At 68.1% G+C, this 54,768-nt stretch carries 54 protein-coding genes (1 of these 54 only partly in view); 35 read left to right on the top strand and 19 right to left on the bottom strand.

The window, feature by feature from the left end; all coding sequences use genetic code 11:
* The 3 genes in view from VRZ77_RS12035 to VRZ77_RS12025 are tightly spaced (at most 45 nt apart) and all read left to right on the top strand, a layout consistent with a single transcriptional unit that may run on beyond the window.
* Nucleotides 1-703, top strand: partial view of an ABC transporter ATP-binding protein gene (locus VRZ77_RS12035; protein ID WP_414592897.1) — the 3' portion only. 53 nt of this gene lie to the left of the window's left edge; 703 of the gene's 756 nt are visible here — the last part of the coding sequence; its start codon lies off the left edge, out of view; its stop codon occupies nt 701-703.
* Nucleotides 700-1,554, top strand: coding sequence for an ABC transporter permease (locus VRZ77_RS12030; protein ID WP_414592896.1), 855 nt, complete (start codon nt 700-702; stop codon nt 1,552-1,554). Before VRZ77_RS12035 ends, VRZ77_RS12030 begins: the two co-directional genes overlap by 4 nt.
* Nucleotides 1,555-1,599: 45 nt before the next feature.
* Nucleotides 1,600-2,241 carry a hypothetical protein gene (locus VRZ77_RS12025; protein WP_414592895.1) on the top strand — a complete coding sequence of 214 codons (642 nt, stop codon included), beginning with the start codon at nt 1,600-1,602 and terminating at the stop codon, nt 2,239-2,241.
* Here VRZ77_RS12025 and VRZ77_RS12020 read toward each other — a convergent pair.
* From VRZ77_RS12020 to VRZ77_RS11990, 7 genes are all read right to left on the bottom strand, one after another.
* Entirely contained in the window at nt 2,231-2,824 is a 594-nt protein-coding gene (locus tag VRZ77_RS12020) for an HXXEE domain-containing protein (RefSeq protein ID WP_414592894.1), read from the bottom strand. The two genes, VRZ77_RS12025 and VRZ77_RS12020, sit on opposite strands and share 11 nt — an antisense overlap.
* A gap of 68 nt (nt 2,825-2,892) precedes the next feature.
* Complete coding sequence (locus tag VRZ77_RS12015) at nt 2,893-3,408, bottom strand: PQQ-dependent catabolism-associated CXXCW motif protein (protein ID WP_414592934.1); 516 nt, start codon at nt 3,406-3,408, stop codon at nt 2,893-2,895.
* A gap of 161 nt (nt 3,409-3,569) precedes the next feature.
* Nucleotides 3,570-4,457 (bottom strand): substrate-binding domain-containing protein, encoded by an 888-nt coding sequence (locus VRZ77_RS12010; RefSeq protein WP_414592893.1) that lies wholly within the window; start codon nt 4,455-4,457, stop codon nt 3,570-3,572.
* A gap of 4 nt (nt 4,458-4,461) precedes the next feature.
* On the bottom strand, nt 4,462-5,049 hold the full coding sequence (locus VRZ77_RS12005; RefSeq protein ID WP_414592892.1) for a c-type cytochrome, methanol metabolism-related: 588 nt from the start codon (nt 5,047-5,049) through the stop codon (nt 4,462-4,464).
* Between the two features lie 241 nt (nt 5,050-5,290).
* The gene (xoxF5, locus tag VRZ77_RS12000; RefSeq protein ID WP_414592891.1) at nt 5,291-7,096 is read right to left on the bottom strand and encodes a lanthanide-dependent methanol dehydrogenase XoxF5; all 1,806 of its coding nucleotides are present in this window, start codon (nt 7,094-7,096) and stop codon (nt 5,291-5,293) included.
* Between the two features lie 395 nt (nt 7,097-7,491).
* On the bottom strand, nt 7,492-8,475 hold the full coding sequence (locus tag VRZ77_RS11995) for a quinoprotein relay system zinc metallohydrolase 2 (RefSeq protein WP_414592890.1): 984 nt from the start codon (nt 8,473-8,475) through the stop codon (nt 7,492-7,494).
* 51 nt (nt 8,476-8,526) lie between these two features.
* Nucleotides 8,527-8,922: a c-type cytochrome gene (locus VRZ77_RS11990; protein WP_414592889.1), complete on the bottom strand. Its 396-nt coding sequence runs from the start codon at nt 8,920-8,922 to the stop codon at nt 8,527-8,529.
* A 261-nt stretch (nt 8,923-9,183) separates the two neighbouring features.
* Between VRZ77_RS11990 and VRZ77_RS11985 the strand changes: the two genes are divergently transcribed.
* From VRZ77_RS11985 to VRZ77_RS11960, 6 genes are all read left to right on the top strand, one after another.
* Nucleotides 9,184-10,209, top strand: a complete 1,026-nt coding sequence (locus VRZ77_RS11985) for a beta-ribofuranosylaminobenzene 5'-phosphate synthase family protein (protein WP_414592888.1) — start codon at nt 9,184-9,186, stop codon at nt 10,207-10,209.
* Complete coding sequence (locus tag VRZ77_RS11980; protein ID WP_414592887.1) at nt 10,210-11,334, top strand: ATP-grasp domain-containing protein; 1,125 nt, start codon at nt 10,210-10,212, stop codon at nt 11,332-11,334.
* A gap of 105 nt (nt 11,335-11,439) precedes the next feature.
* Nucleotides 11,440-13,719, top strand: a complete 2,280-nt coding sequence (locus VRZ77_RS11975) for an FdhF/YdeP family oxidoreductase (RefSeq protein ID WP_414592886.1) — start codon at nt 11,440-11,442, stop codon at nt 13,717-13,719.
* A gap of 138 nt (nt 13,720-13,857) precedes the next feature.
* On the top strand, nt 13,858-14,271 hold the full coding sequence (locus VRZ77_RS11970) for a DoxX family protein (protein ID WP_414592885.1): 414 nt from the start codon (nt 13,858-13,860) through the stop codon (nt 14,269-14,271).
* 26 nt (nt 14,272-14,297) lie between these two features.
* On the top strand, nt 14,298-15,131 hold the full coding sequence (locus VRZ77_RS11965) for a VOC family protein (RefSeq protein ID WP_414592884.1): 834 nt from the start codon (nt 14,298-14,300) through the stop codon (nt 15,129-15,131).
* Nucleotides 15,132-15,144: 13 nt separating this feature from the next.
* Nucleotides 15,145-16,110: a glutathione S-transferase family protein gene (locus tag VRZ77_RS11960; protein WP_414592883.1), complete on the top strand. Its 966-nt coding sequence runs from the start codon at nt 15,145-15,147 to the stop codon at nt 16,108-16,110.
* Nucleotides 16,111-16,116: 6 nt separating this feature from the next.
* Here VRZ77_RS11960 and VRZ77_RS11955 read toward each other — a convergent pair whose 3' ends face one another.
* Together VRZ77_RS11955 and ybaK are read right to left on the bottom strand one after the other, a co-directional pair.
* Nucleotides 16,117-16,890, bottom strand: a complete 774-nt coding sequence (locus tag VRZ77_RS11955) for an alpha/beta fold hydrolase (RefSeq protein ID WP_414592882.1) — start codon at nt 16,888-16,890, stop codon at nt 16,117-16,119.
* Between the two features lie 113 nt (nt 16,891-17,003).
* Nucleotides 17,004-17,477 carry a Cys-tRNA(Pro) deacylase gene (gene ybaK / locus VRZ77_RS11950; protein ID WP_414592881.1) on the bottom strand — a complete coding sequence of 158 codons (474 nt, stop codon included), beginning with the start codon at nt 17,475-17,477 and terminating at the stop codon, nt 17,004-17,006.
* A 121-nt stretch (nt 17,478-17,598) separates the two neighbouring features.
* On the opposite strand from ybaK, the gene VRZ77_RS11945 reads away from it, so the two are divergent.
* Genes VRZ77_RS11945 through VRZ77_RS11935 form a run of 3 tightly spaced genes read left to right on the top strand, consistent with a single transcriptional unit; the run spans nt 17,599 to nt 20,773 of the window.
* The gene (locus VRZ77_RS11945; RefSeq protein ID WP_414592880.1) at nt 17,599-18,000 is read left to right on the top strand and encodes a MarR family winged helix-turn-helix transcriptional regulator; all 402 of its coding nucleotides are present in this window, start codon (nt 17,599-17,601) and stop codon (nt 17,998-18,000) included.
* Nucleotides 18,001-18,045: 45 nt separating this feature from the next.
* Complete coding sequence (locus tag VRZ77_RS11940) at nt 18,046-19,347, top strand: MFS transporter (RefSeq protein ID WP_414592879.1); 1,302 nt, start codon at nt 18,046-18,048, stop codon at nt 19,345-19,347.
* A gap of 37 nt (nt 19,348-19,384) precedes the next feature.
* Complete coding sequence (locus VRZ77_RS11935; RefSeq protein ID WP_414592878.1) at nt 19,385-20,773, top strand: MATE family efflux transporter; 1,389 nt, start codon at nt 19,385-19,387, stop codon at nt 20,771-20,773.
* Between the two features lie 118 nt (nt 20,774-20,891).
* Here the strand turns inward: VRZ77_RS11935 and VRZ77_RS11930 are convergent, their stop codons facing one another.
* Complete coding sequence (locus VRZ77_RS11930) at nt 20,892-21,329, bottom strand: Lrp/AsnC family transcriptional regulator (protein WP_414592877.1); 438 nt, start codon at nt 21,327-21,329, stop codon at nt 20,892-20,894.
* 123 nt (nt 21,330-21,452) lie between these two features.
* On the opposite strand from VRZ77_RS11930, the gene rocF reads away from it, so the two are divergent.
* The 4 genes from rocF to VRZ77_RS11910 all read left to right on the top strand — a co-directional run bounded on the left by rocF (nt 21,453) and on the right by VRZ77_RS11910 (nt 26,687).
* A complete protein-coding gene (gene rocF / locus VRZ77_RS11925) occupies nt 21,453-22,385 on the top strand; it encodes an arginase (RefSeq protein WP_414592876.1) in 933 nt (310 codons plus the stop codon).
* 3 nt (nt 22,386-22,388) lie between these two features.
* Nucleotides 22,389-23,462 (top strand): ornithine cyclodeaminase, encoded by a 1,074-nt coding sequence (locus tag VRZ77_RS11920; RefSeq protein WP_414592875.1) that lies wholly within the window; start codon nt 22,389-22,391, stop codon nt 23,460-23,462.
* A 121-nt stretch (nt 23,463-23,583) separates the two neighbouring features.
* Nucleotides 23,584-26,325, top strand: coding sequence for a glycosyltransferase family 39 protein (locus tag VRZ77_RS11915; RefSeq protein WP_414592874.1), 2,742 nt, complete (start codon nt 23,584-23,586; stop codon nt 26,323-26,325).
* Nucleotides 26,326-26,345: 20 nt separating this feature from the next.
* The gene (locus VRZ77_RS11910) at nt 26,346-26,687 is read left to right on the top strand and encodes a hypothetical protein (RefSeq protein ID WP_414592873.1); all 342 of its coding nucleotides are present in this window, start codon (nt 26,346-26,348) and stop codon (nt 26,685-26,687) included.
* A gap of 5 nt (nt 26,688-26,692) precedes the next feature.
* Here the strand turns inward: VRZ77_RS11910 and VRZ77_RS11905 are convergent, their stop codons facing one another.
* Nucleotides 26,693-28,060: a sensor histidine kinase gene (locus VRZ77_RS11905; protein ID WP_414592872.1), complete on the bottom strand. Its 1,368-nt coding sequence runs from the start codon at nt 28,058-28,060 to the stop codon at nt 26,693-26,695.
* Nucleotides 28,050-28,739: a response regulator transcription factor gene (locus tag VRZ77_RS11900; RefSeq protein WP_414592871.1), complete on the bottom strand. Its 690-nt coding sequence runs from the start codon at nt 28,737-28,739 to the stop codon at nt 28,050-28,052. The genes VRZ77_RS11905 and VRZ77_RS11900 overlap by 11 nt, the downstream gene beginning before the upstream one ends.
* A gap of 276 nt (nt 28,740-29,015) precedes the next feature.
* On the opposite strand from VRZ77_RS11900, the gene VRZ77_RS11895 reads away from it, so the two are divergent.
* The 5 genes from VRZ77_RS11895 to VRZ77_RS11875 all read left to right on the top strand — a co-directional run bounded on the left by VRZ77_RS11895 (nt 29,016) and on the right by VRZ77_RS11875 (nt 35,190).
* Nucleotides 29,016-30,638, top strand: a complete 1,623-nt coding sequence (locus VRZ77_RS11895) for an ABC-F family ATP-binding cassette domain-containing protein (protein WP_414592870.1) — start codon at nt 29,016-29,018, stop codon at nt 30,636-30,638.
* A gap of 271 nt (nt 30,639-30,909) precedes the next feature.
* A complete protein-coding gene (locus tag VRZ77_RS11890) occupies nt 30,910-31,872 on the top strand; it encodes an aminotransferase class IV (protein WP_414592869.1) in 963 nt (320 codons plus the stop codon).
* A 63-nt stretch (nt 31,873-31,935) separates the two neighbouring features.
* A complete protein-coding gene (locus VRZ77_RS11885) occupies nt 31,936-32,976 on the top strand; it encodes an amino acid ABC transporter substrate-binding protein (protein ID WP_414592933.1) in 1,041 nt (346 codons plus the stop codon).
* A gap of 21 nt (nt 32,977-32,997) precedes the next feature.
* Entirely contained in the window at nt 32,998-34,134 is a 1,137-nt protein-coding gene (locus VRZ77_RS11880; RefSeq protein WP_414592868.1) for an amino acid ABC transporter permease, read from the top strand.
* A gap of 3 nt (nt 34,135-34,137) precedes the next feature.
* Nucleotides 34,138-35,190, top strand: a complete 1,053-nt coding sequence (locus VRZ77_RS11875) for an amino acid ABC transporter permease (RefSeq protein WP_414592867.1) — start codon at nt 34,138-34,140, stop codon at nt 35,188-35,190.
* A 72-nt stretch (nt 35,191-35,262) separates the two neighbouring features.
* Here the strand turns inward: VRZ77_RS11875 and VRZ77_RS11870 are convergent, their stop codons facing one another.
* On the bottom strand, nt 35,263-36,561 hold the full coding sequence (locus tag VRZ77_RS11870; protein WP_414592866.1) for an aspartate aminotransferase family protein: 1,299 nt from the start codon (nt 36,559-36,561) through the stop codon (nt 35,263-35,265).
* A 31-nt stretch (nt 36,562-36,592) separates the two neighbouring features.
* The gene (locus VRZ77_RS11865) at nt 36,593-37,261 is read right to left on the bottom strand and encodes an RraA family protein (protein WP_414592865.1); all 669 of its coding nucleotides are present in this window, start codon (nt 37,259-37,261) and stop codon (nt 36,593-36,595) included.
* A 123-nt stretch (nt 37,262-37,384) separates the two neighbouring features.
* On the opposite strand from VRZ77_RS11865, the gene VRZ77_RS11860 reads away from it, so the two are divergent.
* From VRZ77_RS11860 to cydX, 9 genes are all read left to right on the top strand, one after another.
* Nucleotides 37,385-38,401 (top strand): LacI family DNA-binding transcriptional regulator, encoded by a 1,017-nt coding sequence (locus VRZ77_RS11860; protein WP_414592864.1) that lies wholly within the window; start codon nt 37,385-37,387, stop codon nt 38,399-38,401.
* Nucleotides 38,402-38,506: 105 nt separating this feature from the next.
* A complete protein-coding gene (locus VRZ77_RS11855; RefSeq protein WP_414592863.1) occupies nt 38,507-38,710 on the top strand; it encodes a DUF2892 domain-containing protein in 204 nt (67 codons plus the stop codon).
* 61 nt (nt 38,711-38,771) lie between these two features.
* On the top strand, nt 38,772-39,119 hold the full coding sequence (locus VRZ77_RS11850) for an ArsR/SmtB family transcription factor (protein WP_414592862.1): 348 nt from the start codon (nt 38,772-38,774) through the stop codon (nt 39,117-39,119).
* On the top strand, nt 39,116-39,544 hold the full coding sequence (locus VRZ77_RS11845; protein ID WP_414592861.1) for a YeeE/YedE family protein: 429 nt from the start codon (nt 39,116-39,118) through the stop codon (nt 39,542-39,544). The genes VRZ77_RS11850 and VRZ77_RS11845 overlap by 4 nt, the downstream gene beginning before the upstream one ends.
* A 3-nt stretch (nt 39,545-39,547) precedes the next feature.
* On the top strand, nt 39,548-39,964 hold the full coding sequence (locus VRZ77_RS11840) for a DUF6691 family protein (protein ID WP_414592860.1): 417 nt from the start codon (nt 39,548-39,550) through the stop codon (nt 39,962-39,964).
* Nucleotides 39,965-40,120: 156 nt separating this feature from the next.
* Nucleotides 40,121-40,723 carry a GbsR/MarR family transcriptional regulator gene (locus VRZ77_RS11835; RefSeq protein WP_241620806.1) on the top strand — a complete coding sequence of 201 codons (603 nt, stop codon included), beginning with the start codon at nt 40,121-40,123 and terminating at the stop codon, nt 40,721-40,723.
* A gap of 52 nt (nt 40,724-40,775) precedes the next feature.
* Nucleotides 40,776-42,353 carry a cytochrome ubiquinol oxidase subunit I gene (locus tag VRZ77_RS11830; RefSeq protein ID WP_414592859.1) on the top strand — a complete coding sequence of 526 codons (1,578 nt, stop codon included), beginning with the start codon at nt 40,776-40,778 and terminating at the stop codon, nt 42,351-42,353.
* Nucleotides 42,354-42,357: 4 nt separating this feature from the next.
* Nucleotides 42,358-43,515 (top strand): cytochrome d ubiquinol oxidase subunit II, encoded by a 1,158-nt coding sequence (gene cydB, locus VRZ77_RS11825; RefSeq protein ID WP_414592858.1) that lies wholly within the window; start codon nt 42,358-42,360, stop codon nt 43,513-43,515.
* Between the two features lie 15 nt (nt 43,516-43,530).
* Nucleotides 43,531-43,671, top strand: coding sequence for a cytochrome bd-I oxidase subunit CydX (gene cydX, locus VRZ77_RS11820; RefSeq protein WP_414592857.1), 141 nt, complete (start codon nt 43,531-43,533; stop codon nt 43,669-43,671).
* Between the two features lie 36 nt (nt 43,672-43,707).
* Here cydX and betC read toward each other — a convergent pair whose 3' ends face one another.
* Nucleotides 43,708-45,222, bottom strand: a complete 1,515-nt coding sequence (betC, locus tag VRZ77_RS11815) for a choline-sulfatase (protein ID WP_414592932.1) — start codon at nt 45,220-45,222, stop codon at nt 43,708-43,710.
* A 65-nt stretch (nt 45,223-45,287) separates the two neighbouring features.
* Complete coding sequence (locus VRZ77_RS11810) at nt 45,288-46,229, bottom strand: choline ABC transporter substrate-binding protein (protein WP_414592856.1); 942 nt, start codon at nt 46,227-46,229, stop codon at nt 45,288-45,290.
* A gap of 150 nt (nt 46,230-46,379) precedes the next feature.
* Between VRZ77_RS11810 and VRZ77_RS11805 the strand changes: the two genes are divergently transcribed.
* Nucleotides 46,380-47,276, top strand: a complete 897-nt coding sequence (locus tag VRZ77_RS11805) for a LysR family transcriptional regulator (protein ID WP_414592855.1) — start codon at nt 46,380-46,382, stop codon at nt 47,274-47,276.
* A gap of 16 nt (nt 47,277-47,292) precedes the next feature.
* Here VRZ77_RS11805 and VRZ77_RS11800 read toward each other — a convergent pair whose 3' ends face one another.
* The gene (locus VRZ77_RS11800) at nt 47,293-47,916 is read right to left on the bottom strand and encodes a nitroreductase (protein WP_414592854.1); all 624 of its coding nucleotides are present in this window, start codon (nt 47,914-47,916) and stop codon (nt 47,293-47,295) included.
* Between the two features lie 205 nt (nt 47,917-48,121).
* Between VRZ77_RS11800 and VRZ77_RS11795 the strand changes: the two genes are divergently transcribed.
* Nucleotides 48,122-48,445: a GNAT family N-acetyltransferase gene (locus VRZ77_RS11795; RefSeq protein ID WP_414592853.1), complete on the top strand. Its 324-nt coding sequence runs from the start codon at nt 48,122-48,124 to the stop codon at nt 48,443-48,445.
* Between the two features lie 166 nt (nt 48,446-48,611).
* Here VRZ77_RS11795 and VRZ77_RS11790 read toward each other — a convergent pair whose 3' ends face one another.
* The gene (locus VRZ77_RS11790; protein WP_414592852.1) at nt 48,612-48,833 is read right to left on the bottom strand and encodes a hypothetical protein; all 222 of its coding nucleotides are present in this window, start codon (nt 48,831-48,833) and stop codon (nt 48,612-48,614) included.
* On the opposite strand from VRZ77_RS11790, the gene VRZ77_RS11785 reads away from it, so the two are divergent.
* Nucleotides 48,832-51,459 (top strand): DNA translocase FtsK, encoded by a 2,628-nt coding sequence (locus VRZ77_RS11785; RefSeq protein WP_414592851.1) that lies wholly within the window; start codon nt 48,832-48,834, stop codon nt 51,457-51,459. The two genes, VRZ77_RS11790 and VRZ77_RS11785, sit on opposite strands and share 2 nt — an antisense overlap.
* A gap of 58 nt (nt 51,460-51,517) precedes the next feature.
* On the opposite strand, the gene VRZ77_RS11780 is transcribed toward VRZ77_RS11785, so the two are convergent.
* Nucleotides 51,518-51,883, bottom strand: a complete 366-nt coding sequence (locus tag VRZ77_RS11780; protein ID WP_414592850.1) for a hypothetical protein — start codon at nt 51,881-51,883, stop codon at nt 51,518-51,520.
* A 272-nt stretch (nt 51,884-52,155) separates the two neighbouring features.
* Between VRZ77_RS11780 and VRZ77_RS11775 the strand changes: the two genes are divergently transcribed.
* Both VRZ77_RS11775 and VRZ77_RS11770 read left to right on the top strand, forming a co-directional pair.
* Nucleotides 52,156-53,625 (top strand): NAD-dependent succinate-semialdehyde dehydrogenase, encoded by a 1,470-nt coding sequence (locus VRZ77_RS11775; protein WP_414592849.1) that lies wholly within the window; start codon nt 52,156-52,158, stop codon nt 53,623-53,625.
* Between the two features lie 191 nt (nt 53,626-53,816).
* Entirely contained in the window at nt 53,817-54,674 is an 858-nt protein-coding gene (locus VRZ77_RS11770; protein ID WP_414592848.1) for an EamA family transporter, read from the top strand.
* The last annotated feature ends 94 nt before the right edge of the window (nt 54,675-54,768 follow it).

Raw genomic sequence — 54,768 nt, 5'->3', positions numbered from 1 at the left:
CGGCGCGCGCAAGGCGCTGGACGATGTCAGCCTCACCGTCGCCGCCGGCAGCTTCACCGCCCTGCTCGGCCCGAACGGCGCGGGCAAGACCACGCTGTTCTCGCTCGTTACCCGGCTCTATGAGAATCGCAGCGGCGCCATCCATGTGCTCGGCCATAATGTGCGGCTGGAGCCGGCGGCGGCGCTGTCCCAGCTCGGCGTGGTGTTCCAGGCGCGCACGCTCGATCTGGAGCTGAGCGTGATGCAGAACCTCGTCTATCACGCCACGCTGCACGGCATGGGCTTCGCGAGCGCCCGCCGCCGCGCCATGGAGGTGCTGGAACAGGCGGGTCTCGCCGAGCGCGCGCGCGACAAGGTGCGCAACCTCTCCGGCGGTCAGATGCGCCGGATCGAGATCGCCCGCGCGCTGATGCACCGCCCGCGCCTGCTGCTGCTCGACGAGCCGACCGTCGGCCTCGACATCGCCTCACGCGCGGCGCTGGTGGAGCAGGTGCGCCGGCTGGTGGCCGAAGACGGGCTGGGCGTCCTGTGGGCGACCCATATCATCGAGGAGATCGCGCCCGGCGACCGGGTCATCGTGCTCCATCGCGGCCGGGTGCGCGCGCAGGGCGACTATGAGGACCTGCTGACGCGCACCGCGACCAGCGACATCTCCGCCGCCTTCCTCAGCCTCGTCGATGACGGCGCGGGAGAGGCGGCATGAGCAAGGGCGGCATGAGTGCGTCCCGCTTCCGGCTGCCGCTCGCCGGCTATGGCGTCTGCATGGCCGGCATCTGCTGGCGCGAGGGGCTGCGCTTCCTCAACCAGCGCGGCCGCTTCCTTTCGGCGCTGGTGCGCCCGCTGGTGTGGCTGTTCATCTTTGCCGCCGGCTTTCGCTCCGTGCTCGGCGTCTCGATCATCCCGCCTTACGAGACCTATGTGCTCTACGAGGTCTATGTGACGCCGGGGCTGGTGGCGATGATCCAGCTGTTCAACGGCCTGCAATCCTCGCTGTCCATGGTCTATGACCGCGAGGTCGGGGCGATGCGCATCCTGCTCGTCAGCCCCTATCCGCGCTGGTTCCTGCTGGTGTCGAAGCTCACCGCCGGAATCTGCGTGTCACTGCTCCAGGTCTACGCCTTCCTTCTGGTGGCATGGTTCTGGGAGGTGGAACTGCCGCCGGTCGGCTACCTCACCGTGCTGCCCGCGCTGTTGCTCACCGGCATGATGCTCGGCGCCATGGGGCTGCTGATGTCCTCGGTGTTCCGGCAGATGGAGAACTTCGCGAGCGTGATGAACTTCGTGATCTTTCCGATGTTCTTCGCCTCCTCCGCGCTCTACCCGCTGTGGCGCGTGCAGGAGAGCAGCCTCGTGCTGTGGTGGATCTGCACGCTCAACCCCTTCACCTATGCGGTCGAGCTGATCCGCTTCGCGCTCTACGGCCAGTTCGAGCCCTTCGCGGCGCTGGTCGTGGGCTTGTGTGCAATTCTGTTCCTCGCCGGCTCGATCCTGGCCTATGATCCTTCCGCTGGGATCATGGCCCGCCGGGGCGGGCCGGATGCGGCAAAACAATAAGGACATCACGGCCATGACAGCCAAGGTGATGCCGAGGAGATGCCCATGACAACTCTCGCCCCACCCTTCCGGACCGCCCTCGCCGTTGTGGCGCGCGGCGTCGCCGTCGCGACGCTTTTCGCCGCCCTCCCCGCCATGGCCGCCGCGCCGACCGGCCTGTGGCCCTGCATCCAGCCCAAGGTCGCGACGCTGGCGAGCGGCCAGATGTGGGCCGGCCCGCCGATCGAGAATCTCGACTGGCACGCCGATGCCGAGGTCGCCGAATTGGTGCCGGTGCTCGCCGCCCGGCGCACCTCCATCGAGGACGCCACGCAGCACATCGAGAGCTTCGCGCAGGATGCCGGCGCGGACCGCAATGCCAAGCTCACCTTGCTGTTCGCCGGCACGTTTGAGCAGATCAACGCGCTGCGCTCGCGCATCATGGACGGCATCGAGCGCTATTCGCAGCACCAGCTCGACCTCTCGCAGCGCATCAAGCAGGAAAGCCTCGATCTCGCGAAGAAGAAAAAGGCCGCCGACAGCGCCGAGGCCAAGGCGCAGGTCGCCCAGCTCGAACAGCAGGTGCTGTGGGACACCCGCATTTACGACACTCGCGCGCAGGCCATGACCGCGGTCTGCGAGAGCCCGGTGATCCTCGACCAGCGCGCCTTCGCCATCGCCCGCGCGATCCAGAACGTCATGCAGTAGCGGGTGGCGCGGCGCGCAGCCGCCGCGCCACCGTCGCCATGATCATCAGGTGCAGCAGCACGGCCCCACCGAGGCCGAGCGCGTGATCGCCGAGGCCGACGCCTGGAAGTCGGCCGACCACGACGAGGGTTGCGATGCTGAGCGGCAGGAACAGCACCACCGCGCTCACGAGGCCGGGATTGTAGCGGCCGAGCTTCACCCGCGCGCCGATATGGGTCAGCGCATTGACCAGCATGGCATAGGGCGCGACCAGCCCGAGGCCCGGCGCCAACGCGAAGGCGGCATAGAACGCGCCCAGATTGAGCCCCCACACTACCGGCAGGTTGATCACCAGCACCGCATCCGTGGTCAGCGCCTCGCGGCCGCCGAACACGCGGGCATTGGCGAAGGCGCGAAAGCGGTCGCCGGCATGTTCCTCGACCTGATGGATCATGTAGACCGGCCCGTGCAGGAAGATCAGCACAAAGGCAGCCGGCAGGGTGGCGGCGAGCAGCGGCAGCAGCGCGAGCTGGACCGCCGCCATGAAGCCGGCGCCCGTCACCCAATGGGTCGCGAGCCAGTCGCGCGTCGCGGAAATACTCATGCCGGGATGCCTTAACGAGAACGCGCGATTAGACGCCGACCGCACTACGGGCGCAACGCCGGTCTCGCTCAGGGGCGCGGCGTCGCTTCTTCGAGCGGCAGGCCGGTCCTGGCCCAGCCATCGCTGCCGGCCGGATACCAGGAAACCGCGCTGTAGCCATAATCCATGGCGCGCTTCGCCGCGTTCCACGACATCCAGCAATCGGTCAGGCAGTAGAACACCATGGGCGCATCCCGCCGCCCTTCGGTGAGTTCGCCCAGACTCTTGCGGAACCACGCGTCCATCTCGGAGCTCAGCGCGCCATAGCCGACATTGGGCAGCCAGACGCTGCCGGGAATATGGTCGCGCCGCTTGTCGCGCCAGATCGTGCCGGGCGGGAGATTGGCCGGCTTCACGTCGCGCGGCATCACATCGAGGAACAGCGCGGCTTTCGCCCGCCACAGCGCCTCGGCGGCGGGGGTGTCGAGCACCTTGGCCCCGCGCAGCGTCGGCGGCGTCGGCGCGCGGTAATTCTCCATCCGGTAGCCGTCCGGCTCCGCCACCGCCTCGCCGCTCACCGCCGGGCGCTGCGCGAACACCAGCATGACGGCGAGCAGCCCGGCCATGCCCAGCCAGGCCAGCCGCTTCAGCGAAACGTCGCCGGTCGGGGAATCGCTTGGCTGCGCGGCATCGGTTCGCGGCGCGGCATGGGTTTCCTGCGCGGCGGCGCGGCGTGCGTGCACGTCACGTTCCGTCGCGCGCGGGCTCATGGCGAGGTTCCGCCCGGCGACGTTCCGCCTGGAGTTGCGCCGGGGGCGGCCTCGGCCGCTGCCGCGCCGATGACGTTGTTCCTGTCGTCCAGCAGCGGCACGCCGTAATCGAGCAGGATGCGGTTGATCGCCGCCTGTTCCTTCTCGATGAAGCCGTTGAGCTGGTGCTTCCAGTTCAGCTCGCCCGGCCGGATGCCGAAGGTGATGCGGTAGATCAGCGAGGGATCCCCCTTCTCCTTCACCAGCGGCACCACGTTCAGCGGCAACTCGGAGCGCTTGGCATAGTAACCGCCGATCGGCCCCCACATGATGGCGGCGTCCACCGCGCCGGAATCGACATCGGTGATCATGGTCTCCGCCGGATTTTCGAAGCGGCGGTCCACCATCAGCGAATAGGGCCGCGCCAGCGCCAGCAGGCCGTTGCGCGCCAGCAGGTCGGCTGGCGGCGTGCCGGCGACGATGCCGATCTTGTGCCCCTTGAGCCGCGGGTCGGACAGGCTGTCGACGCCTTCCAGATCGCCGCCCTTGCGCGTCACCAGCACCCAGGCGGAGCGGTAATAGGGATTGGTGTTCAGCACCGGATCGCCGCCCGCGACATAGCCCATCACGATGTCGCAGCGCTTGGCGCCCAGCGTCATGCGGTAGAAGCCGGTGGCCTGCGGAAACCAGGTGTAGTCGAGCGCGAGCCCAAGCTTCTCGCCGAGCAGCTCGGCGATCTTGTTCTCGAACCCCTCGCCCTGCTGGTCGGTGAACGGCATGTTGGCGGGGTCGGCGCAGACGCGCAGCGTCGAGCGATCGACGAGATCGGAGACCTGCGCGCGCGCCGGCCCGCCGGCGAAGAGAGCGAGCGCCAGCGCGCCCGCTATGCCGGCGAGACGACGCATCGCGTCAGCCCGGACGACCGAAGCACTGGTTCTCATTGGCAGTGTACGCCTTCGTCTTGTCCTCGCGCTTGCTCGGACGCACGCGGTCGAGCGCCCCGTCGGCGCGGGCCTTGAGATAGATGTAGATGTCGTCGAGATAACACATGACGTTGTTGTTCTCGCCGAAGGCCGGCATCACCTGGTTCTGCGCGGAGTTGACCTCCTTCTTGCCGTTCACCACGATCTCCATGAACTTCTCGTAGCTCATGGTCTTCAGCGACGTGGCGAGAGCGGGCGCGTAGCTGGAGCCCATGCCGTCGGGGCCGTGGCAGACATGGCATTCGGCGTGATAGCGGCGATAGCCGCTATAGGCGTACCAGTCGATGGTGCCGTCGGGCTGGATGAAATAGGTCGGCGTGCCGTCGGCCGTGGTGTATTTGCCGAGATCATCCTTGGTCTTTTCCCCCTCCGCCGGCGCGGCGGCGGTGGCGGCGGCGGGAGTGCTGGCATCCTGCGCCCTGGCGGCGACCGGGACCATGAGGGAGAGGCCGAGCAGCAGGGCGGACGCCGGAAGAGCACCGGAAACAAGCCATCCGCGGATCTTATTTTTCATGAAGCACACTCCTGGAGACGCCGCGTCGGGGCGTCGATCACGAGGCCGGTGAGAGGTCTGATGCACGCCAGCGCAGCGCATCGCGAAATAGAATTTTTCTAAGAATTTCATAAGGATCGGGGTGCCGAGACGCCGGGGCCTGGCGCATCGGATATCCGACGGCCAGGCCCCAAGCGAAGTCATCCCCGTGTTCAGGTGAAGTCCGGCCGGCGCGGCCCGAGGGATGCGCCGGCCGCTTCGATCAGTCCGGCACCGCGAAGACGGTGAGCTGGCCACCCAGGTTGGTGTAGTTGCTCAGCGCCGCATAGCCGCCCACCGCGCCGAGGCCGGCATTCGGGTCGGTCAGGCCGGCCGCAAGACCGATGCCCGCCCAGCCGCCGACACCCGAGAGCACGGCGATGTACTGCTTGCCCTTGTGCTCGTAGGTGGTGACGTTGCCGATGATGCCCGACGGGGTCTTGAACTTGTAGAGTTCCTTGCCCGTCTTGGCGTCGACCGCCTTCAGGTAGCCTTCCAGCGTGCCGTAGAACACCACGTCGCCGGCGGTGGCGAGAGCGCCCGACCACACCGAGAACGGCTCGGGCAGCGACCAGACGATCTTACCCTTGGTGTTGTCCCAGGCGATGAAGTTGCCCATGCCGCCATGGCTGTTCGGCGCGGGGAACATCGACAGGGTGGCACCGACATAGGGCTGGCCCGCGGTGTAGCTCACGCGGAACGGCTCATAGTCCATGCAGACGTGGTTGGTGGGCACGTAGAACAGGTTGGTCTTGGGCGAGAACGCCGCCGGCTGCTGGTCCTTGGTGCCCAGCGCCGCCGGGCAGATGCCCTTGGTGTTCACGTCCTCGCCCTGCTGGGCGGTGGAGTACTTGGCGACGACCAGCGGGCGACCATAGGTCGGGCTGTTCTTGTCCATGTCGACCTTGGTGGCCCAGTTCACGGCCGGGTCGTACTTCTCCGCCACCAGCAGCTCGCCCGTCACGCGGTCCAGCGTGTAGCCGAAGCCGTTGCGGTCGAAGTGCGTCAGCAGCTTGCGCGGGGCGCCGTTGAACTGCTGGTCGGTGAGGATCATCTCGTTGACGCCGTCATAGTCCCATTCGTCATGGGGCGTCATCTGGTAGACCCACTTGGCCACGCCGGTGTCGGCGTCACGGGCGAAAATGGTCATGGACCACTTGTTGTCGCCGGGGCGCTGGGACGGGTTCCAGGTCGAGGGGTTGCCCGAGCCGTAATAGACGAGATTGGTTTCGGGGTCATAGGAATACCAGCCCCAGGTACAACCACCGCCGATCTTCCACTGGTCGCCTTCCCAGCTCTTCAGCGAGGAATCCGGGCCGACCGGCTTGCCGAGCGCGGTGGTCTTCTGCGGGTCCATCAGCATTTCGTTGTCCGGGCCCATGGAATAGGCGCGCCAGATCTGCTTGCCGGTCTTGGTGTCGTAGGCGGTGACGTGGCAGCGCACGCCGAACTCGCCGCCGGAGATGCCGACGATGACCTTGTCCTTCACCGGCATGACGGTGGCGGTGTTGGTCTCGCCCTTCTTCGGGTCGCCATTGATGGCCGACCACTTCTCCTGGCCGGTCTTGGCATCGAGCGCGACCAGCTTGGTGTCGGCCTGATGCAGGAAGATCGTGCCGTCGGCATAGGCGAGGCCGCGGTTGACCGTGTCGCAGCACATCACCGGAATGACGTCCGGATCCTGCTTCGGCTCGTATTTCCAGAGAATGCGACCCTCATTGTTGAGGTCGAGCGCATAGACGATGTTCGGGAACGGTGTATGGACATACATCGTGTCGCCGATCACCAGCGGGCCACCTTCGTGGCCGCGCAGCACGCCGGTCGAGAAGCCCCAGGCGACCTGCAGCTTGCCGACATTGCCGGCATTGATCTTGTCCAGCTTGGAATAACGGGTATTGGCGTAGTCACCCGTCTGGATGCCCCATTGCTTGGGGTCATTGATGATCTTCGTGAGCCCGTCATTGGCCACTGCGGGCCAAGCATAGGCCGCCGCAACACTCATCAGTGCTGCCGCAATTACCTTGCGCATGCTTATCTCCTCCTGAACGCGATCCTCCGGGATCAACCCGGTGACAGGCTGATCCGGCGCGGCTTTATGCCGTTCTGACCTTTCGTCCTCGGCAGCGTGTCACGACCGGCTGGGGGAGAAACAGCCGGATCTCACGGGGGCATCTGCCCCAAGCTGGCCTGCGAGCCGGATCACGAAAACGAGGTTTCCGATAACCGTTGAAGCCGAAGACGTAAGGGAGGCTAGTCTGAATTTTTGAGGCGCGCAATAAAAACACTTAAGAGAAATTCGTCTTATTATGATTTTGCTGCATGTGCGAATTGGTATACATTATTACGAAATCGATTGCTTAAATGTTTTCAAGCGTTCGCGTGCTGTCATGCTGCGCCGGCTCGCGAATGCTGCGGCGCAACAGGTTATTCCCACTCGACTTCGTGATAGGCCGCGATGGCGTTGCGCGGGTTGAACTCGTCGAACAGCGCCCAGTTCGGCCGTTCCGACTGCGCCACCTTTTCTGGTGCGTCCGCCATCGCCGCCCCGTCCGCGATCAGGCGCCGCACGTCGGCGCGCACCCGTTCAAGATAGCGCCGCTCATCCGCGCTGGCGGAGGGCCAGTCCATGCTGGCGGGGCCATGGCCCGGCACGGCGCGCGGCGCCGCCTGCCCGCCCAGCACCGCAAGCAGGGAGAGCCAGCCATTGAGGCTGCCGTCGAGCGTGGGGATGTGGCCGGAGAACAGCAGGTCGCCGAGGAACCAGGTTCCGCTCGCCATGTCGCGGAGGGTGAGGTCGTTGTCGGTATGGGCGGTCGGATGCGCTTCGAGCCGCAGCGGCCGATTGCCGAGATCGAGTTCCAGCGCCCGCTCGACCAGGAGGTCCGGCAGGACGATTCGGGTGCCGCGCGATTCGGGGCCCAGCAGCCGCTCAGCCTGGGCGAGATAGGTCTCGGCGCGCATCGACAGCGCGCGCGGCATTTTCGCGTGCGCCACGAATCGCGCGCCGGTGTCCTCGAAGGCGGCGTTTCCCAGCGTGTGGTCCGGGTGCATGTGGGTGTTGACGACGTAGCGCAGCGGCCGGTCGGTGACGGTGCGGGCTGCTGCGAGCATGCGCTCGCCCGCGAGCCGGCTGTTGCCGGTGTCGATGATGGCGCAGGCATCGTCGCCCACCACCAGCCCCATATTGGCGATGGCGCCGCCATTCTCCGGCGTGATCAGCTCATAGGGCGCGCGGTAGACGAACACGCCGTCGGCGACGCGCTCCAGTGGCAGCGGCGCGGCCGATGTGGCCGATGCGGCGGGGCTTTCGGCGGGCGCCTGTGCCGCCGCAGGCAGGTTCGCGCCCGCCGCCAGCGCGGCGGCGAGCGTCATGAGTTGACGGCGATTGGGCCGAAGCGTGTCGGCCATCGCACACCTCCATTCCGCAGCCCCGCCCTCAGAACCGGGCGGCAGCCGGGATTACTTCTTGGCGCCGTTCAGGTCGAACTGCCCGAGATAGGCGAGAAGATCGGCGCGGTCGGTATCCTTGGGCAGGCCCGCGAACACCATCTTCACGCCGGGCATGAAGCCCTTGGGATTCTGCAGGTACTGGCTCAGCACCTCGGCGGTCCACAGGTCGCCCTTGGCGTTGTGTTCCTTCAGCGTGTCGGAATAGTTGAAGCCTTCGACCGACCCCATCTTGCGGTCGATGATGCCGTTCAGCTCCGGCCCCACCTTGTTCTTCGCGCCCTCGCCAACGGCGTGGCAGGCCATGCATTTCTTGAAGACATTCGCGCCCTTGGTGGCATCGCCATCGGCCAGGGCAACGGTGGAACCAGCCGCCAGCAGGGCGGAGGCGATCAGAAGCCGGTACATGTTTTTCCTTCCCAGGCAGCATTATGCGAGCGCGCCGTCGGCTGCGGCGCTTCATCGAAGGTCGCACCGCGACGGGCGTCCTCATATTAGAATGATCACAGAACCGGAAAGGTCCAGCCCCAAAAGAATCGCCGCCGCGATTTGGGCCGTTTCGCCGCAGCTTCCGCGCCGAACGCAATTTTTGCGTGCATTTCCGGCGCCATCCGGCCCGCTTGTCCTGTCCCCCGCGCTGGTCCTACCATGGCGCGTGAGGAAACGCCCGTGAACGAAACCACGCTCAAGCGGACCGCGGCACCCGACAGCGAACGCGACGCCACGATCCGGGTGGTGGCGCCCGCGCGGCTGCATCTTGGCTTCCTGGACCTTGCCGGCACGCTGGGCCGCCGTTTCGGTAGCCTCGGGCTGACGCTCGAGCGGCCCTGTCTGGTGCTGCGGCTGCGCCCCTCCTCCACGCTCACCGCCAGCGGCCCGGATGCCGACCGCGCCGTGCTCGCCGCCGGCCGGGCGATGGACTGGCTCGGCATCGAGGGTGGAGCCGAGATCACCATCGACACGGCCTTGCCCCCCCATGCCGGCCTCGGCTCTGGCACCCAGCTCGCACTTGCGGTCTCGGCCGGCATGGCGGCGCTGCATCGGCGGGAAACCAGCCTGCGCGAGATCGGCGCCGCGCTCGGGCGGGGAGCGCGCTCGGCGATTGGGATCGGGGCCTTCACCGAAGGCGGCTTCCTGCTCGACGGCGGCAAGAAGCTGAATTCGCAGAATAATTCCGCGCCTCCCCTGCTGGCGCGCCATGCGTTTCCCGCTCATTGGCGGGTGATCCTCGCCTATGATCCGGGCCATAGCGGCCTCTCCGGCACGGACGAGACCACCGCCATGGACACGCTGCCGCCCTTCCCCGATCAACTCGCCGGCCACCTGTCGCGGCTCACGCTGATGCAGGCACTGCCGGCGCTGGTGGAGGAGGAGATCGGCCCGTTCGGTGCCGCCATTGGCGAAATCCAGCGCCGGCTCGGCGAGCATTACGCGCAGGCGCAGGGCGGGCGCTACACCAGCGCGGCGGTGGGCGGGGCGATGGGCTGGCTGGAGGCGCAGGGCATCGCCGGCGTCGGCCAGAGCTCCTGGGGCCCGACCGGCTTCGCCTTCATCGGCGATCCCGACCAAGCCGACCAGCTTCTGGCGGATTTGCGCGCGCGCTATGCCGGTCATCCGACGCTGCGCTTCGACTGCGTGCGCGGGCGCAACAGCGGCGCGCTGATCGAACGGCTCGCGCCGTCGCCCGCCGCCTGAATGCAACCTGAGGAGGCATTCGACATTGCCGTCGTCGGGCTTTCCGCTCGCGCATTGGTGACCGCCGCGCGCCGCGCCGGGCTCAGGGCGCTGGCGCTCGACCTGTTCGCGGACGCGGACACGGAACGCCTCGCGGCCGGAAGCGTGCGGCTCGCCAGCGGCCGCGGGCTGACGATCGCGGCGGACGATCTGTTCGCCCAGCTCGACCAGCATATCGGGCCGAACACGCCCGTCGTGCTGTCCAGCGGCTTCGAGCACCGGCCCCGGCTGGTGGAACGGCTCGCCGGCCGCTTCCCGCTCATGGGCAGCGACGCCCGAACGCTGCGACGTCTCAAGCAGCCGCGCGCCTTTGCCGCCCTGCTCGGCGAGCTTGGCATACCGCATCCACGGCTGTTCGAGGAGGAGGCGCCACCCGGCGTGCCGGCTCTCGCCAAGCGCATCGGCGGCGCGGGTGGCCAGCATATCCGCCCGGCCCGGCGCGTGCGCGGTCGGAAGCGCTATCTTCAGGAACGGCTGGAGGGCCGCGCCGTCTCCGCCCTGTTTCTGGGGGACGGCCGGTCTGCCCGGCTCATCGGCTTTTCCGAACAATGGTGCGATCCCGCGCCGCATGCCCCGTTCCGCTATGGCGGCGCGGCCGGCCCGATTCGGCTCGATGCGGCGATGGAGCACGCCATCGCGGACGCGATCGGGCGGCTCACGCGGGCGACGGGCCTTGTCGGCCTCGCCAGCGCCGATTTGATGGTGAACGGAGCGAACTGGCATCTCATCGAGGTCAACCCGCGCCCCGGCGCGAGCCTCGACGTGTTCGATCACCCGCCCCTGCCCCCGCTGCTGAGGCTGCATCTCGACGCCTGCGCGGGCCGTCTGCCTCCGACGCTCGACATCGCCCCCTCCCCCCGCGCGGCCGGTCTGCTCTATGCGCCGGCTGCCTTCACGCTGGGTGACGTACCGCTACCTGAATGGGTCGCCGACCGGCCCCGGCCCGGCACGCCCTTTTCCCCCGGCGACCCGGTCTGCACCGTGCTCGCCGATGGCGAGAGCGCCGCGCAGGCACGCGCGGCGGTGCACGAGCGCGCGCACCGGCTCATCGGGCAGCTTGTTCCCGCGGGCGGTACGGCAACCTGATCCGGCGTTATTTTCGCTGATGCACGTCCCCGGACCTGTCGAACGGTTCTAATGCGCGACGGCCCGGGCTACCCTCCTCCGGGGGGCCACTTCGAGAGGTAATCGATGTCCAAGAACTCTCCTGAAGGCGTCAAGCCGTTTTCCGGCCCGGCGGGGGGCTGGGAAGCACTGGCCGCGGTGGCGCAGGCCGTGCGGCGCGAGATGGAATCCGACCTGTCCAACACGCGCGCGCTGTTGCACATGAACCAGCCCGACGGGTTCGATTGCCCGGGCTGCGCCTGGCCGGATCCCAAGCACACCTCGTCCTTCGAGTTCTGCGAGAACGGCGCCAAGGCCGTCACCTGGGAGGCGACCTGGAAGCGGGTCACGCCGGAGTTTTTCGCCGCGCATTCGGTTTCCGAGCTGTGGGGCTGGAGCGACCACGCGCTGGAAGATGCCGGGCGCGTCACCACCCCGCTGCGCTACGACGCGGCCACCGATCACTTCGTCCCGGTGTCGTGGGACGAGGCCTTCGCTGGCATCGCCGCCCGGCTCAACGCCCTCGATTCGCCCGACAGGGCCGAGTTCTACACCTCCGGCCGCGCCTCGAACGAGGCGGCCTTCCTGTACCAGCTTCTGGCGCGCGAATTCGGCACCAATAATTTCCCCGATTGCTCGAACATGTGCCACGAGCCGACCAGCGTCGGCCTGCCGCAGTCGATCGGCATCGGCAAGGGCACGGTGTCGCTTGAGGATTTCGATCACGCCGACGCCATCTTCTGCATCGGCCACAATCCCGGCACCAATCACCCCCGCATGCTCACCAGCCTGCGCGAGGCCTCCAAGCGCGGCGCGCCGATCATCGTCGCCAACCCGCTCAAGGAGCGCGGGCTGGAACGCTTCGCCGCGCCGCAGGACCCGGTGGAGATGGCGACGTTCTCCTCCACCCGCCTCGCCTCGGCCTATCATCAGGTCAAGGTCGGCGGCGACGTCGCCATGCTCAAGGGCATGATGAAGGCGCTGCTGGAAGCCGATGCCGTCAATCTCGGCACCGGCGGCGACGGGCTGCTGGACCGCGCCTTCATCACCGAGCACACGTCGGGCTTCGACGAGCTGAAGGCCGACCTTGAGGAGACGACATGGGAGGAGATCGAGCAGCGCTCGGGCCTCACCCGCGCCGCGATCGAGAGCATGGCGGAGGTCTACTGGAGCGCCGAGCGCGTGATCGCCTGCTACGGCATGGGCATCACCCAGCACCGCCACGGCACCGAGAATGTCCGCCAGATCGCCAACCTGCTGCTGCTGCGCGGTAATATCGGCAAGCCGGGCGCCGGCATCTGCCCCCTGCGCGGCCACTCCAACGTGCAGGGCGACCGCACCGTCGGCATCACCGAGATCCCGACCGAATCCTTCCTCGCCCGGCTCGACACGGCGTTCGGCATTACTGCCCCGCGCAAGCACGGCCATAATGCCGTCGACGCGCTGGCGGCGATCGGCAGCGGCGAATCGCGGGCTTTCATTGGGCTCGGCGGCAATTTCGCCGTGGCGATGCCGGACCCCGATTTTGCCTATGCCGCCTTCCGCAAGCTCGACCTCAACGTGCAGATCGTCACCAAGCTGAACCGCACCGCGCTGCTGACGGCGACGCACAGCTATGTGCTGCCCTGCCTTGGCCGCACCGAGCGCGACCTGCGTAACGGCGTGCTCCAGTCGGTCACCATCGAGGATTCCATGTCGATGGTGCACGCCTCGCGCGGCACGCTGAACCCGGCCTCCGACCAGCTGCTGTCCGAAATCGCGATCATCGCCGGCATTGCGCGCGCGACGCTGCCGTCGAGCCCGGTCGACTGGGAGGGGCTGAGCACCGATTACGACCGCATCCGCGACAAGATCGAGGCCGTGATTCCGGGCTTCGAAAATTACAACGAACGCATCCGCAAGCCGGGCGGCTTCCGCCTTCCGCTGCCGGCCACCGAGCGCAAGTGGAACACGGCGAGCGGCAAGGCCACTTTCCTCGCCGAGGCCGGCACCGACGAGGATGACGGCCGCGACGAGGGCACGCTGGTGTGCACCACGCTGCGCAGCCACGACCAGTACAACACCACCATTTACGGCCTGAACGACCGCTATCGCGGCATTACCGGCCGGCGCGACGTGGTGTTCGTCAACGCCCAGGACCTCGAAGCCCTCGGCCTCGCCCATGGCGACAAGGTCGACCTGGTGGCGGGCAAGGACCGCGTGCTGGCGGGGCAGACCGCGGTCGCCTATTCGATCGCGCGCGGCTCGATCGGCGCCTATTACCCGGAGGCCAACCTTCTAGTGGCGGCCGGGGATTATGATCGCGAATGCGGCGTCCCGGCCTATAAGTCGATCCCGGTGAAGCTACGCGCGCACAGCCCTGCGTGAACAGGCGCGACGGCCTCTTTCGGGAGGCCGTCGATCGCTTCCATATTGGAAGAAAACTTCCGCTTATCGCGCGGATACTCACCCGTCGGGGCAGAGGTCATGTTCTCCCGCAGCTCACACCCTGATGAGGAAGCTGCCATGACCGATACCCGCACCGCTCCCTACGCCGCGCTGCTGCTGCGCCTTGCGCTCGGCATCCTGTTTCTCGCCCATGCCGGGCTGAAGATCTTCGTGTTCACCCCGGCCGGCACCGCCGGCTTCTTCGGCTCGATCGGCCTGCCGGGCTGGCTGGCTTATGTCACCATCGCGTGGGAACTTGTCGGCGCGGTCGCGCTGATCCTCGGCCTGTGGCCGCGCATCGCGGCGCTGGCACTGGTTCCCATTCTCGTCGGCGCAATCTTGACCGTGCACGGCCCGGCCGGCTTCTTCTTCACCAACCCCAATGGCGGCTGGGAGTATCTGGCGCTGTGGATCGTCGCGCTCATCGCGCTGGCGCTCACCGGCGACGGCGCCTTCGCCCTCAAGCCGAGCCGCAAGACCGGCGCGCGCTGATATCGCCCACGCCGAAGGAGAAAGCCATGACCGTCTCAGCCATTCCCGCCACGACGCGTGATACGTCCCTCGCCATGGGCCGCGTCGCGCTCACCGTGAACGACCTCGATGAGGTCGCGCGCTTCTACCGGCAGGCGGTCGGGCTTCACCTGCTGCGGCAGGATGGCGAGACGGCCGAACTCGGCGCGGACGGCACGGTGCTGCTGGAGCTGCGCGCCGACCGCGCGGCCCGGCGGCGCGGTTCGCGGGAGGCGGGGCTGTTCCACACCGCCTTCCTGCTGCCGACCCGCGCCGATCTCGGCCGCTGGGCCAAGCACGCCATGGCGACGCGCCCCCCGGTGGTCGGCGCGTCCGACCATCTGGTGAGCGAGGCGATCTATCTCACCGACCCGGAAGGCAATGGCGTGGAAATCTACGCCGACCGTCCGGCGTCGAGCTGGCACTGGAGCGAGGGCAAGGTGCAGATGGCGACGGAAGCGCTCAACCTGCACAGCCTGATCGCCGAGGCCGGCGAGACGCCCTGGCAGGGCTTCCCCGCCGGTTCCACCATCGGCCATGTCCATCTTCAGGTCGGCGCGCTCAGCCTGGCCGAGGAGTTCTATGCCGCCAAGCTCGGTCTCGACATCACCTGCCGCTATCCCGGCGGCACCTTCTACGCCGCCAACGGCTATCACCATCACATTGCGACCAATATCTGGAACAGCCGGGGCGCCGGTGAGCGGACCTACCCGTCCACCGGCCTCGCGGAAGTCGAAATCCGGCTCGGCGCCGCGCGCCTGTCGGCCATTGCCGGCGAGGGCGAGGCCCGGCTGGAGCTCGCCGACCCGTGGGGCACCCGCATTGCGCTGGTCGCGGCCTGAGAGGAGCGACGCAATGCTGGTCGACGGCAAATGGACAGCGGACTGGCACCCCGTGCAGGCGACTGATGCCAAGGGCGGCTTCGTGCGCCAGACCTCCGGCTTCCGCCATGTCGTCACCCCGGACGGCAGCTCGGGCTTCAAGGCCGAGGCCGGGCGCTATCATCTTTATGTCGCGCTGATCTGCCCCTGGGCCTCGCGCACGCTGATCGCGCGCCGGCTGAAAGGCCTGGAAGAGGCGGTCTCGGTTTCCATCGTGGAGCCCGCCCTCACCGATCAGGGCTGGCGCTTCGGCGATTACCCCGGCGCGACAGCGGACAGCGTGAACGGGGCGACCTATCTGCACGAGCTCTATACCCGCGCCGACCCACATTACACCGGCCGGGCCACCGTGCCGGTGCTGTGGGACAAGACGCGCGGCACCATCGTGAACAATGAATCCGCCGATATTCTTCGCATCTTCAACGAAGGCTTCGGCGCGCTTGCCGACGCGACGCTCGACCTCTACCCGCCGGCCTTGCGCGCGGAGATCGACGCGCTCAACGCCGCGATCTATCCGCGCCTGAATAACGGGGTCTATCGCGCCGGCTTCGCCACCACGCAGCTCGCCTATGAGGAAGCCTTCGCGGATGTGTTCGCCATGCTGGACGAGTTGGAGGCGCGCCTCAGCGATGGCCGGCTTTTCCTCACCGGCGACGCGCTGACCGAGGCGGATATCCGCCTCTTCGTCACGCTGGTGCGCTTTGATGCCGCCTATTTCGGCCTGTTCAAGTGCAATCTGCGCCGGCTGGCCGACTATGCCGGGCTTCACGGCTACATGATGCGCGTGCTCGACATTCCAGGCGTGCGGGAGACCGTGAGCATCGACCACATCAAGCGCGGCTACTACTCGATCAAGGCGCTGAACCCGAACGGTATCGTCCCGCTCGGGCCGGATCTGCCGGGCCTGGCGCCGGTCCGTCTCGCGGACCGGCCGGCCTGAGCGCGCTCAGCCATTGCCCTGCCCGGCGGCCTTCAGGATCAGCCCGGCCACCTCGTCGGGATGCGAGATCAGCGAGAGGTGGCTCGACGGAAGCTCGATCGTGGTCGCGTTCATGCGCTTGGCCAAGAAGCGTTCGAGATCGGGGTTGATGGTGCGGTCTTCAGTCGAGACCGCGTAGAAGCTCGGCTTGTGGCGCCACGCCGCCTCGGTGGTGCGACCCGTGAGCAGCGCCTTGTGGAACGGCTGCTGGACGGCATAGAGCACCTTCGCCGTCGTTTTGGGCACATCGCCGGCGAAATCGCGCAGGAAAGCTTCCTCGCTCAGCCGGCCCTCATCGCCGTCGAATAGGATGCCGGCGGAAGCGGGCGGGGTCGGGAACGTCTTGGCGAGCGCGGTATAGTCCTCCCCGGCATCGGGGGCGCGGGCGGCGATGTAGACCAGCGCCGAGACGTTCGGCGCCATGCCGGCCTGCGTCACGATCATGCCGGAGAAGGAATGGCCGGCGAGCACGGTCGGCCCGTCCTGCCGCGCCAGAACGCGGTTGGTCTCCGCCACCGCCTCGTCCAGCGTGGTCAGGGGATTCTGCACCGACGTGACGTTGAGGCCGCGCGCCTGAAGGCGGGCGATCACCTCGGACCAGCACGACCCGTCGGCGAACAGGCCATGCACCAGCACGACGTTGCGCACCGGGGGAACGGCCTGCGCGGCGGCCATACGCGGTAGGGCGGAGACGGCGGCCCCTGCGGCGAGCAGGGAAACGAAATCGCGGCGGTTCATCATGACGGCAACTCCTGTTGCCGGACATCCCGGCCTGAGATTTCCGTCATGCTGACGCGCGAGGCCCACGCGGTCTTGCGGCAATGCCGGCCGGGCAGCGCGTTCGCACGCTGCGGTTACGCCACCACCGGCACCGCCAGCGCGCCGAGGGCGGCCACCACATCCGCGGGATTGAGCCGGAGTTGAAGGCCGCGTTGGCCGCCATTCACATAGACCAGCTCATGCGCCAGCGCCTGCGCCTCGATGGCGGTGGGCACGCGCTTCATCTGGCCGAACGGGCTGATGCCGCCGACCTTGAAGCCGGTGACGCGCTCGGCGTCGGACGGCTTCATCATCTGCGCCGCCTTGCCGCCGAAGGCGCTCGCGAGCTTCTTCATCGAGACCTCGCGATCGGACGGCACGATCACGCAGACCGGCTTGCCGTCGACCAGCGCCATCAGCGTCTTGAGCACCCGCGCCGGCTCCTCGCCGATCGCCGCCGCCGCCTGAAGGCCGATATGCTCGGCATCGGGGTCGTACTCATAACTGTGCACCGTGAAGGCGATGCCCGCCTGTTCCAGCGCCCGGGTCGCGCGCGTGGCTTTCGACATGAGACATCCTCCCGTCATGGTCGGCCAATCGCTAAGCGAGCCCGCGCGCCGGTTCAAGGGCGCAGCCCGGCAATGCTCCGCGCGCATGGACAAGCAAACAACGCGGGTATATACACGCTTCATGTCCACAAGCTGCCACTGCAACCTGCTGCGCCTTGCCACCCGCAAGGTTTCCGCCCGCTACGACGCCGCGCTGGCGCCGCTCGGCATCAACATTGCGCAATATTCGCTGCTGCGGAAAATCGCGCGCCACCAGCCGATGAGCCTGACCGCGCTCGGCAAGCTCACCGAGCTGGACCGCTCCACCATCGGGCGCAATGTGCGCGTGATCGAGCGCATGGGGCTGGTCGCCACCGGGCGCGGCGAGGACGACCAGCGCGAGGCCATGGTGGAACTGACGCCGGCGGGTGAAGCGCTACTCGCGCAGGCGATCCCGCTCTGGGAAGACTGCCAAGCGCAGCTGGAAGCCAGCGTCGGCGCCGCGCGTCTCGACGCGCTGGCGCAGCTCGTCGCCGCCATCTGATTTTTAACGAAATGCGGGCATATACCCGCTCTAGAGGAACCGATCATGAGCCCCCTACCCCCGGCCGCGACGGCAGCGCTTCCCGCCTTCTTCGCCCGACGCGGCATCTATTATGGATGGGTGGTCGCGGCGGTGACGTTCCTCACCATGCTCGTCACCGCCGGCGCGGTCGGCGCGCCGGGCGTGCTGATCGCCCCGTTGCAGGCGGAGTTCGGCTGGGAGACCGCCGACATCTCCTCGGGCTTCGCGGTGCGGCTGCTGCTGTTCGGGCTGATGGGTCCGTTCGCCGCCGCCTTCATGAACCGCTTCGGCCTTCGCCCGGTGGCGAGCGTGGCGCTCGCGCTCATCGGCGCCGGCGTGCTTGGCTCGTTCTTCATGACCAAGGTCTGGCATTTGCTGCTGCTGTGGGGCGTCGTGGTCGGCTTCGGCACTGGGCTCACCGCCATGGTGCTCGGCGCCACCGTCGCCACGCGCTGGTTCGCGCAGCGGCGCGGCCTCGTCATGGGTCTGCTGACCGCCAGCACCGCCACCGGCCAACTCGTGTTCCTGCCGCTGCTGGCGCAGCTCACCGAAGCCATGGGCTGGCGCGGCGCGCTGTCCTTCGTGCTCGCCATGCTGCTGGTCGCCGCGCTCGCCGTGCTCGTGCTGATGCGCGACCGGCCGTCCGATCTCGGCCTTCTGCCCTATGGCGCCTCCGCGCCGACGCCGAACCCGGCGCATCCCACGACCTTCACCGCCATGCTGGCCTCGCCGCTGCTGGCGCTGCGCGACGCCTCCAAGTCCCGCACCTTCTGGGTGCTGTTCGGCACCTTCTTCGTCTGCGGCGCCTCGACCAACGGTCTGGTGCAGACCCATTTCGTCTCGCTCTGCGGCGATTACGGGCTCGCGGCGGTGACGGCGGCGAGCATGCTGGCGCTGATTGGCGTGTTCGATTTCGTCGGCACGGTCGGCTCCGGCTGGTTATCCGACCGGGTGGACAGCCGCTGGCTGCTGTTCTGGTATTACGGCCTGCGCGGCCTGTCGCTGATCTACCTGACCTATAGCGATTTCAGCTTCTACGGCCTGTCGGTCTTCGCGGTGTTCTACGGGCTCGACTGGGTGGCGACGGTGCCGCCCACCGTGAAGCTCGCCGCCGAGAAGTTCGGCGACCGCGCCAATCTGGTGTTCGGCTGGATCTTCGCCGGCCACCAGCTCGGCGCGGCGAGCGCGGCCTATGGCGCCGGCTTCAGCCGCACCTTCTACCAGACCTACCTGCCGGCCTTCTTCGTCGCCGGCCTGCTCTGCCTCATCGCCTCCGTCGCCATCGTGGCGGTGCGCGAGCGGCGCGTGTCTGCCGCTGCGGCATGACTGGCGCCGTCCCCGCCTCCAACGCTAGAAGACAGTCATGACCAGCACGGCCACCGGGGCGATCGGCTCTTCCATGGATCACAGCATCGATCGCCGCACCCAGCGCCTCATCGAGGCGCCCATCGTGCCGCTGCTGATCCGCCTCGCCTGGCCGAACGTGCTGATCATGCTGGCGCAGGCCTCCACCGGCCTGATCGAGACCTGGTGGGTGGCGCGGCTCGGCACCGACGCGCTCGCCGGCATGGCGCTGGTGTTCCCCGCCTTCATGCTGATGACCGCGATCTCGGCCGGCGCCATAGGCGGGGGCATCTCCTCGGCCATCGCCCGCGCGCTCGGCTCCGGCGACCGCGCGGGCGCGGACGCGCTGGTGTTGCACGCGCTGGCCATCAGCGTCCTGTTCGGCCTCGGCTTCTCGGCGATCTTCCTGCTGTTCGGGCGCCCGATCTACGCCTTCCTCGGCGGCGCGGGCGGGGAACTGGAGGCGGCGCTGCTCTATTCAAATACGCTGTTCACCGGCATCGTGCTGATCTGGCTGATGAACGGCCTCGCCAGCATCATTCGCGGCACCGGCAACATGCTGTTTCCCGCCAGCGTCATCTGCGGCGGCGTTGTGTTCCTGATCCCAGCCTCGCCAGTGCTGATCTTCGGCTTCGGCCCGATTCCGGCGCTGGGCATTGCCGGCGGGGCGGTGGCGCTGCTTACCTATTTCGCCGGCGGCACGCTGGCCATGGCCTGGTACGTCCTGTCCGGCCGCAACCCAGCGCGGCTCACCTTTGTAAGGCTGCGCTGGGCGCCGCTCGCCAGCATCCTGCGCATCGGCATGCTCTCGACCTTCACCTCGCTGCAGACCAACATCACCATTGCCGGTGCCACCGCGCTGGTCGCCGCCTCGGCCGGCGTCGAAGCGGTGGCGGGGTTCGGCACCGGGGTTCGGCTGGAATATCTGCTGCTGCCGCTGATCTTCGGCATGGGCGCGCCGATGGTCGCCATGGTCGGCACCAATATCGGCGCCGGGCGCGGCGACCGGGCGATGAAGATTGCCTGGGCCGGGGCGGGGCTGACCTTCGTGCTCACCGAGACAATCGGCGTGACGGCGGCACTGTTCCCCGAGGCGTGGCTGTCGCTGTTCAGCGCCGAGCCGGAGATGATCGCGGCGGGCAGCGCCTATCTGCGGGTGGTCGGACCGTTCTATGGCTTCTTCGGGCTCGGCCTGTCGCTCTATTTCGCCTGCCAGGGCGCGGGACGGCTGTTCTGGCCGATCGTCGCCGGGATCGCGCGCATCGTCATCGCGCTCGGCGGCGGCTGGCTGGTGCTGAGCCTCACCGGCTCGCTCTACGCGCTGTTTGCCGCCCTGTCGCTGGCGCTGGTGGTCTATGGGCTCACCATCGCGGCGGCGATCCGCTCGGGCGCGTGGCTGCGGATTTAGAGCATTTTCCGCGAAAGTTGATCGACTTTCACGAAGAGAAAATGCTCCAGCTCTTTGAATCGAGAGCACTTTCTTATCGATCAGACGATTCCGTCTGATCGGAAAGGGCTCTCGACGCCTACAGCCGTGCCCGCGTGGTGCGCGGGGTGGCGAGCAGCAGATTGGTCTCGGACGCCATGATGCCCGGGATGAGCCGGATGCGGCGCAGGATCGCGTCGAGGTCGGCGAGGCTCTCGGTGCCGAGTTCCACGATGAGGTCCCACTTTCCGTTGGTGGTGTGCACCGCCGAGATTTCCGGGAAGCCGCCGAGCACATCCACCACCCGGTCCGCCGTGCGCCCTTCCAGTTCGATCATCATGATGCCGCGCACCGGCATGGCGATGGCGTCGGCGCGCAGGATCACCGTGTAGCCGACAATATCGCCCTCGCGCTCCATGCGCTCGATCCGCGCCCGCACCGTGGCGCGCGACACGCCGGTTTCCAGCGCGAGATCCGAGACGCTGCGCCGGCCGTCATGGCGCAGCAGGGCGAGCAGCTTCTGGTCGAGATCGTCCATGAATTGCCGTTTTGAAAGCCAATGCCATCACTTTGATAAATTCATCTGAGCTAATTGCCAATATTCAATGTTCATTCCGCCAGTGCCCGCCGCTAGGCTTTTGCCATGACACCGGAGACCGATATGCCGCGCACCTGCATCCTTCTCGGCGCCCCCGTTCAGGAGGGCACCGGCCGTCTCGGCTGCGACATGGGCCCGAGCGCCTTCCGCGCTGCCGGCATTACGAGCACGTTGCGCGACCTTGGCTATGAGGTGATCGACCGCGGCAACCTCGCCCCCGCCGACGCGCCCGCGCCCGCGCCCGCCCATGGCAATGCCGCGATCAAGTCGCTCCGCGAGGTGGTCGGCTGGACCAAGGTTCTGTCGGAGGCGGTCTATGAGGCCAGCGCGGAAGGGCTGCCGATCACGCTCGGCGGCGATCATTGCCTCGCCGCCGGCACGCTGTCCGGCCTGTCGCGCCGCGCGGCGGAGCTTGGGCGCCCGCTTTTCGTGCTCTGGCTCGACGCCCATCCGGACCTGCACACGCTGGACAGCACCGAAAGCGGCAATCTCCACGGCGTGCCCATGGCCTATGCCACCGGCCAGCCGGGCTTCGAGGGCATCTTTCCCCCGCTCCACGCCCCGCTCGACCCCTCGCGCGTGTGCATGATGGGCATTCGCAGTGTCGATCCGGCCGAGCGCCGCACCATCGCGCGCTCCGGCATCACCGTGCACGACATGCGGGCCATTGACGAGTTCGGCTTCGCCGCGCTGCTGCGCCCCTTCCTCCAGCGCGTGGAGGATGAGGACGGGCTGCTCCATGTCAGCCTCGACGTCGATTTCCTCGACCCCGACATCGCGCCGGGCGTCGGCACCACCGTGCCGGGCGGGGCGACGTTCCGCGAGGCGCATCTGGTGATGGAGATGCTGCACGAAAGCGAGCGCGTCACCAGCCTCGACCTGGTGGAACTCAACCCCTTCCTCGACGAGCGCGGGCGCACCGCGCGCCTCATGGTCGACCTCACCGCCAGCCTGCTGGGCCGGCGCGTGCTCGACCGCCCCACACGGAGCTACTGAACCATGAGCGACGCGCGAAAACTCAACGTGGTGCCGTTCGTCAGCGTCGACAACATGATGAAGCTGGTCAACGCCATCGGCGTCGAGCGCTTCCTCGTCGAGCTGGCGGGCTTCATCGCGGCGGACTTCCGGCGCTGGGAACTGTTCGACAAGACCCCGCGCATCGCCTCGCACTCCCATGACGGCGTGATCGAGCTGATGCCGACCAGCGACGGCGCGGTCTACGGCTTCAAATATGTCAACGGCCACCCGAAGAACACCCGCGACGGCCGCCAGACCGTGACCGCCTTCGGCGTGCTGGCCGAGGTGTCGTCCGGCTATCCCGTGCTGCTCAGCGAGATGACCATCCTAACCGCTCTGCGCACCGCCGCCACCTCGGCCATGGCGGCGACATACCTCGCCCCGAAGGGCGCGCGCACCATGGCGATCATCGGCAATGGCGCGCAGTCCGAGTTTCAGGCGCTGGCCTTCAAGGCCATTCTCGGCGTGGACCGGCTGCGGCTCTACGACCTCGACCGCAGCGCCAGCGAGAAATGCGCGCGCAATCTCGACGGGCTCGGCTTCGACATCGCGATCTGTTCCTCCGGTGAGGAGGCGCTGGCGGGCGCGCAGATCGTCACCACCGTCACGGCCGACAAGCAATACGCCACCATCCTGACCGACAACATGGTCGGCGAGGGCCTGCACATCAACGCGGTCGGCGGCGATTGTCCCGGCAAGACCGAGCTGGCGGCCGACATTCTCAGGCGCTCCGACATCTTCGTGGAGTTCCCGCCGCAGACCCGGATCGAAGGCGAGATCCAGCAGCTTGCACACGACCACCCGGTCACGGAGCTGTGGCGGGTGGTCGCGGGGCAGACGCAGGGCCGGCGCGACGCCCGGCAGATCACGCTGTTCGATTCCGTGGGCTTCGCCATCGAGGATTTCTCGGCCCTGCGCTATGTGCGTGAAAAGCTTGCCGGGACAGGCTTCTACGAGGAGCTGGACCTGCTCGCCGACCCCGACGAGCCGCGCGACCTGTTCGGCATGCTGCTGCGCGCCAAGGCCGCGCCACAGGGCACACCCGCCGCCGCCTGAGCCCGGCGCGCAAGCGATGGTTCCGGGACGTCAGGCTGCGGTCAGCTAGCCCCCGGATGGTCACGGGGCGGACGGTCCTCAGGGCCGGACGCGTGTCCCGTGTCCAATCCAGGGCTTCCCCGTGCTCGCTCCCTCGCAGACTGCCGTTCTGACCACGGTCATCGTTCCCACCCTCAACGAAGTCGACAATATCGACGTGCTGCTCGCCGCGATCTTCGCGCAGGCAAATCCCGGCCTCGCCTTCGAGGTGCTGGTCGCCGATGGCGGCTCCACCGACGGCACGGTCGAGCGGGTGCGCGAATGGGAGAAGGCCGCGCAGGTGCGCCTCGTCTCCGGCGGCGGCGGGCGGGGGCTTGCCGGCGACGTGCTGAACGCGGCCCGCGTGGCCCGCACCGATATCGTCGTGGTGATGGACGCCGATCTGAGCCACCCGCCCGAGCGCCTCGGCGCGCTGGTGGAGCCGGTGCTGGACGGAACCTGCGACATGGCGGTCGGCAGCCGCTATGTGCGCGGCGGCGCGACGCCGGACTGGCCGCTTCAGCGCCTGCTGCTGTCGCGGCTCGGCGGGCTGCTCGCCTGGCCGCTGACCGAGCTCAAGGACCCGATGTCCGGCTTCTTCGCCGTGCGCCGCGAGCGGCTGCTCGCGGTCGACCCGGAAGCCGCCGGCTTCAAGATCGGGCTGGAGGTCATCGCCCATGGCGGCGGCGCGCTGAAGGTCCGCGAGGTGCCGATCGTGTTCCCGGACCGCATCCACGGCGAGTCCAAGATCGGGAAAACGCAGATGGTCGCCTATCTGCGCCGGTTGCTGGTGCTGGCCGGCGGTGCGGTCTCGGCCGGCGGCGCGGCACGCTTCGCGCTGGTGGGGCTGATCGGCATGGCCGTCGATCTGCTGGTCTTCGAGCTGCTGTTCGCGCTCCATGCCGGGCTGATGACCGCACAGGTCGGCAGCTTCGGCGTCGCCACGGTGTCGAACTATGTGCTGAATGCGCGCTGGGCCTTCGCCGACAGCTCCAAACCCGCGAGCGCGCAGGGAAGCGGGCATTACCGGCGGTTCTTCACCGTCTGCCTGCTGGCGCTCGCCATACGCGGCGGGGTGCTGGCCGGCGGGACCACGCTGTTCCATCTCCTGCCGCAGATCGCCATCCTGTTCGCCATCGGCGCGGCGGCGATCGTGAGCTATCTCGGCTCGGCCTTCTTCGTGTTTCCCTCGGTCAATCCGCGCGTACCCCATGACATTCGCTGGCGCGTCGCCGCCATCGGCGTGGTCGGCTATGTCGTGCTGCTGCGCCTGCTGTTTATCGGCCTCGCCGACCTGCTGCCGGAGGAGGCCTATTACTGGAACTACGCGCAGCACCTTGATATCGGCTATCTCGACCACCCGCCCATGGTGGCGTGGGTAATCCATGCCGGCACCGCGCTGTTCGGCAACACCGAGTTCGGCGTGCGCATCGGCGCCTGGCTGTGCTGGTTCGCCACCGCCTTCTTCAGCTTCCGCCTCACCCATCGCATGTTCGGCAAGTCGGCGGCCTTCGTCAGCCTGCTGCTGGTGGCCGTGCTGCCGTTCTACTTCGCCACCGGCCTGATCATGACGCCGGACGCGCCGCTGACCGCGTGCTGGGCCGGCGCGCTGTTCTTCCTGGAGCGGGCACTGGTGGGTGGGCGCCGCTCCGCCTGGTGGGGCGCGGGCATCTGCATCGGGCTGGGCATGCTGTCGAAATACACCATCGCCCTGCTGGGTCCGGCCACCCTCATCTTCATGCTGGCCGACGTGCGGGCGCGCGAGTGGCTCAAGCGGCCGCAGCCCTATCTGGCGGCGCTGCTGGCGCTCGCCATCTTCTCGCCGGTGATCGTCTGGAACCTGGAGCACGACCTCGCCTCCTTCGCGTTCCAGAGCACGCGACGCATCGATGCCGCCACGCGGTTCTCGCTGCCGGCGCTGATCCTCTGCGCGGCGGGGCTGCTCACGCCGCCGGGGCTGATAGCGGCGATGGCCGCGCTGTGGGACCGGCGCCGGCGCCCCGGCGCGCGCCAGGCCGACCCGAGCGCGCGGCGCTTCTCGCGGTTCATCCTGGTGTTCACGCTCACCCCGCTCGCGGTGTTCGTGGTCTTCAGCCTGACGCACACCGTCAAGCTGAACTGGACCGGCCCGCTCTGGCTGGCCACGGTTCCCGCCATGGCGGCGGCGATACTGGCGGCGGCCGAGCGTTCCTCGCGCCTCCAGCTTCGCCTGCGTCCTGCGTGGGTGCCGACGGTGGCGGTCACGCTGGTGCTGTACGGGCTCGGGCTGAACTATCTCGTCCTCGGCCTGCCCGGCCTCGGCTATGTCGCGAGCCTGCCGGCGGTGCCGGTGGCGTGGCGCGAATTCGGCCGCGCGGCCGAGACGCTGGAGCGGCAGGTGGAGAACGCCACCGGCGAGGAGCCGCTCATGGTCGGCATGGACACCTACAACATCGCCAGCCAACTCGCCTTCTACAGCAACAACGAGGACGGCGAGGGCGTCGACAACTCGGTCGGGCGCGGCATTCTGGGCCTGCCCAGCCTGATGTACGGCTACTGGCACCGCGCCGAACCCCTGCGCGGCCGCCCCGCCGTGCTGTTCTCCTTCAAGCGCCGGCAGATCGATGACGAAGCACTGGCCGGCCAGTTCGGCCGGCTCGGCGAGACGGTGGAACAGCCCATCCTCAAGGACGGCAAGCCGGCGGGACGGTTCTTCTACCGCATCGGCTACGACTATCGCGGCCCGGCCGGCGCCTCGACCGGCGCTGCCGGCGCGCCCGCGACCATCGTCGGCGCTGCCGGCGCGCCCGCGACCATCGTCGGCTCTGCCGACGCACCCGCGACCCTTGTCGGCTCGCTGCCGTGAGCGCGGGAAGGAGAGCGCCCATGCCCCAACTGACTCCCTCCCTTCACCTGTTGCGGCGGATCGGCGCGCTGATCGCGCCGGCCGTCCTTCCGGCGCCGCAGACCTCGCGCCTGCCGATGGGCAACGGCGCGATGAACGGACCACCCCTGCCCGACGCCGAGGGCTGGCTGCCTATTCGGTGCTTCGTGCCGGACCTCGATGCCTGCGGGTGCAGCGCGGATTACTGGATCCGCAACGGTGACGTGCAGCTTCTGGCCTTCTATTGCGACCGTGACTTCGACGGCATGCCCCCGGGCTGGTTCGACCGCTACGGCGACCCGGCGGGCTTCGAGCCGGACAGCTTCCGGCCGGCCGTGGACTGAGCCGCTCAGCGCTGGCCGGTGGGCAGGAACACGCGCACGCAGGTATGGCCGGCCTCGGCCACGAAGGCGACCTCCCCGCCATGATTGCGCGCTACCTGACGGACGATGGCGAGCCCGAGCCCGGTGCCGCTGGAGGCCGGGTTGCCCTTCCTGAACCGGGTGAATAGCGCGTCGTCGATCACCGCGGTGCCCTCGTCCTCGACCTCGACGATGAAGCCGTGCGCTGGCGCGTTCACCGCCCGTACCCGCACCGTGATCCGCCCGCGCCCGTGATGCAGCGCGTTCTCGATGAGGTTGCGGAACATGTCGCGCAGATCGTCGGGCTGCCCGCGCAGATGCGCTTCCGCGGGCTCGACGATATCGATGGCCCGGCCGGCCTGCTCGACCAAAGGCAGCACCATTGCCGCCGCCTCGCGGACGATGCGTGAGAGGTTGATCAGCGTGGTGCCGACGGGGCTGGCATCGTGCTCCGCGCTTTCCTTGCGGGCGAGGTCGAGAAGCTGGTTCACCAGCTTGTTGAGCGTCGCGATCTCACGTTCCAGCTGCGGCCAGTCCACCACGCCGGTCATCCGCGCCTGCTGGAGCCGCAGATTGAGCACGGCGAGCGGTGTGCGCAGCTCATGCGCGGCATCGGCGGTGAGCCGCTTCTCCACCGCATAGGCCCGGGCCAGCCGCTCCACCGCCCCGTTCGCGGCGTCGGCGAGCGGGCGTATCTCGTTCGGAAGTCCCTCGACCGCGATGCGCCCGGATTCATTGCCCGGCCCGATCGCCATCGCCTCCTCGGAAGCGCGTGCCACCGGGCGCAGGCTCCATTGGGTGATCTGCCAGATGATGAGCAGCGAGAGCAGGATGAACGGCACCAGCACGATGACGAAGGCTTCCAGCTCCTCCTCGATCACGGTGAAGGCCAGCGCGTCCTCGTCGGGCTTGGCGCGGCCGATCACCAGCGTGTCGCCCGCATTGATCCGTACCGAGAGCGCGGCGATCTGCCCGGGCTCGGCGTCGACGAAGCGCATCTCGCTATAGCCCCCGGAGGCCGGCGCCTCGACCGCCGGCAGCGGCATGGTGAGGTTGGGCGAGCGCAGCACCGGCCGGCCGGCCGCGTCAAACACTGTGTAGAACGACTTGGAATCGGCGCCCTCGTACAGGCGCGCGAGCGGGGGCGGCAGGTGGAAGGCGACCCGGCCATCGGGCGAGGCCGCCATGCCGGCGGTGAGCTCCCGCGCCTGGCTCTGCAGCGTGCGCTCGTCCAGCGCCGCGCCCACGGCATAGGCCTCGAAATAAAAATAGACCATCGCCCCGCCGAGGCCGAGCAGGAAGGTCAGCGACATCGCCGCCACCAGCCGGTAGCGCAGGCTGTAGCTACGCGTCACCCTCGCCTCCCGCGGCCAGCCGGTAGCCGATGCCGCGCACCGTGTTCACCACCACGCCGCATTTGGCGGCCGCGAGCTTCTTGCGCAGCCGCGACACCGCGGCCTCGATGGCGTTGGGCGTGACCTCGCGGTCGATGGAATAGAGCCGGTCTTCCAGCGCGTCCTTCACCACCACACGCCCGGCTGCGCGCAGCAGCTCTTCCAGCAGCGCCAGTTCACGGCGGGCGAACTCGACCGGCACGCCGTCGATGCGCACCTCGCGCGACAGCGTGTCGAAGGACAGGCCGCCGAACGAATGGGTGACCGCGCCGCGCTGGCCGGGACGGCGCAGCACCACGCGCAGCCGCGCCTCCAGCTCCACCAGCTCGAACGGCTTGACGATGTAGTCGTCGGCACCGGAATTGAGGCCGCTCAGCCGGCTCTCCAGGCTGTCGCGCGCGGTGACGATGAGCGCCGGCAGGCGGTCGGCGGTGCGGGCGCGGACCTGGCGCAGCACCTCCATGCCGTCAATGTCCGGCAGGCCGAGGTCCATCACCATGGCGTCATAGGCGGTGGTCGCCACCGCGGCGAGCGCCTCGTCGCCGGTGCCCACCGCGTCGACCACGAACCCGCTGCGGGTCAAGTGGTCGGCGATGATCTCGCGCATGGAGGGATGGTCTTCGAGCAGAAGGATCTTCATGGGACTGCCACAGGCCGGCAAAACGCGCCGCCGCCAATCTATCGCGGCCCGTGCCCGGCCGATAGCAAGGCCGCATGCTTTTCCACCCGCGACGCCCCGCCCCTTTCGCAACCGCGAAAAAGGCTCTAGAGCCTGATCCGACCAGATTGAATCAATCTGATCGGTGAATCAGTCTCTAATATACTCACAGAGAACGCGTTATCCGATCAGATTGTCTTTAATCTGATCGGCGCGTGCTCTATGTGCGCGGCACCATTGCCTTGAGGTTCCCCGCGCATGATCCGTCTCGACAATATCGGCAAGCAGAACGGCAAGCAGCTCGTTTTCATCGAGGCTTCCGCCGCCCTGCTCAAGGGCGAGAAGATCGGCCTCGTCGGCCCCAACGGCGCCGGCAAGACCACGCTGTTCCGGTTGATCACTGGCGAGGAAGCGCCCGACGAGGGGCAGGTTTCGACCGATCGCGGCATCACCATCGGCTATTTCAGCCAGGATGTCGGCGAGGCTTCGGGCCGCTCGGTGCTGGCCGAGGTGATGGACGGCGCCGGCCCGGTGAGCGCGATCGCCGCCGAGTTGCGCGAGCTGGAAGCCGCCATGGTCGATCCCGACCGCGCCGACGAGATGGACGCGGTCATCGAGCGTTATGGCGAGGTGCAGGCCCGCTTCGAGGAACTGGACGGCTATTCGCTGGAGGGCCGCGCCTCCGAGGTGCTGGCCGGCCTCGGCTTCTCTCAGGAGATGATCGAGGGCGATGTCGGCAAGCTCTCGGGCGGCTGGAAGATGCGCGTCGCGCTCGCCCGCATCCTGCTGATGCGCCCGGACGTGATGCTGCTCGACGAGCCATCCAACCATCTCGACCTCGAAAGCCTGATCTGGCTGGAGAGCTTCCTCAAGGGCTATGACGGCGCGCTGATGATGACCTCGCACGACCGCGAGTTCATGAACCGCATCGTCAACAAGATCATCGAGATCGATGCCGGCGCGCTGACCTCCTATTCCGGCGATTACGAATTTTACGCCCAGCAGCGCGCGCTAACCGACAAGCAGCAGCAGGCGCAGTTCGAGCGCCAGCAGGCGATGCTCGCCAAGGAGATCGCCTTCATCGAGCGCTTCAAGGCGCGCGCCTCTCATGCTGCGCAGGTGCAGAGCCGGGTGAAAAAGCTCGACAAGATCGAGCGCGTCGAGCCGCCGCGCCGCCGCCAGACCGTGGCGTTCGAGTTCCAGCCCGCCCCGCGCTCCGGCGAGGACGTGGTGAGCATCAAGAACCTGCATAAGAGCTATGGCGCACGCACCATCTATGACGGGTTCGATTTCCATGTCCGTCGCCGCGAGCGCTGGTGCATCATGGGCGTCAACGGCGCCGGCAAGTCGACCCTGCTCAAGCTGGTGGCGGGCGCCGCCGAACCTGACACCGGCACGGTGGCGGTGGGCGGCAGCGTGAAGATGGCCTATTTCGCCCAGCACGCCATGGAAGTGCTCGACGGCGAGCGCACCGTGTTCGAATCGCTGGAGGATGCCTTTCCGCAGGCGGCGCAGGGGTCGCTGCGCGCGCTGGCCGGCGCCTTCGGCTTTTCCGGCGACGACGTAGAGAAGCGCTGCCGCGTGCTGTCCGGCGGCGAGAAGGCCCGCCTCGTCATGGCGAAAATGCTGTTCGACCCGCCGAACTTCCTGGTGCTCGATGAGCCGACCAACCATCTCGACATGGCGACCAAGGAAATGCTGATCGCCGCGCTGGCGAGCTTCGAGGGCACGATGCTGTTCGTCAGCCATGACCGGCACTTCCTCGCCGCGCTGTCGAACCGGGTGCTGGAAGTCACGCCCGAGGGCATCCACCAATATGGCGGCGGCTACACTGAATATGTCGCCCGCACCGGCCGCGAGGCGCCCGGCCTGCGGAGCTGATCCGCCCGCCCGACACCGCCCCATTTTGGTGAACGACCGACCCCGCGACCCGTCCAATCGACGGGTCGCGCCGAGGGGTCGCGCGCCGTCTTTTTGCGCGTCGGCCTGCCTTTAGAAAGGCAGAGCTCGCCAAGTCGCGCCTGCGCGCCTTTTACCCATGCCTACAAAACGAGCGGAATCCGTGTTGACGCCCAATCGGGGCGAAACTATCATGATTAAACGTTTAATTTATCACGTTGCTGTCGCCTGTTCACCCGCCGTGGAGACTTCGATGTCAGCCGACGCCGCCCTGAGCGCACCGCCCGCCGATGCCCCCGCTCCTGCCCGGTGGCCGGCCGGCGCTGCCTACATGGACGGGGCCTACATGCCGGTCTCCGAGGCGCGCATTCCGGTCACCGACTGGGGCTTTCGGCGCTCGGACGTGACCTATGACGTGGTGAGCGTGTGGGACGGCAGCTTCTTCCGCCTCGACGACCATCTGCGCCGCTTCCGTGCCTCGATGGAGTCGATGCGCCTCAAGCCGAAGGAGAGCGACGACGACATCCGCGCGATCCTGCACCGCCTCGTCGCGCTGTCCGGCCTGAAGAACGCCTATGTCGCCATGGACTGCCTGCGCGGGCGCCCGCAGCCGGGGATGAAGTATCACCCGGTCAATGCCCGCAACTATCTGAGCGCCTATGCCATTCCCTTCGTGTGGCTGATGGCGCCGGAGATCGTGGACCGCGGCGCGCACATGATCGTCGCCTCGACCCCGCGCATCCCGCAGTCCAGCGTCGACGCCCGCGCCAAGAACTTTCACTGGGCGGACATGACCGCCGGCCTGTTCGAGGCGCACGACCAAGGCGCGGACAACCCGATCCTGCTCGACCATGACGGCAACGTCACCGAGGGGCCGGGCTTCAACGTGTTCTGCGTCACCGATGGCGTGGTCTCAACGCCAGCGACCAACGTGCTCGAAGGCATTACCCGCCTGTCGGTCATCGACCTGTGCGCCGAGCTGGGCATTCCCTGCGAAATCCGCCCCGTTCCGCTCAGCGAGCTGCGCGACGCTGACGAGGTGTTCCTCTCCACCACGGCCGGCGGCGTCGTTGGCGTCACCCGGCTCGACGGCCGCATTCTTGGCAATGACCGCCCCGGGGCGGTCAGCCAGCGCCTGCGCGAGACCTACTGGGCCAAGCGCAAGGCCGGATGGCACGCCGAGCCGGTGAATTACGACCTTCCCTCTGAAGTCTGACCCCCTCCCGTTTCCCGCTTCACCCCCAAAGGATTGGCCATGCGTGAACGTGCCCGTGACGTGATGAAGAGGCTTGCGCTGTGCGCGGGCGTGACGGCGGTCCTCGCCGTGACCACCGCCGGCGCGATGGCGCAGAGCTCCCTGCCCGCCCCCGGCCCGACGGTCGAGGCGATCAAGAAGCGCGGCGAGCTGATCTGCGGCGTCGATGCCGGCATTCCCGGCTTCGCGTTCCAGGACTCCGCCGGCAAGTGGAAGGGCTTCGACGTCGCCTATTGCCGCGCCATCGCCGCCGCCGTGCTCGGCGATCCGGAAAAGGTGAAATATGTCGGCCTGACCGCCAAGGTGCGCTTCACCGTGCTGCAGGCCGGCGAGATCGACGTGCTGATCCGCGACAGCACGCTCACCTTCTCCCGCGACGTCCAGCTCGGCCTCACCGAGGTCGCGATCAATTTCTACGCCGGCCAGGGCTTCATGGTGCGCAAGAGCCTCGGCGTGAAGGAAGCGAGCGAGCTCAATGGCGCCACGCTGTGCATGGTCACCGGCGCGACGCTGGAACTCAACATCGCCGACTATGCCCGCGCCAAGGGCGTGACCATCAACTCGCTGCTGTTCGAGAAGACCGAGGAAGCCTTCGCCGCCGCCGAGGCTGGCCGCTGCGACGGCTACACCGACGACACCGGCTCGCTCGCCGCCGCCCGCTCCACCATGAAGATGCCGGACGACTGGGTGATCCTGCCGACCGTCATCTCCAAGGAGCCGCTCGGCATCCACGTCCGTGACGGCGACGAGCGCTGGCGCGACATCACCTTCTGGGTCGACGCGGCCCTCAAGGAGGCCGAGGAGTCCGGCGTGACCAAGGCCAATGCCGACGAGATGAAGACCAGCTCGAAGAACCCCTTCGTGATGCGCCTGCTCGGCACGGAAGGCGATTTCGGCAAGCTGCTCGGCCTCGACCCGGAATGGGCGCTGCGCGCGATCAAGGCCGACGGCAATTACGGCGAGCTCTACGACACCTATTTCGGACCCAAGGCCCTCGGCCTGCCGCGCGGCCTCAATAATCTCTGGAACAATGGCGGCCTGCACTACCCGCTGCCGTTCCGTTGATCGGGCCGGACGCGTTACGCCATGAAGGACAGCAGCTCCGGGCTCTGGCCAATGAAGTCCTCGCACGCCCTGCTCTGGCAGGGCGTGCTGCTCCTGGCCACCGGGCTGCTGGCCCTCTGGTTTGGCGGCAATGCCGCCGAACATCTCGCCCGTCGCGGCATGAGCCTCGATTTCGGCTTTCTCGGGCAGACCGCGGGCTTTGACATCCCGTTCCACATCCTGCCCTTCGCCTCCACCGACACCTATCTCAAGGCGCTCGGCATCGCCTTCCTGAACACGGTCCTGGTGGCGGTGCTCGGCATCCTCGCCGCCTCCGCTCTCGGCCTGACGCTCGGCATCATGCGGCTCTCGACCAACTGGCTGGTGCGCAACACCGCCGGCGTCGTCGTCGAAGTGGTGCGCAACACCCCGCAGCTGCTGCAGATCGTGTTCTGGTATGTCGGCGTGCTTCAGGTGCTGCCACAGGCGCGCCAGAGCCTCTCGCTCGCCGATACCGTCTTCCTCAACATTCGCGGGCTGTTCGTGCCCGCCCCGCTCGCCTCGCCCGCGACGCTCCCGCTGCTCGCCGCCTTCGTGCTCGCCCTCGTCGCGGTGCCGCTGATCCGCCTCCGCCTGCCGGGCGCGCGCGGGCGCAGCGGGGTGCTGTGGCTGGTGCCGCTCGCGCTCCTCGTCGCGCTCATCGCGACGCTGGATGGCTGGAGCGTGCCGAAGCTGCAGGGCTTCAATTTCTCCGGCGGCGTCACCCTGCCGCCCGAGCTGGTGGCGCTGTGGGCCGGCCTCACGCTCTATACCGCCGCCTTCATCGCCGAGATCGTGCGTGCCTCGATCGCCGGCGTCGGCAAGGGGCAGACCGAGGCGGCCCGCAGCCTCGGGCTGAAACCCTGGCTGACGCTGCGCCTCGTGGTGCTGCCGCAGGCGCTGCGGGTGATGATCCCGCAGGTGACCAGCCAGTACCTGAACCTGATCAAAAGCTCCTCGCTGGGCGCCGCCATCGCCTATCCGGAGATCGTGCAGATCTTTGCCGGCACGGTGCTGAACCAGTCGGGCCGCGCCATCGAGGTCATGGTCATCGTGATGCTGGTGTTCCTCGCCGTGAATCTCGCCGCCTCCGCCGCGCTGGAGCGGGTGAACGCCGCCACCGCGCTTAAGGAGCGCTGAGCCATGACCGCACGCCTGCGCAACTGGATTCACGCGAACCTGTTCAATTCGCGGCTGAACGGCTTCCTCACCGTGGCGATGCTGGCGGTGCTCGCCCTCGCCTTGCCGCCCCTGCTGCGCTGGGCCTTCCTCGACGCGGTCTATGCCGGGTCGGACCGCTCGGTATGCGGGGCCGGCGCGTGCTGGGCGTTCATCGATGCCCGGTTCGACCAGTTCTTCTATGGCCGCTACGCCCCGGCCGAGCGCTGGCGCATCAATCTCGCGGCGCTGGTGCTGGCGGTGTTCGCCGCCGGGGCGATGTGGCCGCGCAATCCCTGGCGCACCCACTGCGTCGTCATGCTGGTCACGCTCTGCCCGCTGATCGCCGGCGTACTGCTGGTGGGCGGCGTGTTCGGCCTGCCATTGGTGCCGACCGACCAATGGGGCGGGCTGACGCTGAACGTCGTGCTCACCTATGCCACCACCGCGATTGCCTTGCCGCTCGGCGTGCTACTGGCGCTGGGGCGCCGCTCGCGCCTGCCGGTGGTGCGCTGGCTGTCGATCGGCTTCATCGAGATCTGGCGCGGCGTGCCGCTGCTCACCGTGCTGTTCATGGCAACGGTGATGCTGCCGATGTTCCTACCCGACGGGCTCACGCTCGACCGGCTGGTGCGCGCCGTGCTCGGCCTCTCGCTGTTCGTCGCCGCCTATATGGCGGAGGTAGTGCGCGCCGGGCTTCAGGGCATCTCCAAGGGCCAGTACGAGGCCGCCGCCGGGCTCGGGCTCGGCTATTGGGGCGCACACCGGCTGATCATCCTGCCGCAGGCGTTCCGGCTGATCGTGCCGGGCATCGTCAACACGGTGATCGACCTGTTCAAGGACACAACGCTGGTCTCGATCATCGGCCTGTTCGACATTCTCGGCATCGTCGGACAGTCCACCAAGGACCCGGCCTGGCTCGGCCTCGGGCGTGAGGGCTATGTGTTCGCGGCCTTCGTGTTCTTCGTGTGCTGCTTCTCACTCTCGCTCTACAGCCAGAGCCTGGAGCGCAAGATCGCCCGCTCCGCCGGCCACTGACCGGCGCCCCCAAAGCAGAAGGGCCGGAGCGGGGATGCCCGCTCCGGCCCTTGTCGTTTGAATGGCGGTCTCTCAGGAGATGGCGGCCAGGGCGCCCTTCACCGCGTCGAGCGTGGCGTCGATCGCCGCGTCGTCGTGATCGGCGCACAGGAACCACGCGCCGCGCTCGGTGGTGCGCACGCCGCGCTCCAGAAGCGCGGTGGTGAACTTGACGTACAGCGCGCGGTCGAACTCGGCCATGCCGCGATAGTTGAGCGGCTGCTCCTCCATGCCGAGACCGACATAGAAAATCTGCGGGAAGCCTTTCACCCAGACCGGGAACCCCGCCGCGCGGCAGGCCGCCTCGATGCCCTGCATCAGCCGGGTGCCGCGCGCAGTCATCCCCTCATAGAAGCCGGGCGCCTGCAGCAGCTTGAGCGTCGCCACCGTCGCCGCCATGGCAACCGGCTGGGCGTTGTAGGTGCCGCCATGCACCACCTTGCCGCCGGCCAGCAGGTCCATGATCTCGGCCTTGCCGGCGAGCGCGGCCACCGGGAAGCCGTTGGCGACCGCCTTGGCGAAGGTCGCAAGGTCCGGCGTGACGCCGAAATACTGCTGCGCCCCGCCCGGCGCGACGCGGAAGCCGGTGATCACCTCGTCGAAGATGAGAAGCGTGCCGGTCTGCGTACACGCCTCCCGCACCGCCTCCAGATAGCCCTTCACCGGCAGCAACGCGCCGGTGTTGCACATGGAGGCTTCCATGATCACCGCCGCCACGTCGCCGCGCCGGATGCGGGCCAGCAGGAATTCCGGCCGGTTCCACGCCTGCACTTCAAGATGCTCGCCGGCCGAGAGGTCCTGCCCGAGGCTGCCGGGCACCGCGATCGGGCCCTGTTCGGGGCCGGCGGCGTCCACCGGGGGCGAGACGCTCCACAGCACGCTGTCCATCCAGCCGTGATAATGACCCTCGAACTTGATGACGGTGCTGCGCCCGGTCGCGGCGCGGGCAAGGCGCAGGGCGAGTTGCACCGCCTCGGTGCCCGAGACCGCGAAGCGCACCCGCTCGGCGCAGGGCACCATTTCGCAGATCAGTCGCGCCGCCTCGAACTCCAGCTCGGTCTGGCCGCTATAGAGCACGCCGAGTTCGAGCTGCGCCTTGACCGCCGCGATGACCTCCGGCGGGCGGTGGCCGATGATGATCGGGCCGAGGCCCATGTAATAGTCGATGATCCTGTTGCCATCGACGTCGTAGAGATACGGCCCTTCCGCCTTCTCGAACACCAGCGGCGTCGGCGAGACCCCGAGCCGGGCGAAGCTGTTCACCCCGCCGGGCATGTATTGCTTGGCCTCGGCGATCAGCGCCCGCGAGCGCTCGAACGAATAATGCGGCATGAAAACATCCCCTGGCGATGGAAGCGGCGTCTCAGAGCACGCCGTATTTCGCGTAGACATCCGCGAGCTTCAGCCCCTCTTCGAGGTGCTGGCGGGTCTGGTTCTCGCCATTGATCTTGGCGAGCGCGGCCGTGATCACCTCGGGGGCGATCTCGGCGGGGATCACCACCACGCCGTCAATGTCGCCGAACACCAGGTCCCCGGGGTGGACCAGCACGCCGGCGCAGGCGACCGGAACGTCCTTGGCCATCATCTTGCCGCGCCCCTTGGAATCCAGCGGGCCGATGCCGCCATGGAACACCGGGAAGCCCATCTTGCGGATGTGCCGGACATCGCGCACCAGCCCGTCGGTCACGCAGCCTGCCGCCCCGCGGATGCGCGCGGCGGTCGACAGCAATTCGCCCCAGGGCGCGATCCGCTCGGTCGGCCCGTCGCAGCCGAACACCGCCACGTCGTCGGGGCCGAGATCGTCGACCAGCGCGATTTCGATGTCGTAAGGATTCTCGCCTTCGCCGACCGCGTAGACGTTCATGTAGAGCCCGGTGCGCGCGCGCCCGAACATCACGGCCTCCTCGTCGAGGGGACGGATGAACGGGCGCATCGCCTGCTCGCGCCGGCCGAAATCGTCCAGCACATCGGACAGGACGCTGGAATATAATACCGTCTTGAGATGAGCGAAATCGATGTCGGACACAGGCATCAGCACGTTTTCCAGTGGCGGGGATCAGCGGAAACAAAAAAGATTAAACGTTTAATCACGCTAGGCTTGTTTCCCGGACCCGTCAAGCGGCTAAATAGGGCTGCCGATCAACCGGGAGTCGCCATGCCGTCTCGTCCCACGCTTCACACCGTTGCCGCCGCGGCGGAGGTTTCCATCGCCACGGTGTCGAAAGTGGTGAACGGCATTACCTCCGGCGTGTCGGAGGCGACGCGGTTGCGGGTCGAGGAGGCCATCCAGTCGCTCGGCTACCGACCGAACCGGCTTGGGCGTGGCCTGCGCACCCAGCGCCATTCCGCCATCGGCATGGCGATCGTCGACCCCTCGCCCACCTTCCTCGCCGATCCGTTCAGCACCAATCTGGTCGCCGGCCTCGCCAATGTGCTGAGCACCCACGGTTTCGGCCTGCTGATCCAGGGCGTGAAGCCGGGCCAGCTGGCGCAATCGCTGCTGGTGAAGCGCAGCGAGGTCGACGGGCTGTGCATGCTGACCTGCGGCACGCCGCGCGAGCGGCGCGAGGTGGTGCGCCTGCTCTCCAGCCTCGGCCAGCCGCTGGTGGCGTTTCAGGAAGCGCCGTCGCCGGATGCGCCCGACACCTGCTTCGTGCGCCAGGACGACCGCAGCGGCGGCGTCGCGCTCGGCCGCCGCATCCTCGAACGCGGGGCGCGGCGCGTCAGCCTGTTCATCGCGGACCTGCCCTGGCCGGCGGTGGAGGAGCGCATCTTCGGCCTGCGCTCCGTGCTCGCGCCAGCGGGCGTGATGCTCAACATCACGACCTGCGACGACAGCCGCATCGACGACATCACCCGCGCGGTGGCCGCCCATATCGACCGCGAGGGCCTGCCGGACGCGCTGGTCGGGCAGAACGACCAGATCGCCCTCGCGGCGATGAAGCTGCTGAAATCGCGCGGGCTCATCATCCCGCACGAGATCAAGCTATACGGCTTCAATGGTTTCGCCTTCAGCGCCTTCGCCGACCCCAGCCTCACCACGATCCGCTCGCCGGCCTATGAGCTGGGCGTGGCGGGGGGGCAATTGCTTCTGGAACGACTGGATGCCGGCCGGTTCTCGATCACGGAGCGCACGCTGCCGGTCACCTTCGTTCCCGGCGAATCCGGCTGACGTCTAGGTATTTTTACTTGCATTAAAACGATTGCAATTTTTTGCAATTATTATATCCCTGAGCGCGGCAGGAACGGACCTGTCGTCGGTTTCGGGGGCTCCGCCATGACCCGCAATGTTGGAAATCTCGACCGCGCGCTGCGCGTTGTGATCGGCCTCGCGCTGCTGTCGCTGCTCTTCCTGCTGGACGGCAACCTGCGCTGGCTCGGGCTGATCGGGCTGGTGCCGTTGCTCACCGCCTTCCTCGGCACCTGCCCGCTCTACTCGCTGGTCGGCCTCTCCACCTGCCCGCTCGCGCCGCGCAAGTGACACGCACGCACATGAGCGGACCCGTCTTCCGGTAAGCTGCGGGCGAACCGGGATGGATTCGATGACCGACACGCTCGCCAGCGAAATCGTACAGATGAAGGCACAGGTCGGCGAGGCCTCGGCCTTCCTGAAGACGCTGGCCAACCCCGACCGGCTGCTGGTGACCTGCGCGCTGGTGGCCGGCGAGCGCTCGGTGCGCGAGCTGGAAGATGCGCTCGGCATCCGCCAGCCGGGGCTGTCGCAGCAGCTCGCCGGGCTGCGCGAGGCCGGGCTGATCACCGGGCGCAAGGAGGGCAAGCAGGTGTTCTACCGGCTGGCCGATCCGCGCGTCGAAACCTTCATCACCACCATGCATGCGCTGTTCTGCGCGCCGGATGGCCCCGCGGGCGCAGACGGGAGCCCGCCGTGACGAGCTTCACCCCCCTCGCCTCCCTCATCGGCGGCATGCTGATCGGCCTCTCCGCCGTTCTCCTGATGCTGCTCGAAGGGCGCATCGCCGGCATCAGCGGCATCGCCAGCCGGCTGCTGCCGCCTTATCGCGACGCCGGCTTCGCCGGGCGCCTCGCCTTCATCGCCGGCCTCGTCGCCGCGCCCTTCGTGGTGGCGGCGGCGACCGGGACGCCGGTCGTGCAGACGGTCTCGGCGAACCCGGTGCTGATGGCCGCAGCCGGCCTGCTGGTCGGTTTCGGCTCGGTGTGGGGATCGGGCTGCACCTCGGGCCATGGCGTGTGCGGGCTGGCGCGCCTGTCGCCGCGCTCCGCCGTCGCTACCGCCGTGTTTATGGCGACGGGCTTCGCCACGGTCTTCGTCACGCGTCATGTGCTGGGGATCTGAACCATGAGCGTCCTCGTCAATCTCGGCCTCGGCCTGCTGTTCGGTATCGGCCTCGTGGTGTCGGGCATGAGCGACCCCGCCAAGGTGCTGAATTTCCTCGACCTGTTCGGCACGTTCGATCCCTCGCTCGCCTTCGTCATGGGCGGCGCGGTGCTGGTCGCCTTCATCGGCTTCCGGCTGGCGCTGCGCCGAGAGGCGCCGCTGATGGCGCCGCGCTTCCAGATTCCGACGCGCCGCGACATTGATGCACGGCTCATCGTCGGCCCGGCGCTGTTCGGCATCGGCTGGGGGCTCGGCGGCTTCTGCCCCGGCCCGGCCTTCACCGCTCTCGGGCTCGGCGCGGCGGGAACGCTGGTCTTCGTGCCCGCTATGCTCGCCGGCATGTGGAGCGCACGCCACCTCGCCGAACGGACGGGCTGAGCCGGCCCGTCCCCGACCGCCGATCACAAACCGCGGAACGCTCCTCCATAGGATTGGACTCCCATCGAGAATAGGTTACATCACGATCAGTCATTTCAGTAATTTCTGAAATTACAGAATCAACAGCATCCTGTTGCCCGATCCGGAGCTTGTGCCGTGAACCTGCCGCCACTCATCCAGTCCTTCGTCCTGCATTTCGGGGAAATGGGTAGCCGCTGGGGCATCAACCGCACGGTCGGCCAGATCTACGCCCTGCTCTATGTCTCGCCCGAGCCGCTCTGCGCCGACGAGATCGTCGAGGCGCTCGGCATTTCCCGCTCCAACGTCTCCATGAGCCTGCGCGAATTGCAGACCTGGAACCTCGTCGTGCTCAAGCACCTGCCGAACGACCGGCGCGACTTCTTCACCACGCCGGACGATGTGTGGCAGATCCTGCGCACGCTGGCCGAGGAGCGCAAGAAGCGCGAGGTCGACCCCACGCTGTCGGTGCTGCGCGAAATCCTGATGCAGCAGCCCGGCAGCGACACCGAGCGTTTCGCCCAGACCCGGATGGCGGAGATGCACGGCCTGATCGAGCAGCTCACCAACTGGTACGAGGACGTGAAGAAGCTTGAGACCGAGCGCCTCGCCAATCTGCTGAGCCTCGGCTCCAAGATCACCCGCCTGCTGGAAACCAAGGACCGCATCGTCTCGCTCGGCCGCCGCAAGGCCCCCGCGCGCGCCGCCTCGCGGCCGGAGGGCGGGGAAGACGGCGGCTGACGCGCCCGCCTCCCCGCGCGCCTTCGGATCACCGGAAACACCGGAACGCATCATGGAACTCGACGTCGTCGACCTCTCGCGCCTGCAATTTGCAATGACGGCGCTCTACCATTTCCTGTTCGTGCCGCTCACGCTCGGCCTCTCCGTGCTGCTGGCGGTGATGGAGACGGTCTATGTCATGACCGGGCGCCGCATCTGGCGGCAGATGACCAAGTTCTGGGGCACGCTGTTCGGCATCAATTTCGTGCTCGGCGTGTCCACCGGCCTCGTCATGGAATTCCAGTTCGGCATGAACTGGAGCTATTACAGCCATTATGTCGGCGACATCTTCGGGGCCCCGCTCGCCATTGAAGGGCTGATGGCGTTCTTCCTGGAGGCGACCTTCGTCGGCCTGTTCTTCTTCGGCTGGGACAAGCTCTCCAAGGTCGGCCACCTCATCGCCACCTGGGCGGTGGCACTGGGCTCGAACTTCTCGGCGCTGTGGATCCTCATCGCCAATGGCTGGATGCAGAACCCGATCGGCTCGGCCTTCAACCCTCAGACCATGCGCATGGAGATCACCGATTTCTTCGCCGTGGTCACCAATCCGGTGGCGCAGGCCAAGTTCGTGCACACCGTCTCCGCCGGCTATGTCACCGCCTCGATCTTCGTTCTGGGCGTCTCGGCCTGGTATCTGCTCAAGGGCCGGCATGTCGAGATCGCCAAGCGCTCGATGACGGTCGCCGCCTCCTTCGGCCTCGCCGCCTCGCTCTCCGTGGTCGTGCTGGGCGACGAGAGCGGCTACCTCACCACCGAGCACCAGAAGATGAAGCTCGCCGCCATCGAGGCGATGTGGGAGACCGAGCCGGCGCCGGCGGCGTTCACCGTGTTCGGCCTGCCGAGCCAGCAGGACCGCGAGACCCATTACGCGGTGCAGATTCCCTGGGCGCTCGGCCTCATCGCCACCCGCTCGCTCGACACCGTGGTGCCCGGCATCACCGAACTGGTCGGGCAGGCGGAGAAGCGCATCGAGAGCGGGCTCATCGCCTTCGACGCGCTGCAGAAGATCCGCGCGGCGGGCTCCAGCACCAACATTCCCGCCGAGGTCAAGCAGGCCTTCGAGGATCACGGCGCCGATCTCGGCTACGCCCTGCTGCTCAAGCGCCATGTCGACGACCCGCGCAACGCCACGCCAGAACAGATCGCGGCGGCGGCGTGGGATACGGTGCCCCATGTGCCGACGCTGTTCTGGTCGTTCCGCATCATGGTCGGGCTCGGCATGTTCTTCATCGCGCTGACCGCGACCTTCTTCTACCTCTCCGCCCGGCGCACGCTGGACCGCTACCGCCCGCTGCTCTGGGTCGCGGTGCTGGCGATCCCGCTGCCATGGCTCGCGGCGGAGCTGGGCTGGATCGTCGCGGAATTCGGCCGCCAGCCCTGGATCATCGAGGGCGTGCTGCCCACCGCCGCGGCGGTCTCCAGCCTCGGCGCCGGCACGGTGCTGATGACCATCATCGGCTTCGCCGCGCTCTACACCGTGCTGATCGTGATCGAGATGGCACTGATGCTGCGCGCTATCCGCAAGGGCCCGGAACCGGACGACGCGCCGGATGCGGCACTGATCCCCGAAAACCTTGTCGCCGCGGAGTGAGACGATGATCCTTCACACCCTCATCGACTATGACACGCTGCGCGTCATCTGGTGGCTGCTGCTCGGCGTCCTGCTGATCGGCTTCGCGGTCATGGACGGCTTCGATCTCGGCACCGACATGCTGCTGCCCTTCGTCGCCCGCTGCGACATCGAGCGCCGGGTGGTGATCAATTCGATCGGCCCGGTCTGGGAAGGCAATCAGGTGTGGCTGATCCTCGGCGGCGGCGCGATCTTCGCCGCCTGGCCCCCGCTCTACGCCGTGTCATTCTCCGGCTTCTACCTCGCCATGTTCGCGATCCTGTTCGCGCTCATCCTGCGCCCGGTCGGCTTCAAGTACCGCTCGAAGCGCGACAGCCGGCTGTGGCGCGCAGGCTGGGACTGGGCGCTGTTCATCGGCGGGCTGGTGCCGGCGCTGGTGATGGGCGTCGCGGTCGGCAATGTGCTGCAGGGCGTGCCGTTCCACCTGAACAACGACCTGCGCATCTTCTATGACGGCACCACGCTGATCGAGCTGCTCAACCCGTTCGGCCTGCTGTGCGGCCTGCTTTCGGTCGCGATGCTGGTGATGCACGGCGCCGGCTGGCTGGTGCTGAAGACCAGCGGCGAGGTCGCCGAACGCGCGCGCACCGCCGGTAGCGTCGCCGCCATGCTCACCATCGCGCTGTTCGCGCTTGGCGGGCTGTGGCTGTGGGCGGGCATCGACGGCTACGCCATCACCAGCCCGATCCTTGAGGGCGGCCCGTCCAACCCGCTCGCCAAGACCGTGGCGCTGGCGCCCGGCGCGTGGCTCGCGAACTACGACGCCCACCCCTGGATGCTCGCCGGCCCGGCGCTCGGCTTCCTCGGCGCGCTGGGCAGCCTCGCCCTGCTTCGGGCGCGGGTGGAGCTCGGCGCGCTGCTCATGAGCGCGCTGTCGGTGTTCGGCATCATCGCGACCGTGGGCCTGTCGATGTTCCCGTTCATCCTGCCGTCCTCGGTCGATCCGCGCTCCAGCCTCACCGTGTGGGATGCCTCGTCGAGCCACCTGACCCTGTTCATCATGCTGGTCGCGACCGCGATCTTCCTGCCGCTGATCGCCACCTACACGACCTGGGTGTACCGCGTGCTGTGGGGCAAGGTGGAGCCGCGCGAGATCGAGCGCGACGGCAGCCACGCCTACTGAAGAAGGAGAAGCGATATGTGGTATTTCGCCTGGCTGCTCGGCCTGCCGCTCGCCGCCGCCTTCGCGGTGCTGAACGCCATGTGGTACGAGCTGATGGACGACGCGGCGCGCAGCAAGGCCCAGCCGGCGCCGGCGCCCATCCGCAAGCTGTCCTGAGCCGCGCCGGCCCGCCGGGCGCAAAGCGACGCGGCCTCACTCCCCGCGCGGGAAGCGCTGGGCCTCTTCCAGCACGTTGAGGTCCATGTGGTTGCGCATGTAGCGCTCCGAGGCCTTCTGCAAGGGCTGGTAATCCCACGGATAATAGGCGCCGTTGCGCAGCGCCGCGTAGACGACGTGCCGGCGTGCCTGGCTCGCCCGCACCTCGGCGTCGAAGCGCGCAAGGTCCCAGCGCCGGTTCATCGCCGCCGCCAGCCGCACCAGAACCTCAGCGCAGGCCGGGTCGCCCGCCCGGTTCGCCAGCTCGTGCGGGTCGTCGTCGAGATGGGTCAGGACGGGCGGGTCGAGTTCGCACAGCACCAGCTTCCACGGCCCGTCGCGCAGCGCGACCAGCGGGGCGTAGGAGCCCTCTGCGGCATATTCCATCGGCACCGGCGAGCGCTCGCCCGTGCCCCGCGCCGGGCCGACCAGGCTCTCGCCATCGGTCCACGGCATCAACCCGGCGAGGTCGAGCCCGACCAGTTCCGCCAGCGTCGGCAGCACGTCGAGCGTCGAGGCGGCGCGGTCGATCCGGCCCGGCGGCAGGCCGGCGCCCGCGATCATCAGCGGCACCCGCGCCGAGCCCTCGAAGAAGTTCATCTTGAACCACAGCCCGCGCTCGCCGAGCATGTCGCCATGGTCGGAGACGAACACGACGATGGTGTTCTCCGCCATCCGGCAGCGCTCCAGCACGTCGAGCAGTTCGCCGATCTTCTCGTCGATATAGGAGATGTTGGCGAAATAGGCCCGGCGCGAGCGGCGTACATCCTCGTCGGTGACATGGCTCGCCGCATGATCGCTCGCCAGCATCAGCCGCTGCGAATGCGGGTCCTGCGCGTCGAACGGGATCGGCGCCACCTCGGGCTCCAGCGCCGGACAGTCCTCATAGAGGTCCCAGAACTGCTTGCGCGCGACGTAAGGGTCGTGCGGGTGGGTGAAGCTCACCGTCAGGCACCACGGCCGCCCGTCATGGCCGCGCGCCAGATCATAGAGCTTGCGGCCGGCGTGGTAGGCCACCTCGTCGTCATATTCGAGCTGGTTGGTGATCTCCGCGACACCCGCCCCGGTGACCGAGCCGAGATTATGATACCACCAGTCGATGCGTTCGCCCGGCCGCGTATAGTCCGGCGTCCAGCCGAAATCGGCCGGGTAGATGTCGGTCGTCAGCCGCTCCTCGAAGCCGTGGAGCTGGTCCGGCCCGACGAAATGCATCTTGCCCGACAGCGCGGTGTGATAGCCGGCGCGGCGCAGATGATGGGCATAGGTCGGGATGTCCGAGGTGAACTCGGCAGCGTTGTCATAGACCCGCGTGCGGCTCGGCAGCTGCCCGGACATGAAGGAGGCCCGCGCCGGCGCGCAGAGCGGGCTCGCCGTGTAGGTGTTGGCGAAGCGCGCCGAGCGCGCGGCCAGCGCCTTCAGGTTGGGGGCATGGAGGAAGTCGGCCGGCCCGTCCGGGAACAGCGTGCCGTTGAGCTGGTCGACCATGAGGACGAGAATGTTCGGGCACGTCATGGTCCACCTGTTCACGCTAGGCATAGTTCCGGCGCCGCCGGCCGCGACGGCGCCGCCTCAGGCGCTCAAAGGCCGAGCGACGCCTTCACCGCCGGCAGGCCAGGCTTGCCGTCGAAGGTGGTCACGCCTTCCAGCCACGGGCCGAGCGCGGCCGGGTTGGCCTTGAGCCACGCCTTGGCCGCCGCTTCCGGCTCCTGCCCCTGATCGAGGATCCGGCCCATCATCGCGTTCTCTGTCGCGAGGTCGAATTTCAGGTTCTTGAACAGCGTCGCCGCATTTGGGCACTGCGCCGCCCAGCCGGTGCGCGCCAGCGTGCGCACATCCGCCCCGCCGTAATTCGCGCCGAAATAGGCATCGCCGCCGGAGAGATAGGTGAGGTTGAATGTCTCGTTCATCGGGTGCGGCGCCCAGGCGAGGAACACCACCCAGTCCTTGCCGCGCTCCGCGCGCTTGACCTGCGCCAGCATGGCCTGCTCGCCGGATTCCACCACCTTCCAGCCCTTGAGGCCGAAGTCGTTGGCCTCGATCATCTTCTGCATGTTGGCATTGGCCGGCGCGCCGGGCTCGATGCCGTAGATCTGGCTGCCGAACTTGTCGGCATGGGCGGCGAGGTCCTTGAAGTCCTTCACCCCGGCCTCGGCGACATAGCTCGGCACGGCGAGGGTGAACTTGGCCCCGGCGAGATTGGTGCCGAGCACCTCGATCGCTTTGGCCTCGTTCAGCGCATCGATGAACTTCTGCTGAGCCGGCATCCAGTTGCCGAGGAACACGTCGAGTTCCTTGTTCTTCATCGATTCATAGCCGATCGGCACCGAGAGCAGCTTCAGCTCCTGCTTGTAGCCGAGCCCATCCAGCAGCACGCCGGCAATGGCGTTGGTGGAGGTGATGTCGGTCCAGCCGGGATCGGACATCCGCACCGTCTTGCAGGCGGGCGCGTCCGCGGCGGCGGCGGGTGCCGCGAGGAGCAGGAGCGAAAGGGCGGAAACGGCGAGCTGGATGCGATTCATGGTCTGCCTCTGCGCGATGAAGGGGCGGGGATCGCAAGATGAAGCACGGGCCGGATTCCGTCGCTCCGCCTTGATCGGTCCGTCATCAGGCCGTTAAATACCAACGCCTGTGAAGCGGTAATTTTTCGATAAGCGGCATCAGGAATTTTTATGGCAGCGCGACCGCTCGATCTCGGCTGGGTGCGGGTGTTCGAAGCGGTGGGGCGCCTCGGCAGCCTCACGGCGGCGGCGCAGGAGCTCGGCCTGTCGCAGCCGGCGGTGAGCTACACCATGCGCCAGCTTGAGGAGCAGGTCGGCGGCCCGCTGCTGGTGCGCGGCCATCGCGGCTGCACCTTGTCGCCAGCGGGCGAAAGACTGCACGGCGCCGCCACATCTGCCGTTGCCGAACTCGACGCCGCCGCGCGCGCGATCCGCCACGCGACGGCGCGGCCGGTCGTGCGGCTGTTCACCGATTATGGCTTCGCCTCGTTCTGGATGATGCCGCGCGTCGCCGCGTTCCGGGAGGTGCGCCCGGACGCGGACGTGCACATCATCGCCTCGGCGGCAGCCGATCCGGGAATGGACGCAGCCGAGGACGTGGCGGTGCTGTTCGGCGGACGCCGGGACTTTCCTTCCGACGCGCTCCAGCTGTTTCCGGAGACGGTGTTTCCGGTGTGCAGCCCGGGCTTTGCCGCCCGGCACGGCCTTTCCGGCGAGCCGGGGACCGTGGGCGCCCTGCCGCTGCTGCACCTCGACAGCACGCCGGAGCCGCGCTGGTTTGTCTGGGGCGACTGGCTCCGCGCCATGGGCGTTGCGCGCGGCGCCGATGCCGGCGACCTGCGCTTCAACACCTACGGGCTGGTGCTGCAGGCGGCGATGGCGGATCAGGGCATCGCGCTCGGCTGGGCGGGCCTCGTCGACGGCGCGCTGGCCGACGGCACGCTGGTCGCGGTCGGCCCGGCGTTGTCGCGGCCGGAAAGCGGCTATTGGCTCAAGCCCGGCCGCACCCTGTCGGAGCCGGCGCGGGCGCTGATCGACTGGATCCTCGCCACCGTGAAGGCGCCTTAGCGGGGACGCGTAAGCGTCACGCCTCCTCCGGCGCCGTCCACTGCGTGACCAGCGCCGCGAGATCGGGGCGCGGACGCTCCGGCGGCACCTCGCGCGCCGTGCCGAGATGGACGATGCCCGCCACCTTCTCGCCCGCACCGAGACCGATCAGCCGCATCGCTTCCGGATTGTTGGCCGCCCAGCCCGTCACCCAGATGCCGCTAAAGCCCAGCGCATGGGCGCCGTGCAGCAGGTTCATGCACACCGCGCCGGCGGAAAGCTCCTGCTCCATGGGCGGGATCATCGTGTCGCGGTTCGGCCGGCTCACCACCACCACCGCGACCGGCGCGGGAAACAGCCGCGACATGATGCCCGCGAATTTCTCGCGCTTGGCATCCTCCATCTGCGGATTGCCGGCGCGATAGGCCTCCGCCAGCCGCGCGCCGAGTTCCGCGCGCGCGGCCCCGGCGATCACGATGAAGCGCCAGGGGGTGAGGATGGCATGGTCCGGCACCCGTGCGGCGACGGTCAGCAGGCGGTCCAGCTCATCAGGCGTCGGGCCCGGCTCGATAAGCCCGTTGGCCGCGACCGAGCGCCGGCGCTCCATCAGGGCCAGCGCGTCCTCGCGGGTGCGCAGGGGGGCGTTCATCGCCTCGCTCATCGGCTCAACTCCAGTCTCGGCTCCCCCGCGCCGGGGAAACAATTTCCGCCCTGGTGCATTGCCCAAGCACCGCGGCAAATTTCGTCCCGGCAAATTTCGTCCCGCGCGGGGGGCGACTTGGCGGGCGTTTTGGTCGACAATATCCCATCACGCCCGCAGCTACCGAGAAACCTATAAGCGGGACGCTATCCCCAAGGAGCCTGCCATGAACGCTATCAACGGCCAAGTCCAGGTGCGCGACAACCGCGCCGCCGACCGCTTCGAGATCGACATCGACGGCCAGATCGCCTTCGCCCAGTATGTGCTGGCGCCCGACCACATCATCTTCACCCATACCGAGGTCCCCGCGGAGCTCGGCGGGCGCGGCCTTGCCACCCGGCTGGTAGAGGCCGGCATCGCCAGCGCGCGCCAGCGCGGCCTGTCGGTGATCCCGCGCTGTTCCGTGTTCGGGCGCTACATGATGAAGCACCCGGAAACCCACGACCTGCTGGCGCCGGAAATCCGCGCCACGCTCGGCCTTCCGGTCTGAGCTGCCGGGCGAGCGGGCCGCGCGCGCCCGTTCGCCTCCCCTTTTACCGGCAGTGTGTCCCGCCCGCATCGCGGTGGGAAAACCCGTGTTTCAATACCCTTCATTAACGCTGTCTGCCCCACCCTTGGAGGCAACAGACGAGCGGGGCAGCGTCCCCGTTCCAGGGTCATTCTCGGCACAGGTTTTCACGTCCCATGCGGTTTCCGGCGCGCCCTTCCGATTCGAGCGACAGCACGTCTTCCGAGCCGACGGCGTCCGCCGCCCGCGCCCCCGGTTTCCTGTCGCGGGCGAACCCCAAGCCCGCCGCGCCGTCAAAACCCGCCGCCACGACTTCCGCCAACGTCGCCCACGCGGAGGCCCCACGCGGCCGGGTGAACGCGAGCCTCATGCAGCCCTCTCTGCCGCAGGCGCCGTTCCTGCCGCCACTGCCGGCTACTCCGGGCTCGGCGGCGGCGCGCACCGGCTCAAGTGACCAGTGGTCCAGCGGTCCGCAGACCCGCCGCACCAGTCCGGTAAAAGCCACTGCGGGGGCGGCGACTGGAGACGAGTGGGTGCCGAGCTGGCTCCAGCCCTTCACCATGCCGTCGAACACCCGTTTCACGCGCACGCCGGACTATCTGTTGCGCCAGCCGCCTGCCGCCGAGCCGGCTCCGGTCGTCGAGCCGGGGGTCCCGGAGGCACCGGCCGTCATCGAGGCCGCAGCCGTCACCCCGCCGCGCCCCAGCCAAACTCCGGTGCTGCGCGTGCCACCGCGCAAGCCCCCGCTCGGCCCGGCCACCCTGCCGCTGCGCGTCGCCTCCGCCGGCCAGCTCGCCGCCGCCAGCGCCGCGATGGAGCCGGCGACGGTCGCGCAGGAGGTTGCCCCGGCCGCCGCCATGTTGGACGTTGCCGCGCCGCCGGCCGCGCCGGAGCCGGCCGTCCTCGCGGATTTCGGACCGGCCGTGGTCGCGCAGGAGCCGCCCTCCTCGATCCAGCGCATTGCCGGCCTGATCCAGCTCGGCTGGGACACCCCGCCCATGCCAGCCCCCCATCAGGATCATTCGCCCGCTCTGGAACTGCCATGGTCGCCGGACGCGGAGGAGGAAGATGAGGACGCGGCCGCCTTCGCCGCCGGCGATGTCGCCGAGGCGGATGAGGCGGCCTTCGCCGAGAACGAGGACGAGGACGCGCTGTTCGACCAGAGCTTCACCCCGGAAGCGCTGCTGCACGAGGCCGCGAGCCTTCATGCCGAAACCGAGCCGGACGCCGCGCCGGAGCCGGCCGAAGCTCCCGCCGCCAGCTTCGGCTCCTATGCGGTCGCCTCTGCCGAGGTGTCGTTCTCCTGGCCGGTCTTCACCGTCACCGCAGCCGCTGCCCGCGCGCCGGAACCCGTCGTCGCGCCGCCCGCCGCCATCGCCCCGCAGGCCACCGCGCCGGTCATGGCGCCGGTCGCTGCCGCGATGGTCGAGCCTCCGCGCCCGGCCCCCGTCGCCGTCACCGCGCGCCTCGGCACCTATGAGCTGCCGCCGCTGGAGCTGCTCGCCGAGCCGCCCGGCAGCGAGCCGGACTATGAGCTTTCCGAGGAGTTCCTCGACCGCAACTCGGTCAAGCTCCAGCAGGTGCTGCATGATTTCGGCGTGCGCGGCGAGATCATCGACGCCAATCCCGGCCCGGTGGTGACGCTCTACGAGCTGGAGCCCGCGCCCGGCATCAAGTCCTCCCGCGTCATCGGCCTCTCGGCCGACATCGCCCGCTCCATGAGCGCGATCTCCGCCCGCGTCGCGGTGGTGGAAGGGCGCAACGTCATCGGCATCGAGCTGCCCAACCAGCGCCGCGAGACGGTGTGGCTGCGCGAGATGCTGGCGAGCCACGAATTCGATTCCGCCAAGGCCAAGCTCGGCATCGCCCTCGGCAAGACCATCGGCGGCGAGCCGGTAATCGCCGACCTCGCCCGCATGCCGCACCTTCTGGTCGCCGGCACCACCGGCTCGGGCAAGTCGGTCGCCATCAACACCATGATCCTGAGCCTCTTGTACCGGCACCGCCCGGACCAGTGCCGGCTGATCATGATCGACCCGAAAATGCTGGAGCTCTCGGTCTATGAGGGCATCCCGCACCTTCTCACCCCGGTCGTCACCGACCCGAAGAAGGCCATCGTTGCCCTGAAATGGGCCGTGCGCGAGATGGAAGACCGCTACAAGAAGATGAGCCGCCTCGGCGTGCGCAACATTGACGGTTTCAACGCGCGGGTGGCGGAAGCGGCGGCTAAGGGCGAGATCATCACCCGCACCGTGCAGTCCGGCTTCGACCGCGAGACCGGCCAGATCACCGAGGAGGAGGAGATCATGGATCTGTCCCCCCTCCCCTATATCGTGATCGTCGTGGACGAGATGGCCGACCTGATGATGGTCGCCGGCAAGGACATCGAGGGCGCGATCCAGCGCCTCGCCCAGATGGCCCGCGCCGCCGGCATCCATCTGATCATGGCGACGCAGCGTCCCTCCGTGGACGTCATCACCGGCACCATCAAGGCGAATTTCCCGACCCGCATCTCCTTCCAGGTCACCTCCAAGATCGACAGCCGGACCATCCTCGGCGAGATGGGCGCGGAGCAGCTGCTCGGCCAGGGCGATATGCTCTACATGGCCGGCGGCGGGCGCATCTCCCGCGTCCACGGCCCGTTCGTCTCCGATCAGGAGGTCGAGCGCGTGGTGGACTATCTGAAGGCGCAGGGCCGCCCGGAGTACCTCGAAGCCGTCACCGCCGAGGAGGACGAGGAACTCCCCACTGAGGACGAGGCGGTGTTCGACAAGAGCGCGATGGGGGAGGAAGGCGGCGGCGACGTCTATGATCAGGCGGTTGCCGTGGTGATGCGCGACCGCAAGGCCTCGACCTCCTACATCCAGCGCCGGCTGCAGATCGGCTACAACCGCGCCGCCTCGATCATGGAGCGGATGGAGAATGAGGGGCTGGTCGGCCCGGCCAACCATGCCGGGAAGCGGGAAATCCTGATGGACCAGCGGGCCGGGCGCTAGAGCCTTTTCCGATCAGATGGGCCGTCTGATCGATAGGAAAGTGCTCTGACGGCGGGCGTCACGTCACCAGCGTCGCCCACAGCGTCAGCAGCGCGCCCATCACCACCGCCGCGCCGACAAGAATGACGATCGACCGACGCGTGCCGCCGCGACGGCGTGCCCGCCCGGCCGGCATCTCGCCCGGCATGCTGTCTTCAGCCTCGTCATTATAAGGCCGCGCGTCCTCGCCGGTGACGGCGGGCGCCCGGTCCGGGTCGCCTCCCGCCTCGTGCGCAAGGGCGAGCGCCACCTCGCTTGCGGTCGGCGGCATGCCGGCCGCCTCGTCGTCCGTGCCCAGCGGCGCCGCCGCCGGATCGGGGAACGGCACCTTGTCGCCGGCGCGGCCCCGGTCGATCTCGGCACGCAATCGCTCTGCCGTGCTCATGCCAATTCTCCCGCTTCGCTCATGGCACTTCTCCCGCTTCGCCATAGCTGTCTCATGGGGAAACGACGCGGACGCCCTGCCGTTCCGCGCGCGCCTCACTTTCCCCAGCGTGTTCAAGGCGTCGCGGCGCACCGGTCTCACCGCCGTCCAAAGATATGGCGGTTCCCCCCGCCTTTCCCCTTTCTAAGCGGCGTGCGGGGCATTAGGTGTGAAACGTTTTCGTTCCTTCAGCGCCCCGCGCGCGCCTCCGCTTCCCGTTGAAAGGTCCCGCCATGTCCAGCGCCACCCCTGCCCACAGCTTCCCCGACGTCCAGCTTTTCATCGACGGCGTATGGCGCGAGGGCTCGCGGCACGAAGGCAAGGCGGCGAGCCAGCCCATCCTCAATCCCGCGACGGAAGAAGAGATCGGCACGCTGCACCACGCCAGCCGCGCCGACCTCGACGACGCGCTCGTCGCCGCTGAAAAGGGCTTTGCGGTCTGGAAGCGCGTGCCGGCGCATGAGCGCTACAAGCTGATGCGCAAGGCCGCCGAGATCCTGCGCGAGCGCGCGGAAGACATCGTGCCGATCCTCACCATGGAACAGGGCAAGCCGCTTCCCGAAGCCCGCATCGAGACGCTGGCCGCCGCCGACATCATCGACTGGTTCGCCGAGGAAGGCCGCCGGCAGTATGGCCGCGTCATCGCCCCGCGCGCCGAGGGCGTGCACCAGCAGGTGATCCGCGAGCCGGTCGGCGTGGTCGCCGCCTTCACCCCGTGGAACTTCCCGATCAACCAGGCGGTGCGCAAGATTTCCGCCGCGCTCGCCGCCGGCTGCTCGATCATCCTCAAGGGCCCGGAGGAAACTCCCGCCTCCTGCGCCGAGCTGGTCAAGGCCTATGAAGCCGCCGGCATTCCCAAGGGCGTGGTCAACCTCGTCTTCGGTTCGCCGGCGGAGATTTCGTCCTATCTGATCCCGCACCCGACCGTGAAGAAGGTCACCTTCACCGGCTCCACCGTGGTCGGCAAGCAGCTTGCCGCGCTCGCGGGCGCGCATATGAAGCGCGTGACCATGGAGCTCGGCGGCCATGCCCCGGCCGTGGTGTTCGAGGATGCCGATGTCGAGCACGCCATCAAGCTGCTCTCGGGCGCCAAGTTCCGCAACGCCGGCCAGGTCTGCGTCTCGCCGACCCGCATGCTGGTGCATGAGAACCTCTATGAGCGTTTCGTCGACGGCTTCACCGAGGCCGCGAAGAATGTGAAGGTCGGCGACGGCCTCGACGAGAGCACCCGCATGGGCCCGCTCGCCAATGCCCGCCGCGTGGAGGCGATGGAAGCCCTCACCGCCGACGCCTTGGCCAAGGGCGCGACCCTGCGCACCGGCGGCGCGCGCATCGGCAACAAGGGCTATTACTTCCAGCCCACCGTGCTGACCGACCTCGCCGCCGACAGCCGCATCCTCAACGAGGAGCCGTTCGGCCCGATCGTGCCGATCATGCCCTTCACCAGCGAGGAAGCAGTGATCGCCGAGGCGAACCGACTGCCCTACGGCCTCGCCGCCTATGCCTACACCACCTCGCACAAGCGCGCCGACGAGTTCGCCCGCCGGGTGGAAAGCGGCATGGTGTCGGTCAACCACCACGGCCTCGCGCTCCCGGAAGTGCCGTTCGGCGGCATCAAGGATTCCGGCTTCGGCTCGGAAGGCGGCATCGAGGCGATGGACGCCTATGTGAACACCAAGTTCGTCACCACGCTCGGGCTGTGAGCGCGGCGACAAGCTGAGCGGAATCATCCCCGGGGCCTGGAGCACTTTCTTGTCGTGGAAGTCGATCGACTTTCGCGGGAAAGGCTCCGGCGCTCCGGGGATTTTCATTTATAAGCACAGCGTTCGCGGCCCTCGGCAGTCTTGGGAAAATCGGGTATCAAGATAGGGTCCGCACTCGTCGGTCCCGCCCCATGGATCTCGCCGTCTTCCTGGTCGTTCTCGCCTCGGCCGCGATGCAGGCCGGGTGGAACGTCGCGCTCAAGCTGCGGCTCGATCCGCTGCAGGCGCTGGTGCTCGTGGTGATCGGCGCCGGCATCTCGGCGGCGCCGCTGGCGCTGTGGTTCGGGCCGCCAGACGCGGCGGTGCTGCCGCTGATCGCGGCCTCGGTCGCCTGCCACATGGCCTATTATGGCTGCCTCGCCAGCGCCTATGCCCGCGCCGAGCTCGGCCTCGCCTATCCGGTGGCACGCGGCAGCGCGCTGCTGATGACCGCGGCGGTCTCCATCCTCGTGTTGCATGAGCCGATCGGCGTGCTCGGCGTGGCCGGCATCGTGCTGCTGGCGGCCAGCATCGTGATTCTGGCGCGGCGCTCCTTCGGGCGGGTGCTGGAAGGCCAGGCGCTGCTGCTGGCCATGGGCTCGGGCATCGCGATCACTGGCTTCACGCTGATCGACGGCACGGCGGCGCGGATCGCCGGCTCAGCCAATGCCTACACCACCTGGCTGTTCGTCTGTGACGCGGTGCTGGTGGGGCTGGTGACGCTGGGCTCGCGTGTCACCCTTGGCTCAAAGCGCCGCCGCGCCTTCACCCTCCCGCCGGGCACGTTCGCGCTGGCGCTGGGGGGCGGGGCCATGCTGTTCGTCAGCTACTGGCTCTCGATCTGGGCGATGACGCAGGCGCCGATCGGACTGGTGACGGCGGTGCGCGAATCCAGTGTGCTGTTCGGCGCGCTGATGGCGGTTCTGGTGCTGCACGAGAAGCTGCATGCCGAGCGCGTCGTCGCCGCCTTCCTGGTGCTGGGCGGCCTCGCGCTGATCAAGCTGCACTGAGAGCGCAGCCATGCGCCGCCTGCGCTCGGCAGACGGCGCGCGATGGGTTATAGAGCCGGCTTCCCTCCCCGCCGGCCCCCGCCGGCCGCGTGAC

The sequence above is a fragment of the Ancylobacter sp. G4_0304 genome (assembly GCF_047501495.1).
GTDB lineage: Bacteria > Pseudomonadota > Alphaproteobacteria > Rhizobiales > Xanthobacteraceae > Ancylobacter.
This window is presented reverse-complemented; position numbering and strand designations above follow the sequence as displayed.

Bases quoted from the DNA above. Each gene is read 5' to 3' on its own strand.
- VRZ77_RS12030 (WP_414592896.1), top strand. From the start codon at position 700: ATGAGCAAGGGCGGCATGAGTGCGTCCCGCTTCCGGCTGCCGCTCGCC.
- VRZ77_RS12025 (WP_414592895.1), top strand. From the start codon at position 1,600: ATGACAACTCTCGCCCCACCCTTCCGGACCGCCCTCGCCGTTGTGGCG.
- VRZ77_RS12020 (WP_414592894.1), bottom strand. From the start codon at position 2,824: ATGAGTATTTCCGCGACGCGCGACTGGCTCGCGACCCATTGGGTGACG.
- VRZ77_RS12015 (WP_414592934.1), bottom strand. From the start codon at position 3,408: ATGCTGGTGTTCGCGCAGCGCCCGGCGGTGAGCGGCGAGGCGGTGGCG.
- VRZ77_RS12010 (WP_414592893.1), bottom strand. From the start codon at position 4,457: ATGCGTCGTCTCGCCGGCATAGCGGGCGCGCTGGCGCTCGCTCTCTTC.
- VRZ77_RS12005 (WP_414592892.1), bottom strand. From the start codon at position 5,049: ATGAAAAATAAGATCCGCGGATGGCTTGTTTCCGGTGCTCTTCCGGCG.
- xoxF5 (WP_414592891.1), bottom strand. From the start codon at position 7,096: ATGCGCAAGGTAATTGCGGCAGCACTGATGAGTGTTGCGGCGGCCTAT.
- VRZ77_RS11995 (WP_414592890.1), bottom strand. From the start codon at position 8,475: ATGGCCGACACGCTTCGGCCCAATCGCCGTCAACTCATGACGCTCGCC.
- VRZ77_RS11990 (WP_414592889.1), bottom strand. From the start codon at position 8,922: ATGTACCGGCTTCTGATCGCCTCCGCCCTGCTGGCGGCTGGTTCCACC.
- VRZ77_RS11980 (WP_414592887.1), top strand. From the start codon at position 10,210: ATGCAACCTGAGGAGGCATTCGACATTGCCGTCGTCGGGCTTTCCGCT.
- VRZ77_RS11975 (WP_414592886.1), top strand. From the start codon at position 11,440: ATGTCCAAGAACTCTCCTGAAGGCGTCAAGCCGTTTTCCGGCCCGGCG.
- VRZ77_RS11970 (WP_414592885.1), top strand. From the start codon at position 13,858: ATGACCGATACCCGCACCGCTCCCTACGCCGCGCTGCTGCTGCGCCTT.
- VRZ77_RS11965 (WP_414592884.1), top strand. From the start codon at position 14,298: ATGACCGTCTCAGCCATTCCCGCCACGACGCGTGATACGTCCCTCGCC.
- VRZ77_RS11960 (WP_414592883.1), top strand. From the start codon at position 15,145: ATGCTGGTCGACGGCAAATGGACAGCGGACTGGCACCCCGTGCAGGCG.
- VRZ77_RS11955 (WP_414592882.1), bottom strand. From the start codon at position 16,890: ATGATGAACCGCCGCGATTTCGTTTCCCTGCTCGCCGCAGGGGCCGCC.
- ybaK (WP_414592881.1), bottom strand. From the start codon at position 17,477: ATGTCGAAAGCCACGCGCGCGACCCGGGCGCTGGAACAGGCGGGCATC.
- VRZ77_RS11945 (WP_414592880.1), top strand. From the start codon at position 17,599: ATGTCCACAAGCTGCCACTGCAACCTGCTGCGCCTTGCCACCCGCAAG.
- VRZ77_RS11940 (WP_414592879.1), top strand. From the start codon at position 18,046: ATGAGCCCCCTACCCCCGGCCGCGACGGCAGCGCTTCCCGCCTTCTTC.
- VRZ77_RS11935 (WP_414592878.1), top strand. From the start codon at position 19,385: ATGACCAGCACGGCCACCGGGGCGATCGGCTCTTCCATGGATCACAGC.
- VRZ77_RS11930 (WP_414592877.1), bottom strand. From the start codon at position 21,329: ATGGACGATCTCGACCAGAAGCTGCTCGCCCTGCTGCGCCATGACGGC.
- rocF (WP_414592876.1), top strand. From the start codon at position 21,453: ATGCCGCGCACCTGCATCCTTCTCGGCGCCCCCGTTCAGGAGGGCACC.
- VRZ77_RS11920 (WP_414592875.1), top strand. From the start codon at position 22,389: ATGAGCGACGCGCGAAAACTCAACGTGGTGCCGTTCGTCAGCGTCGAC.
- VRZ77_RS11910 (WP_414592873.1), top strand. From the start codon at position 26,346: ATGCCCCAACTGACTCCCTCCCTTCACCTGTTGCGGCGGATCGGCGCG.
- VRZ77_RS11900 (WP_414592871.1), bottom strand. From the start codon at position 28,739: ATGAAGATCCTTCTGCTCGAAGACCATCCCTCCATGCGCGAGATCATC.
- VRZ77_RS11895 (WP_414592870.1), top strand. From the start codon at position 29,016: ATGATCCGTCTCGACAATATCGGCAAGCAGAACGGCAAGCAGCTCGTT.
- VRZ77_RS11890 (WP_414592869.1), top strand. From the start codon at position 30,910: ATGTCAGCCGACGCCGCCCTGAGCGCACCGCCCGCCGATGCCCCCGCT.
- VRZ77_RS11885 (WP_414592933.1), top strand. From the start codon at position 31,936: ATGAAGAGGCTTGCGCTGTGCGCGGGCGTGACGGCGGTCCTCGCCGTG.
- VRZ77_RS11880 (WP_414592868.1), top strand. From the start codon at position 32,998: ATGAAGGACAGCAGCTCCGGGCTCTGGCCAATGAAGTCCTCGCACGCC.
- VRZ77_RS11875 (WP_414592867.1), top strand. From the start codon at position 34,138: ATGACCGCACGCCTGCGCAACTGGATTCACGCGAACCTGTTCAATTCG.
- VRZ77_RS11870 (WP_414592866.1), bottom strand. From the start codon at position 36,561: ATGCCGCATTATTCGTTCGAGCGCTCGCGGGCGCTGATCGCCGAGGCC.
- VRZ77_RS11865 (WP_414592865.1), bottom strand. From the start codon at position 37,261: ATGCCTGTGTCCGACATCGATTTCGCTCATCTCAAGACGGTATTATAT.
- VRZ77_RS11860 (WP_414592864.1), top strand. From the start codon at position 37,385: ATGCCGTCTCGTCCCACGCTTCACACCGTTGCCGCCGCGGCGGAGGTT.
- VRZ77_RS11855 (WP_414592863.1), top strand. From the start codon at position 38,507: ATGACCCGCAATGTTGGAAATCTCGACCGCGCGCTGCGCGTTGTGATC.
- VRZ77_RS11850 (WP_414592862.1), top strand. From the start codon at position 38,772: ATGACCGACACGCTCGCCAGCGAAATCGTACAGATGAAGGCACAGGTC.
- VRZ77_RS11840 (WP_414592860.1), top strand. From the start codon at position 39,548: ATGAGCGTCCTCGTCAATCTCGGCCTCGGCCTGCTGTTCGGTATCGGC.
- VRZ77_RS11830 (WP_414592859.1), top strand. From the start codon at position 40,776: ATGGAACTCGACGTCGTCGACCTCTCGCGCCTGCAATTTGCAATGACG.
- cydB (WP_414592858.1), top strand. From the start codon at position 42,358: ATGATCCTTCACACCCTCATCGACTATGACACGCTGCGCGTCATCTGG.
- cydX (WP_414592857.1), top strand. From the start codon at position 43,531: ATGTGGTATTTCGCCTGGCTGCTCGGCCTGCCGCTCGCCGCCGCCTTC.
- betC (WP_414592932.1), bottom strand. From the start codon at position 45,222: ATGACGTGCCCGAACATTCTCGTCCTCATGGTCGACCAGCTCAACGGC.
- VRZ77_RS11810 (WP_414592856.1), bottom strand. From the start codon at position 46,229: ATGAATCGCATCCAGCTCGCCGTTTCCGCCCTTTCGCTCCTGCTCCTC.
- VRZ77_RS11805 (WP_414592855.1), top strand. From the start codon at position 46,380: ATGGCAGCGCGACCGCTCGATCTCGGCTGGGTGCGGGTGTTCGAAGCG.
- VRZ77_RS11800 (WP_414592854.1), bottom strand. From the start codon at position 47,916: ATGAGCGAGGCGATGAACGCCCCCCTGCGCACCCGCGAGGACGCGCTG.
- VRZ77_RS11795 (WP_414592853.1), top strand. From the start codon at position 48,122: ATGAACGCTATCAACGGCCAAGTCCAGGTGCGCGACAACCGCGCCGCC.
- VRZ77_RS11785 (WP_414592851.1), top strand. From the start codon at position 48,832: ATGCAGCCCTCTCTGCCGCAGGCGCCGTTCCTGCCGCCACTGCCGGCT.
- VRZ77_RS11790 (WP_414592852.1), bottom strand. From the start codon at position 48,833: ATGAGGCTCGCGTTCACCCGGCCGCGTGGGGCCTCCGCGTGGGCGACG.
- VRZ77_RS11780 (WP_414592850.1), bottom strand. From the start codon at position 51,883: ATGAGCACGGCAGAGCGATTGCGTGCCGAGATCGACCGGGGCCGCGCC.
- VRZ77_RS11775 (WP_414592849.1), top strand. From the start codon at position 52,156: ATGTCCAGCGCCACCCCTGCCCACAGCTTCCCCGACGTCCAGCTTTTC.
- VRZ77_RS11770 (WP_414592848.1), top strand. From the start codon at position 53,817: ATGGATCTCGCCGTCTTCCTGGTCGTTCTCGCCTCGGCCGCGATGCAG.